51 protein-coding genes (1 of these 51 cut by a window edge) are annotated in these 55,879 nt (G+C 71.9%); 26 read left to right on the plus strand and 25 right to left on the minus strand.

Translation table 11 applies throughout. The annotated features are described in order from the left end of the window. The first annotated feature begins 159 nt into the window (after positions 1 to 159). On the plus strand, positions 160 to 2,196 hold the full coding sequence (locus ACIQPR_RS28570) for an NAD(+) synthase (RefSeq protein ID WP_403653980.1): 2,037 nt from the start codon (positions 160 to 162) through the stop codon (positions 2,194 to 2,196). 315 nt (positions 2,197 to 2,511) lie between these two features. After that, a complete protein-coding gene (locus tag ACIQPR_RS28575; protein WP_403653982.1) occupies positions 2,512 to 2,925 on the plus strand; it encodes a peptidoglycan-binding protein in 414 nt (137 codons plus the stop codon). Between the two features lie 29 nt (positions 2,926 to 2,954). On the opposite strand, the gene ACIQPR_RS28580 is transcribed toward ACIQPR_RS28575, so the two are convergent. The 4 genes from ACIQPR_RS28580 to ACIQPR_RS28595 form a co-directional block, all read right to left on the minus strand. After that, positions 2,955 to 4,169: an MFS transporter gene (locus tag ACIQPR_RS28580; RefSeq protein WP_403653985.1), complete on the minus strand. Its 1,215-nt coding sequence runs from the start codon at positions 4,167 to 4,169 to the stop codon at positions 2,955 to 2,957. 100 nt (positions 4,170 to 4,269) lie between these two features. Then, the gene (locus tag ACIQPR_RS28585; protein ID WP_403653988.1) at positions 4,270 to 5,322 is read right to left on the minus strand and encodes an endonuclease/exonuclease/phosphatase family protein; all 1,053 of its coding nucleotides are present in this window, start codon (positions 5,320 to 5,322) and stop codon (positions 4,270 to 4,272) included. Between the two features lie 196 nt (positions 5,323 to 5,518). Further along, complete coding sequence (locus ACIQPR_RS28590; RefSeq protein WP_403653991.1) at positions 5,519 to 6,211, minus strand: TetR/AcrR family transcriptional regulator; 693 nt, start codon at positions 6,209 to 6,211, stop codon at positions 5,519 to 5,521. 53 nt (positions 6,212 to 6,264) lie between these two features. Next, on the minus strand, positions 6,265 to 7,854 hold the full coding sequence (locus ACIQPR_RS28595; protein ID WP_403653994.1) for an MFS transporter: 1,590 nt from the start codon (positions 7,852 to 7,854) through the stop codon (positions 6,265 to 6,267). Positions 7,855 to 8,044: 190 nt separating this feature from the next. Here ACIQPR_RS28595 and panB point away from each other — a divergent pair, with 190 nt between their 5' ends. From panB to ACIQPR_RS28610, 3 genes are all read left to right on the plus strand, one after another. Beyond that, on the plus strand, positions 8,045 to 8,929 hold the full coding sequence (gene panB / locus ACIQPR_RS28600; protein WP_403653996.1) for a 3-methyl-2-oxobutanoate hydroxymethyltransferase: 885 nt from the start codon (positions 8,045 to 8,047) through the stop codon (positions 8,927 to 8,929). A 179-nt stretch (positions 8,930 to 9,108) separates the two neighbouring features. After that, entirely contained in the window at positions 9,109 to 10,128 is a 1,020-nt protein-coding gene (locus ACIQPR_RS28605) for an ATP-binding cassette domain-containing protein (protein WP_403653999.1), read from the plus strand. Next, positions 10,125 to 10,946 carry an ABC transporter permease gene (locus ACIQPR_RS28610; protein ID WP_403654002.1) on the plus strand — a complete coding sequence of 274 codons (822 nt, stop codon included), beginning with the start codon at positions 10,125 to 10,127 and terminating at the stop codon, positions 10,944 to 10,946. The genes ACIQPR_RS28605 and ACIQPR_RS28610 overlap by 4 nt, the downstream gene beginning before the upstream one ends. 37 nt (positions 10,947 to 10,983) lie before the next feature. Here the strand turns inward: ACIQPR_RS28610 and ACIQPR_RS28615 are convergent, their stop codons facing one another. Continuing rightward, positions 10,984 to 14,289, minus strand: coding sequence for an AfsR/SARP family transcriptional regulator (locus ACIQPR_RS28615; RefSeq protein ID WP_403654005.1), 3,306 nt, complete (start codon positions 14,287 to 14,289; stop codon positions 10,984 to 10,986). Between the two features lie 243 nt (positions 14,290 to 14,532). Between ACIQPR_RS28615 and ACIQPR_RS28620 the strand changes: the two genes are divergently transcribed. Then, positions 14,533 to 15,303, plus strand: a complete 771-nt coding sequence (locus ACIQPR_RS28620) for a site-2 protease family protein (protein ID WP_403654008.1) — start codon at positions 14,533 to 14,535, stop codon at positions 15,301 to 15,303. A gap of 15 nt (positions 15,304 to 15,318) precedes the next feature. On the opposite strand, the gene ACIQPR_RS28625 is transcribed toward ACIQPR_RS28620, so the two are convergent. The 3 genes from ACIQPR_RS28625 to ACIQPR_RS28635 form a co-directional block, all read right to left on the minus strand. Further along, positions 15,319 to 15,483, minus strand: a complete 165-nt coding sequence (locus ACIQPR_RS28625) for a hypothetical protein (RefSeq protein ID WP_403654011.1) — start codon at positions 15,481 to 15,483, stop codon at positions 15,319 to 15,321. A 71-nt stretch (positions 15,484 to 15,554) separates the two neighbouring features. Further along, the gene (gene npdG / locus ACIQPR_RS28630; RefSeq protein ID WP_403654014.1) at positions 15,555 to 16,283 is read right to left on the minus strand and encodes an NADPH-dependent F420 reductase; all 729 of its coding nucleotides are present in this window, start codon (positions 16,281 to 16,283) and stop codon (positions 15,555 to 15,557) included. Positions 16,284 to 16,320: 37 nt separating this feature from the next. Beyond that, on the minus strand, positions 16,321 to 17,403 hold the full coding sequence (locus tag ACIQPR_RS28635; RefSeq protein WP_403654017.1) for an exo-alpha-sialidase: 1,083 nt from the start codon (positions 17,401 to 17,403) through the stop codon (positions 16,321 to 16,323). Positions 17,404 to 17,517: 114 nt separating this feature from the next. Between ACIQPR_RS28635 and ACIQPR_RS28640 the strand changes: the two genes are divergently transcribed. Then, on the plus strand, positions 17,518 to 18,120 hold the full coding sequence (locus ACIQPR_RS28640) for a hypothetical protein (RefSeq protein ID WP_403654020.1): 603 nt from the start codon (positions 17,518 to 17,520) through the stop codon (positions 18,118 to 18,120). A gap of 50 nt (positions 18,121 to 18,170) precedes the next feature. Continuing rightward, positions 18,171 to 19,472, plus strand: a complete 1,302-nt coding sequence (locus ACIQPR_RS28645; RefSeq protein WP_403654022.1) for an MFS transporter — start codon at positions 18,171 to 18,173, stop codon at positions 19,470 to 19,472. Here the strand turns inward: ACIQPR_RS28645 and ACIQPR_RS28650 are convergent, their stop codons facing one another. After that, complete coding sequence (locus ACIQPR_RS28650; protein ID WP_403654026.1) at positions 19,473 to 19,703, minus strand: hypothetical protein; 231 nt, start codon at positions 19,701 to 19,703, stop codon at positions 19,473 to 19,475. A gap of 70 nt (positions 19,704 to 19,773) precedes the next feature. Here ACIQPR_RS28650 and map point away from each other — a divergent pair, with 70 nt between their 5' ends. Together map and ACIQPR_RS28660 are read left to right on the plus strand one after the other, a co-directional pair. After that, positions 19,774 to 20,631, plus strand: coding sequence for a type I methionyl aminopeptidase (gene map / locus ACIQPR_RS28655; protein ID WP_403654028.1), 858 nt, complete (start codon positions 19,774 to 19,776; stop codon positions 20,629 to 20,631). A gap of 113 nt (positions 20,632 to 20,744) precedes the next feature. Beyond that, positions 20,745 to 21,392, plus strand: a complete 648-nt coding sequence (locus tag ACIQPR_RS28660; protein WP_403654031.1) for a heme oxygenase (biliverdin-producing) — start codon at positions 20,745 to 20,747, stop codon at positions 21,390 to 21,392. Positions 21,393 to 21,398: 6 nt separating this feature from the next. On the opposite strand, the gene ACIQPR_RS28665 is transcribed toward ACIQPR_RS28660, so the two are convergent. From ACIQPR_RS28665 to ACIQPR_RS28680, 4 genes are all read right to left on the minus strand, one after another. After that, complete coding sequence (locus ACIQPR_RS28665; RefSeq protein WP_403654034.1) at positions 21,399 to 22,043, minus strand: PhzF family phenazine biosynthesis protein; 645 nt, start codon at positions 22,041 to 22,043, stop codon at positions 21,399 to 21,401. Then, positions 22,036 to 22,971 carry a hypothetical protein gene (locus ACIQPR_RS28670; protein WP_403654037.1) on the minus strand — a complete coding sequence of 312 codons (936 nt, stop codon included), beginning with the start codon at positions 22,969 to 22,971 and terminating at the stop codon, positions 22,036 to 22,038. The genes ACIQPR_RS28665 and ACIQPR_RS28670 overlap by 8 nt, the downstream gene beginning before the upstream one ends. Positions 22,972 to 23,012: 41 nt before the next feature. After that, positions 23,013 to 24,515, minus strand: coding sequence for an HtaA domain-containing protein (locus ACIQPR_RS28675; RefSeq protein ID WP_403654040.1), 1,503 nt, complete (start codon positions 24,513 to 24,515; stop codon positions 23,013 to 23,015). Between the two features lie 61 nt (positions 24,516 to 24,576). Next, entirely contained in the window at positions 24,577 to 26,040 is a 1,464-nt protein-coding gene (locus ACIQPR_RS28680) for an HtaA domain-containing protein (RefSeq protein WP_403654043.1), read from the minus strand. Between the two features lie 121 nt (positions 26,041 to 26,161). Here ACIQPR_RS28680 and ACIQPR_RS28685 point away from each other — a divergent pair, with 121 nt between their 5' ends. From ACIQPR_RS28685 to ACIQPR_RS28715, 7 genes are all read left to right on the plus strand, one after another. Next, positions 26,162 to 27,160 (plus strand): hemin ABC transporter substrate-binding protein, encoded by a 999-nt coding sequence (locus ACIQPR_RS28685; RefSeq protein WP_403654046.1) that lies wholly within the window; start codon positions 26,162 to 26,164, stop codon positions 27,158 to 27,160. Continuing rightward, positions 27,157 to 28,194, plus strand: a complete 1,038-nt coding sequence (locus ACIQPR_RS28690) for a FecCD family ABC transporter permease (RefSeq protein WP_403654049.1) — start codon at positions 27,157 to 27,159, stop codon at positions 28,192 to 28,194. The genes ACIQPR_RS28685 and ACIQPR_RS28690 overlap by 4 nt, the downstream gene beginning before the upstream one ends. Continuing rightward, positions 28,191 to 29,027 carry a heme ABC transporter ATP-binding protein gene (locus tag ACIQPR_RS28695; RefSeq protein ID WP_403654052.1) on the plus strand — a complete coding sequence of 279 codons (837 nt, stop codon included), beginning with the start codon at positions 28,191 to 28,193 and terminating at the stop codon, positions 29,025 to 29,027. The genes ACIQPR_RS28690 and ACIQPR_RS28695 overlap by 4 nt, the downstream gene beginning before the upstream one ends. A gap of 174 nt (positions 29,028 to 29,201) precedes the next feature. Next, positions 29,202 to 30,338 carry an iron uptake system protein EfeO gene (gene efeO / locus ACIQPR_RS28700; RefSeq protein WP_403654055.1) on the plus strand — a complete coding sequence of 379 codons (1,137 nt, stop codon included), beginning with the start codon at positions 29,202 to 29,204 and terminating at the stop codon, positions 30,336 to 30,338. A 7-nt stretch (positions 30,339 to 30,345) separates the two neighbouring features. Continuing rightward, positions 30,346 to 31,617 (plus strand): iron uptake transporter deferrochelatase/peroxidase subunit, encoded by a 1,272-nt coding sequence (efeB, locus tag ACIQPR_RS28705; protein ID WP_403654058.1) that lies wholly within the window; start codon positions 30,346 to 30,348, stop codon positions 31,615 to 31,617. 3 nt (positions 31,618 to 31,620) lie between these two features. Next, positions 31,621 to 32,493, plus strand: a complete 873-nt coding sequence (gene efeU, locus ACIQPR_RS28710) for an iron uptake transporter permease EfeU (protein ID WP_403654061.1) — start codon at positions 31,621 to 31,623, stop codon at positions 32,491 to 32,493. Continuing rightward, positions 32,453 to 33,442 carry a hypothetical protein gene (locus ACIQPR_RS28715; RefSeq protein WP_403654064.1) on the plus strand — a complete coding sequence of 330 codons (990 nt, stop codon included), beginning with the start codon at positions 32,453 to 32,455 and terminating at the stop codon, positions 33,440 to 33,442. Before efeU ends, ACIQPR_RS28715 begins: the two co-directional genes overlap by 41 nt. Positions 33,443 to 33,475: 33 nt before the next feature. Here ACIQPR_RS28715 and ACIQPR_RS28720 read toward each other — a convergent pair whose 3' ends face one another. The 4 genes from ACIQPR_RS28720 to ACIQPR_RS28735 all read right to left on the minus strand — a co-directional run bounded on the left by ACIQPR_RS28720 (position 33,476) and on the right by ACIQPR_RS28735 (position 37,901). Further along, positions 33,476 to 34,213: a bifunctional DNA primase/polymerase gene (locus ACIQPR_RS28720; RefSeq protein WP_403654067.1), complete on the minus strand. Its 738-nt coding sequence runs from the start codon at positions 34,211 to 34,213 to the stop codon at positions 33,476 to 33,478. A 220-nt stretch (positions 34,214 to 34,433) separates the two neighbouring features. Beyond that, positions 34,434 to 35,414, minus strand: coding sequence for a small ribosomal subunit Rsm22 family protein (locus ACIQPR_RS28725; RefSeq protein ID WP_403654070.1), 981 nt, complete (start codon positions 35,412 to 35,414; stop codon positions 34,434 to 34,436). 73 nt (positions 35,415 to 35,487) lie between these two features. Next, positions 35,488 to 36,663: a serine hydrolase domain-containing protein gene (locus tag ACIQPR_RS28730; RefSeq protein ID WP_403654072.1), complete on the minus strand. Its 1,176-nt coding sequence runs from the start codon at positions 36,661 to 36,663 to the stop codon at positions 35,488 to 35,490. Continuing rightward, complete coding sequence (locus ACIQPR_RS28735) at positions 36,615 to 37,901, minus strand: multidrug effflux MFS transporter (RefSeq protein WP_403654075.1); 1,287 nt, start codon at positions 37,899 to 37,901, stop codon at positions 36,615 to 36,617. Before ACIQPR_RS28735 ends, ACIQPR_RS28730 begins: the two co-directional genes overlap by 49 nt. Positions 37,902 to 37,988: 87 nt before the next feature. Here ACIQPR_RS28735 and ACIQPR_RS28740 point away from each other — a divergent pair, with 87 nt between their 5' ends. Next, entirely contained in the window at positions 37,989 to 38,987 is a 999-nt protein-coding gene (locus tag ACIQPR_RS28740; RefSeq protein WP_403654078.1) for a Gfo/Idh/MocA family protein, read from the plus strand. Positions 38,988 to 39,010: 23 nt separating this feature from the next. Beyond that, positions 39,011 to 39,769, plus strand: a complete 759-nt coding sequence (locus tag ACIQPR_RS28745) for an SDR family oxidoreductase (protein WP_403654081.1) — start codon at positions 39,011 to 39,013, stop codon at positions 39,767 to 39,769. Between the two features lie 219 nt (positions 39,770 to 39,988). Here ACIQPR_RS28745 and ACIQPR_RS28750 read toward each other — a convergent pair whose 3' ends face one another. Continuing rightward, the gene (locus tag ACIQPR_RS28750; protein WP_403654084.1) at positions 39,989 to 41,167 is read right to left on the minus strand and encodes a D-alanyl-D-alanine carboxypeptidase family protein; all 1,179 of its coding nucleotides are present in this window, start codon (positions 41,165 to 41,167) and stop codon (positions 39,989 to 39,991) included. Positions 41,168 to 41,442: 275 nt separating this feature from the next. Here ACIQPR_RS28750 and ACIQPR_RS28755 point away from each other — a divergent pair, with 275 nt between their 5' ends. Together ACIQPR_RS28755 and ACIQPR_RS28760 are read left to right on the plus strand one after the other, a co-directional pair. Beyond that, a complete protein-coding gene (locus ACIQPR_RS28755) occupies positions 41,443 to 42,930 on the plus strand; it encodes an ABC transporter permease (protein ID WP_403654087.1) in 1,488 nt (495 codons plus the stop codon). Between the two features lie 101 nt (positions 42,931 to 43,031). After that, positions 43,032 to 43,784 carry an ABC transporter ATP-binding protein gene (locus tag ACIQPR_RS28760; RefSeq protein WP_403654090.1) on the plus strand — a complete coding sequence of 251 codons (753 nt, stop codon included), beginning with the start codon at positions 43,032 to 43,034 and terminating at the stop codon, positions 43,782 to 43,784. 169 nt (positions 43,785 to 43,953) lie between these two features. On the opposite strand, the gene ACIQPR_RS28765 is transcribed toward ACIQPR_RS28760, so the two are convergent. Together ACIQPR_RS28765 and ACIQPR_RS28770 are read right to left on the minus strand one after the other, a co-directional pair. Next, positions 43,954 to 44,943 carry an aldo/keto reductase gene (locus ACIQPR_RS28765; protein WP_403654093.1) on the minus strand — a complete coding sequence of 330 codons (990 nt, stop codon included), beginning with the start codon at positions 44,941 to 44,943 and terminating at the stop codon, positions 43,954 to 43,956. A 97-nt stretch (positions 44,944 to 45,040) separates the two neighbouring features. Then, positions 45,041 to 45,367, minus strand: a complete 327-nt coding sequence (locus ACIQPR_RS28770) for a nuclear transport factor 2 family protein (protein ID WP_403654096.1) — start codon at positions 45,365 to 45,367, stop codon at positions 45,041 to 45,043. A gap of 122 nt (positions 45,368 to 45,489) precedes the next feature. Between ACIQPR_RS28770 and ACIQPR_RS28775 the strand changes: the two genes are divergently transcribed. The 5 genes from ACIQPR_RS28775 to ACIQPR_RS28795 all read left to right on the plus strand — a co-directional run bounded on the left by ACIQPR_RS28775 (position 45,490) and on the right by ACIQPR_RS28795 (position 49,621). Then, positions 45,490 to 46,035 (plus strand): DoxX family protein, encoded by a 546-nt coding sequence (locus ACIQPR_RS28775; protein WP_403654099.1) that lies wholly within the window; start codon positions 45,490 to 45,492, stop codon positions 46,033 to 46,035. A gap of 23 nt (positions 46,036 to 46,058) precedes the next feature. Continuing rightward, on the plus strand, positions 46,059 to 46,451 hold the full coding sequence (locus ACIQPR_RS28780; protein WP_403654102.1) for a MazG-like family protein: 393 nt from the start codon (positions 46,059 to 46,061) through the stop codon (positions 46,449 to 46,451). Positions 46,452 to 46,488: 37 nt separating this feature from the next. Beyond that, positions 46,489 to 47,916, plus strand: a complete 1,428-nt coding sequence (locus ACIQPR_RS28785; protein WP_403654105.1) for a DUF3616 domain-containing protein — start codon at positions 46,489 to 46,491, stop codon at positions 47,914 to 47,916. 72 nt (positions 47,917 to 47,988) lie between these two features. Beyond that, positions 47,989 to 48,894 (plus strand): NAD(P)-dependent oxidoreductase, encoded by a 906-nt coding sequence (locus tag ACIQPR_RS28790; protein WP_403654818.1) that lies wholly within the window; start codon positions 47,989 to 47,991, stop codon positions 48,892 to 48,894. A 109-nt stretch (positions 48,895 to 49,003) separates the two neighbouring features. Further along, entirely contained in the window at positions 49,004 to 49,621 is a 618-nt protein-coding gene (locus tag ACIQPR_RS28795) for a DUF4232 domain-containing protein (protein ID WP_403654108.1), read from the plus strand. An 8-nt stretch (positions 49,622 to 49,629) separates the two neighbouring features. On the opposite strand, the gene ACIQPR_RS28800 is transcribed toward ACIQPR_RS28795, so the two are convergent. The 5 genes from ACIQPR_RS28800 to ACIQPR_RS28820 form a co-directional block, all read right to left on the minus strand. Beyond that, a complete protein-coding gene (locus tag ACIQPR_RS28800) occupies positions 49,630 to 50,247 on the minus strand; it encodes a GTP-binding protein (RefSeq protein WP_403654111.1) in 618 nt (205 codons plus the stop codon). Beyond that, complete coding sequence (locus ACIQPR_RS28805; RefSeq protein ID WP_019067253.1) at positions 50,228 to 50,602, minus strand: DUF742 domain-containing protein; 375 nt, start codon at positions 50,600 to 50,602, stop codon at positions 50,228 to 50,230. Before ACIQPR_RS28805 ends, ACIQPR_RS28800 begins: the two co-directional genes overlap by 20 nt. Beyond that, on the minus strand, positions 50,599 to 51,036 hold the full coding sequence (locus ACIQPR_RS28810; RefSeq protein WP_403654114.1) for a roadblock/LC7 domain-containing protein: 438 nt from the start codon (positions 51,034 to 51,036) through the stop codon (positions 50,599 to 50,601). The genes ACIQPR_RS28805 and ACIQPR_RS28810 overlap by 4 nt, the downstream gene beginning before the upstream one ends. Then, positions 51,033 to 53,807: a nitrate- and nitrite sensing domain-containing protein gene (locus ACIQPR_RS28815; RefSeq protein ID WP_403654117.1), complete on the minus strand. Its 2,775-nt coding sequence runs from the start codon at positions 53,805 to 53,807 to the stop codon at positions 51,033 to 51,035. Before ACIQPR_RS28815 ends, ACIQPR_RS28810 begins: the two co-directional genes overlap by 4 nt. Positions 53,808 to 54,351: 544 nt before the next feature. Beyond that, on the minus strand, positions 54,352 to 55,879 hold the 3' portion of the coding sequence (locus ACIQPR_RS28820) for a helix-turn-helix domain-containing protein (RefSeq protein WP_403654119.1). 236 nt of this gene lie beyond the right edge of the window; 1,528 of the gene's 1,764 nt are visible here — the last part of the coding sequence; the start codon falls outside the window, past its right edge; it ends in the stop codon at positions 54,352 to 54,354.

Here is a 55,879-nt window from a genome sequence, read left to right on the forward strand (position 1 = left end):
GGGGCCCCCCGCCCCTGCGTCGCGGGGGGCGGGCCCCCCCCCCCCCGGCCCCCCCCCCCCGGGGGGGGCCGGGGGGGGGGGGTTTGTTGGGGGGGGGGGGGGGGGGGCCCCCCCCCCCCCGCCACCCCATCGCGTCTCACTGACGATTACAGTGGACCCGTGCCTCCACTGAACTTCTGGTCGATCTATCAGCACGGTTTCGCCCGTGTCGCCGCCTGCACGGGCCACACCGTGATCGCGGACCCGCACGCCAACGCCGAAGCGGTCCTGCGCCACGCCCGCCGCTGCGCCGAGGAGGGCGTCGCCGTCGCCGTCTTCGCGGAGATGGGGCTGTGCGGCTACTCCATCGAGGACCTGCTGCTCCAGGACGTCCTCCTGGACCAGGTCGAGGGGGCGCTCCAGGAGGTGGTCACCGGCTCGGCCGACCTCCTCCCGGTCCTGGTCGTCGGCGCCCCGCTGCGCCACCGCAACCGGATCTACAACTGCGCGGTGCTGGTGCACCGGGGCCGGATCCTGGGGGTCGTACCGAAGTCGTACCCGCCGAACTACCGCGAGTTCTACGAGCGCCGCCAGATCGCCGACGGCGCCGACGAGCGCGGCGGGTCGATCCGGGTCGGCGGGGCGGAAGTCCCGTTCGGCGTCGACCTGTTGTTCGCGGCCCACGACGTCCCCTCCCTCGTCCTGCACGCGGAGATCTGCGAGGACATGTGGGTGCCGGTGCCGCCGAGCGCCGAGGCCGCGCTCGCGGGCGCCACCGTCCTCGTCAACCTCTCCGGCAGCCCCATCACGGTCGGCCGCGCCGAGGACCGCAAGCTGCTGTGCCGCTCGGCGTCCGCGCGCTGCCTCGCCGCGTACGTCTACGCGGCGGCCGGCCTCGGCGAGTCGACGACGGACCTGTCCTGGGACGGGCAGGCGATGGTCTACGAGAACGGCGTGCTGCTCGCGGAGACCGACCGCTTCCCGCTCGGCGACGAGTACGCGGTGGCCGACATCGACCTGGACCTGCTGCGGCAGGAGCGGCAGCGGATGGGCACGTTCGACGACAACCGCCGTACGCACCGGGCCCGGACGGCGGACTTCCGTACGGTCGGCTTCGAACTCGCCCCGCCCTCCGGCGACTTGGGCCTGCGGCGCCGGCTGGAGCGCTTCCCCTTCGTGCCGGCCGACGCTGACCGGCTCGCGCAGGACTGCTACGAGGCGTACAACATCCAGGTCGAGGGCCTTCAGCAGCGGCTCGCGGCGATCGGCGGCCCGAAGGTGGTCATCGGGGTGTCGGGCGGCCTGGACTCGACGCACGCGCTGATCGTCGCCGCGCGGGCCATGGACCGGGCCGGGCGTCCGCGCAGCGACATCCTGGCCTGGACGCTGCCCGGCTTCGCGACCAGCGACCACACCAAGGACAACGCCCACGCGCTGATGCGGGCGATCGGCGTGACGGCGGCCGAGCTGGACATCACGCCGACCGCGCGCCTGATGCTGAGGGAGATGGGCCACCCCTTCGCCTCCGGCGAGCCGGTGTACGACGTCACCTTCGAGAACGTCCAGGCGGGCCTGCGCACGGACTACCTGTTCCGCCTCGCCAACCAGCGTGGCGGCATCGTGCTCGGCACGGGCGACCTCTCGGAACTGGCCCTGGGCTGGTCCACGTACGGCGTCGGCGACCAGATGAGCCACTACAACGTCAACTCCGGCGTCCCGAAGACCCTGATCCAGCACCTGATCCGCTGGGTGGTGAGCAGCGACCAGTTCGACGAGGAGACCGGCAAGATCCTCACCGCGATCCTCGACACGGAGATCAGCCCCGAGCTGGTGCCCGGCGAGGAGATGCAGTCGACGGAGTCGAAGATCGGCCCGTACGCCCTGCACGACTTCACGCTCTTCCACGTCCTGCGCCACGGCTTCCGCCCCTCGAAGATCGCGTTCCTGGCCTGGCACGCGTGGCACGACACGGAGGCGGGCGCCTGGCCGCCCGGCTTCCCGGAGGCGAAGCGGGTGGCGTACGAACTGCCGGAGATCCGGAGCTGGTTGGAGGTGTTCTGCCGACGCTTCTTCGGCTTCGCCCAGTTCAAGCGATCCGCCATGCCGAACGGCCCGAAGGTCTCGGCGGGAGGTTCGCTGTCACCCCGTGGAGACTGGCGAGCACCTTCGGACAGCTCGGCGACGGCTTGGCTGCGGGATCTGGCGCGGTTCGACTAGGGGCGTCCGCGAAGTCCGTCGGCGCGGAGAGCGGGCCTCGCGGCGTCCGGTGCGTGCGCTGGGTCCCCTCCGGCCGAAGGCTGGGGCAGCGCCGCCCGGAAGCCCTCGTACGGGCCGTACTTGGGCTTTCGAGGGTGCGGCGAGCGCGCGTGCCGGGCGTCGTGAGGCAGGCGGGACTGCGCGGACACGGCTCGGGCCGCGCCCGGGGGCCGGGCGGCAGGTTTTGTTCTCGGCTTACCGGTGTGGGGTTGGTTCATGGTGAGGAGGCGGGTGAAGGTGGTCGGCGATGTCCGTCCGCGCTCGGAACGAGGTCCGATGAGCCACACCCGCCTGCTCCGCCGTGCCACGGTGACCCTGACCGCGGTCGTCACCGTGGGGCTCGGTACGACGACGGCCCACGCGGACCCCGGTATCCCGGACATCGGCTACGGGCACGCCAACAACCCCGCGTCGGTCCGCTGTGTGCAGTTCTTCGTGAACAACTACCTCAACCTGCACCTGCTGGTGGACGGCAAGTTCGGCCCGCAGACCGAGTTGGGGGTGAAGAAGCTCCAGAAGTACTCCAACTACCACTGGGCCACCACCCAGTTGGCGGTCGACGGGATCTTCGGCAAGAACACGGGCGAGGTCGTGCTCAAGCACATCAAGCGGTACCCGTCGTCGATCGACTTCCGCAAGGCCAGCCAGTGCGGTCACCGGGTGCCTTCGTACGGCGTCATCCTCAACTGACGCCGTACGCAAGGGGGTTCGTCAGGCGGTCACGGCTGGAGAACGGCCGCCTGGTCGGGGACGTGGGCCGCGACCACGCGTTCGCGGCCGGGTACCGCCCGCCCCCGGTCCACCCTCCACGCCGTACCCGCGACTCCCAGCCCCAGCAGGGCCAGCAGCGCACCGGCCACCGCCGGTGACGTCGCGCCGAAGCCCGCTGCCAGGGCCAGGCCGCCGATCCAGGCGCCGCCCGCGTTGGCCAGGTTGAAGGCCGCCTGGTTCGCGGAGGAGGCGAGCGACGGGCCCGCGGAGGCCTTCTCCATCACCATGAGCTGGAGCGGGGAGCCCGTCACGAAGGCCGCGACGCCCAGCAGGACGACCGCGAGTGCCGCGCTCCACTCCGTGGTCATCAGGAGCGGGAACAGGGCCAGGACCGCGCCCAGGGAGACCAGCCCGCCGAACAGCGTGCCGCGCAGGGAGTGGTCCGCGAGCCGGCCGCCCACCAGGTTGCCGGCCGTGGCGCCGACGCCGAACAGGGCCAGCAGGAGCGTCACGCTGGCGTCGGCGAAGCCCGCCGCGTCGGTGAGCATCGGGGTGATGTAGCTGTAGGCGGCGAACAGCGCGCCGAAGCCGGCCACCGTCGTGCCGAGGGCCAGCCACACCGGGAGGGACTTCAGCGCCGCCAGCTCGCGGCGCAGGCCCACAGCCGGGGCGTGCGCGTGGTCGTGCGGGATCAGCAGGGCCAGCGACGCTATCGCCGCCAGGCCGATCGCGCTCACCGCGAGGAACGTGGCCCGCCAGCCCAGGTGCTGGCCCATGAGCGTGGCGGCGGGCACACCCACGACGTTGGCGACCGTGAGGCCCAGGAACATCAACGAGACGGAACGCGCCTTGCGTTCGGGCGCGACCAGCGTCGTGGCGACCACGGCCCCCACGCCGAAGAAGGCACCGTGCGGCAGGCCGCTCAGGAAGCGGGCGGCCAGCAGGTAGTCGTAGTCCGCGGCGAGGGCCGACAGGGCGTTGCCCGCCACGAACAGGGCCATCAGGCCGATCAGGACCGTACGGCGGGACAGCCGGGCGGTGACCGCCGCGAGCAGCGGGGCGCCGACGACGACCCCCAGCGCGTACGCCGAGACGAGGTGTCCCGCCGTGGGGATGGAGACGTGGAGGTCGTCCGCGACCTCGGGCAGCAGGCCCATGATCACGAATTCGGTGGTGCCGATACCAAAAGCGCCGACGGCCAGAGCGAGCAGGGCCAGGGGCATGGAGGTGCCTGTGCCTTTCGGGGAGAGAGCGGTGTTCCGTACGGGACGAACTTAAGTTCAGTCACGGAACAAAGACTCCCCGACGCTCTATTCCACGAGGTTAAGAGCTCGTGTCGAGGTTCACACGGGCGGCGATCGGGAGATGGTCGCTGCCGGTCCTCGGGAGGGTCCACGACGTGACCGGTTCCACACCCTGGACCATGATCTGGTCGATCCGCGCCATCGGGAACGAGGCCGGCCAGCTGAACCCGAAGCCGTCGCCCGCCGCGCCCTGCGTGGAGCGCATCTGGGAGGTGACGGCGTTCAGCGAGCGGTCGTTCATGGTGCCGTTGAGGTCGCCGAGGAGGATCTTCCGCTTCAGCGGCTCGGCGGCGATGGCCTCACCGAGCGCGTCCGCGCTCTTGTCGCGCTGCCGGGCGGTGAAACCGGCCTCGATCTTCACCCGCACCGAGGGGAGATGAGCGACGTAGACCGCGATCCGGCCCTCGGGGGTGGTGACGGTGGCGCGCATCGCGCGGGTCCAGCCGAGTTTGATGTCGACGGCCTGGACGCCGGTCATCGGGTCCTTGCTCCACAGGCCGACCGTGCCCTCGACCGCGTGGTACTTGTACGTCGACGCGAGCGCCTTCGCGTACGTCGGGACCGCCGAGGCCGTCAGCTCCTCCAGGGCCACCACGTCCGCGCCGGAGGCCGCCACGTCACGGGCCGTACCGGCGGGGTCGGGGTTGTCGGCGTTGACGTTGTGCGTGGCCACCGTGAAATCGCCGCCGGTGCCGGTCTTGTCGGTGAGCAGCAGCCCGCCGAAGAGGTTCAGCCAGACGACCGCCGGGAGCACGACCGCGATCAGCGCGGTCGCCGACTTGCGGACCAGGGCGAGGACGAGCAGCAGCGGGATCGCGATCCCGAACCACGGCAGGAAGGTCTCCGTGAGGCTGCCGAGGTTGCCGATCCGGTTCGGGATGTGCGAGTGCAGCAGCATCACGAGGGCCAGGACGACCGCCAGCGCGGCCAGGATCAGCCCGCGGCGCCAGGTCCTCCCGTCGCCCCGCCAGCCGTCGAACAGTCTGTTCCGCAGGCGCCGAAGTCGGTTTCCGTGCGGCTGGTCCCCCGAGCCGCCGTCGTCCGTCTCCGCCACATACGCCTGCTGTGCCATACCGTCGCCTCACTACCTGCCGTGCACACCATCGTCCCCGCGCCTACGACCCTAGGGGATGATCGGTTCCGATCCGCCGTCCCATGACGGCCGTACTGGCACGAGGACGAACAAGTCACCGCCGAGGGTTCCGAATCCCGGTCCGCGGGCCCCCTTTGTGACGAGACGCGCACATTCGGGCGCGGCCCCGAACGGCCTAGGAAACAGCCGGGGAAGCGGTCGGGGAAGCAGGCGGGCGCAGGGCCGCCAGCAGGGTGTCCACGAGGAGTTCGGACAGTCCCTCGGGGAGGTCGGCGTCGGCGCGCATGACGGTGCGCAGGAGCATCGGGCCGACCAGCATGTCGTTCATCAGGTCGACGTCGAGGTCGGTGCGGAGTTCACCGCTCTCCTGGCCGCGCCGCAGCAGTTCGACCTGTCTGCGGCGGCGGGGCTCAACGACGGTCGTGTGGTACGCGTCCCAGACCTTCGGGGCGCTCTTCATCTGCGCGTACACGTTGTGCAGGAGGGCCGAGGAACGGGTCATCAGGCCGCGCTGGCGCAGCTGTTCCATCATCGCGACGAGGTCGTCGCGCAGGGAGGTGCCGGGCAGTTCGGGGTCGTCGGGCTCGGCCTCGCGGACGACGTCGACGAAGAGTTCCTCCTTGCCCGGCCAGCGGCGGTAGATGGTGGCCTTGCCGACACCGGCGGTGCGGGCGATGCGCTCGATGGAGAGTTCGGCCAGCGGCACGCCGTCCTCCAGGAGCTTCATCACGCCCTCCGTGATGGCACGTTCGACGGCCTCGCTGCGCGGGCGCCCCCTGGTGGGGACACCCGGCTGGGTCCCGCTGTCGGTACCGGTCCCGGTGCCGCTGTCCGTGCCGTGGTCGGTGCCGTGGTCGGCAAGGCTCACTTCACTCCGTCCCATCGCCGTCGCCCCGTTCGCGTCTGTGCCGATTGTCGCGGCTATTCGCCCACTACGGCCAACTCCTGCTCCTCCTTGCCCTCCTGACGGGCCGTCGGCTTCCCGGGCAGGAAGAGGAACGCGACCACCGCGCCGACGACCGCGACGCCCGTGCCGCACAGGGCGGTGACGTGCATGGCGTGCAGGAAGGCGTCGTTGGCCGGGGTGACCAGGGCCCTGCCCTGCGGGCCGAGCTTGGCGGCGACGCCGAGGGTGGCCTCGATGGACTCGCCGGCCGTGTCGCGCAGGGCGGCCGGCACCGAGCCGAGCTTGCCCTCGATGCCGTTGCGGTACGCGGTGGACAGCACCGAGCCGAGCACGGCGATGCCGAGCGCGCCGCCGACCTGGCGGAAGGTGTTGCTCAGCGCGGACGCGGAGCCCGCCTTCTCGCGCGGCAGGGCCTGCATGATGACGACGCTGGTCGGGGTCATCACGTGGGCCATGCCGGTGCCCATGAGGAAGAAGATGACCTCCAGGACCCAGATCGGCGTGTCCGCGTCGAGGGTGGCGAAGGCGGCGAGCATCCCGGCGAGCAGCAGCAGGCCGACACCGGTCGTGATCCTGTTCCCGAAGCGGTCCACGACCAGCCGGGCGCGCGGCGCGAAGATCATCTGCGCGGCGGCCAGCGGCAGCATCAGCAGACCGGTCTGGAGCGGCGAGTAGCCGCGCACGCTCTGGGTGTAGAAGACCGAGAAGAAGGTCACGCCCATCAGCGCGAAGAAGACCAGCGCGATGGCGGCGATGGCGGCCGAGAACACCTTGTTCTTGAAGTACGTGACGTCGATGGACGGGTGGTCGCTGCGCTTCTCGAACCACACGAACCCGGCGAGCACCACGACCCCGGCGATGATCGTCGCCAGCACCTTGGGCGCGGTGAAGTCGGCCAGTTCGCCGCCCTCGATGATGCCGTAGACCAGCAGGACGAGGCCGACGACGGACAGGATCACGCCGACCGGGTCGAGGCGGCCGGGCCGGGGGTCGCGGGAGTCGGGGACCAGCCAGATCATCAGGGCGAGCGCGACGATCACGATCGGCACGTTGATCAGGAAGACCGAGCCCCACCAGAAGTGGTCGAGGAGCACACCGCCGGTGATCGGGCCGATGGCGATGGCGAGGCCGACGCCGCCGGCCCAGATGCCGATGGCCTTGGGCTGCTCGTCGCGCTCGAAGACGTTCATGAGGACGGCGAGGGTGGCGGGCATCACGAAGGCGGCGCCGAGGGCCATCAGGGCCCGGTAGCCGATGAGCTGGCCCGGGGAGCCGGACTCGGCGGCCAGCGCGGAGCCGATGCCGAACACGAGGAGCCCGCCGAGCAGGGTCTTCTTGCGGCCGAGCCGGTCACCGAGGAGGCCCGCGGTGAAGAGCAGGCCGGCGAAGACGAGGGTGTAGGCGTTGATCGCCCACTCCAGCTCGCTCTGTGTCGCGCCCAGGCCGGTGGGGGCCGGGGTGGAGATGGTCTTGATGGCGACGTTGAGGATCGAGTTGTCGAGCACCACGATCAGCAGGCTCAGCATCAGCACGCCGAGGATGGCCCAGCGGCGACGGTGCACCGCTTCGGGTATCCGGGTGGCCGGAACGGGTGGAGTGGTCATGGCTCAAAGCGTAGGGACCGCTCGGCGAATTTCGATACGAGACCGTGCCGTATCGTAAATATTTTACTCAGACCTTACGTCGGTCGACGTGACGGGGGTCCCTCTGGTCCTCAGTGGCACGAGGTGCCACCATGGAGGGGATCCGGGGACACCGTGAGGGTGCTTCGAGATGACTGAAGGAGCCGTTGCCATGACGCAGCTTTCGGCTGCCCAGACCGGCCAGGCCGGGAAGACCAGTTCCTCCGACGGCAGCAAGGCGCTGTACGGAGGCAAGGGCACACGCCGTATCACCGTTCGCGACATCGCTCTCGCCAAGGAACGCGGCGAGAAGTGGCCCATGCTCACCGCCTACGACGCGATGACCGCGTCCGTCTTCGACGAGGCCGGGATCCCGGTCATGCTCGTCGGCGACTCGGCGGGCAACTGCCACCTCGGGTACGAGTCGACCGTACCCGTCACTCTGGACGAGATGACCATGCTGTCCGCCGCGGTCGTACGCGGGACGCGGCGCGCGCTCATCGTCGGCGACCTGCCCTTCGGGTCCTACCAGGAGGGTCCGGTGCAGGCGCTGCGCTCGGCGACCCGGCTGGTGAAGGAGGCCGGGGTCGGGGCGGTGAAGCTGGAGGGCGGCGAGCGCTCGCACGAACAGATCCGGCTCCTCGTCGAGTCCGGAATTCCGGTGATGGCGCACATCGGACTCACCCCGCAGTCCGTGAACGCGATGGGGTACCGCGTGCAGGGCCGCGGCGAGGAGGCCGCCCAGCAGTTGCTGCGGGACGCGAAGTCCGTGCAGGACGCGGGGGCGTTCGCCGTGGTCCTCGAACTGGTGCCGGCGGAGCTGGCCGCCGAGGTGACCCGGGTGCTGCACATCCCCACCGTCGGGATCGGCGCCGGGGCCGAGACCGACGCCCAAGTCCTGGTGTGGACCGACATGTTGGGGCTGACCGGCGGCCGGGTGCCCAAGTTCGTGAAGCAGTACGCCGATCTGCGCGAGGTCATGGGCAACGCGGCGAAGGCGTTCGCGCAGGACGTGGTCGGCGGGACGTTCCCGCTGGAGGAACACTCCGTCCACTGACCCCTTCAGAGCCACTGCGGCACCATGGCAGCCCGCCGAACTTCCCCCGTCGGCGGGCTGCCTCTTTGCCGCCCCCGGCCAGGGCCCGTACACCGGGTGTCGGCCGGCTGTCGGTGGCTGTAGGCGGCTGTCGGTGGGATGTCGGTGTTCTGTCGGCGGGCCCTGGCACTGTCATCGGCATGACGCGAATCGACAACATTCCCAGCGGCACGGCGGTCACCGTGCGGGGGCTGGTCAAGCACTACGGCGAGACCAAGGCGCTGGACGGCGTCGACCTGGACGTCCGGGAGGGCACCGTGATGGGTGTGCTCGGACCGAACGGTGCCGGCAAGACCACCCTCGTACGCATCCTGTCCACGCTGCTCGCTCCGACCTCCGGCGAGGCCACCGTCGCCGGCTACGACGTCCTGCGCCAGCCCCGCCAACTGCGCCGGGTGATAGGCCTCACCGGCCAGTACGCCTCCGTGGACGAGAAGCTCCCCGGCTGGGAGAACCTCTACATGATCGGGCGGCTGCTCGACCTCTCCCGCAAGGACTCCCGGGCCCGCGCCGACGAACTGCTGGAGCGGTTCTCGCTGACGGACGCCGCCAGGCGGCCCGCGAGCACCTACTCCGGCGGGATGCGGCGCCGCCTCGACCTGGCCGCCTCGATGATCGGGCACCCGCAGGTGCTGTTCCTCGACGAGCCGACCACCGGCCTCGACCCGCGCACCCGCATGGAGGTGTGGGACGAGGTGCGGTCCATGGTCGGCGGCGGGGTGACCGTGCTGCTCACCACGCAGTACATGGAGGAGGCCGAGGCGCTCGCCTCCGAGCTGACCGTGGTGGACCACGGCAAGGTCATCGCGAACGGCGGGATCGACGAGCTGAAGGCGAAGGTCGGCGGCCGGGCGCTGCGCATCCGGCCGACCGACCCGCTGCAACTGCGGCCCCTGGCCCACGCGTTGGACGAGCTGGGCATCACCGGACTCGCCACCGTCACGGTCGACGTGGAGAACGGCACGGTCCTGGTGCCGATCCTCAGCGACGAGCAACTGACCGCCGTGGTCGGCGCGGTGAGCGCCCGCGGCCTCACCATCGCCTCCATCACCACCGAACTGCCCAGCCTGGACGAGGTGTTCCTGTCGCTGACCGGTCACCGCGCCAGTGCCCCGCAGGACTCCGTGCCCACCACCGACCGCGAGGAGGTCGCCGTATGAGCGCCGTCGCCGTGAACCCCGGCGCGGTCGCGTCGGACCCCCGTATCCCGCTGCGCAACCATCTGCGCCACACCGGCGCGCTGATCCGCCGCAACCTGCTGTGGATCCGGCAGGACCCGGAGTCGATGTTCGACGCCATCCTGTTCCCGGTCATCTTCACGCTGCTGTTCGTGTACGTCTTCGGCGGCTCGATCGGGCAGTCGCTGGGCGGCGGGCAGGAGGCGTACGTGCAGTACGTCGTGCCCGGTCTGCTCGCCATGATGGGCATGAACATGGCCCAGGGCGTGGGCACCGGCTTCAACACCGACTTCCACACCGGGGTCATGGACCGGTTCCGGTCGCTGCCCATCGGACGCGGCTCGGTGCTGATCGCCAAGATCGTGGTCGAGATCATGCGCATGCTGGTCGCGTGCGCCGTACTGATGGTCGTCGGCGTCCTCGTCGGCTTCCACATCCACCACTGGGTCGGCATGTTCGCCGCGATCGGACTGTCCGCGGTGTTCGGCTCGGCCCTGATGTGGGTGTTCATCACCCTCGGCGTGACCATGAAGAGCGCGCAGTCCGTGCAGGCCATGGGCTTCCTGTTCCTGATGCCGCTCCAGTTCGGCTCGTCGATCTTCGCCCCGACCGGCTCGATGCCGGGCTGGCTGCGGAACTTCACCGACTACAACCCGCTGTCCTCGCTGGCCGACGCGGCCCGCGGGCTGATGGTGGGCGGTCCGGTCGCCCACGGCGTGTGGCTGACGCTGGCCTGGTCGGTGGGGCTCACCGCGGTGATGGCGCCGATCGCGATCCACAAGTTCCGCACCAAGACCTGACCGGGCCGGGCGTCCGGTGCCACCGGTCCGCGTCGGCTCACACCAGGGCGGCGGCCTCCTTCGCGGAGAGGCCGCCGCCTTCGGCGTACCCGGCCGCGCACGTCTCGTAGGCCGCGTCGCCGAGCATGGCGCGCGCGTGCTCCTCGGCCTGGCGGTAGACCTCGCGTTCCATGTAGGTCGGGACGTGTCCGGACGGCAGCAGCGCCCGCGCCGCGACCAGACAGCGCACGCCGTCCCTGGCCCGGCCGCCGCCGTCGAACTCGGTGAGGGCGAGCGCGGCGATCCCCAGGTACAGCGAGGTCATGTGCGGGGCGATGGCCTCGGACAGCGGGTCGCCGGCCCGCTCCAGCGCCTTGCGGATCTTCTCCAGGGACCGGGCGTAGTCCCCGTCGAGCGCCTCCACCCAGGCCTCCGAGCCGAGGATGAACGCGTCGAAGACGATGAAGTGCGCGATGTGGAACTCCTCGCGCAGCAGGCGCAGTTCCTCGCGTGCCTCGACGATCCGGCCGGATGTGGCGAGGCGGCTCGCGAGGAACATCCGGGCGGCGGGCATCGCCTCGCTGCCCACGCCGTGCGGCCGGTCGATGACCTCGCGCAGGATGCGCTCGCCGCGCTCGTACTCCCCGTCCTCGACGAGCACGCTGCCGAGCCGGGCACCGAGTACGGCCGTCTGGCCGTGGGCGCCGAGCCGTTCGGCGTGTTCGATCGCGGCCTGGTAGTCGGCGGCGGCCAGCTGGTACTCGCCGATGCGCTCACGGGCCTCGGCGCGGGCGGAGAGCGCCTCGGCGACGCCCCAGGTGTCGCCGATACGGCGGAAGATCTCCAGCGACTCGTCGGCGTCCCGGGCCGCGTCGCCCGCCCAGTCGGTGCGGTTGGCGAGCATGTTGGCGCGCATCTGGAGGGTGGTGGCGAGCTCCCACTCCATACCGGGGGTGGTCCGGCAGGTGCGGACGTCGGCGTCGAGGATCTCGGGCAGCCGCTCCACGCTGCCGCTGAGCATCACGGCGAAGAACCAGAACATGCCGGGCGTACGGCAGGTCTGCGGCAGCCCCGGTTCGTAGACCTGCGCGATGAGGCGCAGTTTCTCCTTCGCGGCCGGTGCCTCCCAGGCGTCCAACTCGGTGTCCATGCAGGCCAGATGGGCGAGGTGGAGGCCGCGCCGGGCCTCGGCGAGGAGTTCTCCGGTGAGCGGGGGCGGGACGTCGGTGCAGCGCTGCCAGACCGGGGCGGCGCGCCGGACCGGGGCGGCGAAGGGGTCGGGGCCCAGGGCCATGACCTCGACGCACCAGTTGCGGGCCTCGATACGGACGTCGCGCATCTGCCAATACCAGATCAGCGACAGGACCAGGCAGAGGGCCTCCTGCTCGTCGCGCTCGGCGACGGCGTGCCGCAGGGCGGTGCGGAGGTTCTCGTACTCGCGCTCCAGCCGTTCCACGGCGGCGAGTTGGTCGGGGCCGCGCAGCAACGGGTCGGTGGTGCGGGCGAGTTCGCGGTAGTAGGTGAGATGGGCGCGCTCGGCGGCGGGGCGGCGGCCGGACTCGGCGAGCCGTTCGCCCGCGTACTCGGCGACGGTCTCCAGCAGCCGGTAGCGCATCTCGCCCTCGCCCGAAGGGGCCGCCACGACAAGGGACTTGTCGACGAGGGAGCCGAGCGTCTCGAAGGCGACCGGTCCGCACACGGCCTCGGCGGCGGCGAGGTCGCAGCCGCCGGCGAACACGGACAAGGTGCTCAGCACATCCCGTTCTGCCGCGTCCAGCAGGTCCCAGGACCAGTCGACGACGGCGCGCAGGGTCTGCTGGCGGGGCAGCAGCGTACGGCTGCCCGAAGTGAGCAGCCGGAAGCGGTCGTCGAGCCGGTCCGCGATCTGACGCGGCGTCAGCATCCTGAGCCGGGCCGCCGCCAGCTCGATCGCGAGGGGCATGCCGTCGAGCCGCCGGCAGATCTCGGCGCAGGCCTCGATGTCGGCCTCGACCGCGAACCCCGGCCGGGCCGCCGCGCCCCGCTCGGCGAGCAGCCGTAGCGCGACGGGGTCGGGGAGGGGCTCCACCGGGCGCAGCAACTCCCCCGGTACGCCCAGGGGTTCACGGCTGGTGGCGAGCACGGTGAGGTCGGGGCAGCGCTCCAGCAGGGCTTCCACGAGGCGGGCGGCGGCGTCCACGACGTGCTCGCAGTTGTCGAGGACGATCAGCATCCGGCGCCGCCCGCAGTGCTCGGCGAGCCGCTCCACCGGGTCGTCGTGCCGGTCTCCCCCGGCCGCCCGGATCGCCTCGGCACCGGCGCCGTACATCACGGTCTCGCGCGCCCCGAGGGCGGTGAGCACGGCCTCCGGTACGGCCTCGGGATCGTCGACGGGCGCGAGTTCGGCCAGCCACACCCCGTCCCGTGCCGCGTCCCCGGCCCCTTCGGCGGCCTCCTGGGACAGCCGGGTCTTCCCGGCCCCGCCCGGTCCGAGCAGGGTCACCAGCCGGGCGGCGAGGAGATCGGCCCGGATGACGTCGATGTCGGCCTCCCTGCCGACGAAGGAGGTGAGCCGGGCGCGGAGGTTGCCGGGCGGCGGCGCGGAGTCATCGCTCGCGGTGGGCGCCGAAACGGTCCGCGCACCGCGCTCCCCGTCCGCCGACCGCAGCAACTCCCCGTGCAGCGACCGCAGTTCGGGCCCCGGATCGGAGCCGAGCCGGTCCGCGAGGAGTCGTCGTACGACCTCGTAGGCGGCCAGGGCCTCCGCTGTGCGGCCGGAGGCGCGCAGGGCCTGGAGGCGGAGGGACTGGAGGGGTTCGTCGAGGGGGTGGGTGTCGCACAGGGCGGTCAGTTCGGGCAGGGCGGTGTCCGCCTCACCGAGGGCCAGGGCCGCTGTCAGGCGGGCGCGGCGGGCGTCCAGGTGGCGGGTCTCCCAGCGGGCCGCCTCCGCCGTGCGGTCGGGAAGGTCCGCGAGGGCCGGGCCGGTCCACAGGGCCAGCGCGTCGTCCAGGGCCTCGGCCGCCTTGGCCGGGTTGCCGTCGGCCAGCGCCCGCAGGCCCTCGCCGGTCAGCCGCTCGAACCGGTGCAGGTCGATGTCGTCGGCGGCGACGGCCAGCCGGTAGCCGCTCTCCGTGGAACCGACCGCGTCCGCGCCGAGCGCCCGGCGCAACCTGCCCACCAGGGCCTGGAGCGCGCCCGGCGCGTCGGCGGGCGGGTCGCCGGCCCACACCTCGTCCACCAGGAAGCTCGCGGGCACGGCCTTGCCGGGCCGCAGGGCGAGCACGGTGAGCAGGGCGCGCAGCCGCGCCCCGCCGACCGGGACGGGCGTGCCGTCGGGGCGGAGTGCCTGGGTGGTGCCGAGGATGCGATAGCGCACGGGGTCCATTGTCTCCGGTGGCGACGGAAGCGGTCACGGGATTGGGGCGGCGCGGCGGCGGGCACGCCGTACGGGAGCCGCCGCCCTGAGGAAGGGGGCAGGGGGCAGGGGGTTACGGGGGCGCGGATCGCGTGCCAGAGTCCCATGCGCCCACCTTCCCCGGAACCGGTGGCCGCCCGCGAGACGTTTTCCCCTTGTGCCCGGTACCGTCGGGCTTCGCGTTCCACCGACCCCAGCAGGGAGCCCGCCCCCATGACCGCCACCACCACCCGCCCGAGCGACCGGCGGATCAGCCCCGTCTTCGTCGGGATCCTGGCCGTGACGGCGGTGACCGGCTGGGCCACCTGGTCCGGGTTCGCCGAGAAGCCGGGCATCGCCGTGTTCCTGTTCGTGACGGCGGCCTGGATCGTCTCCCTGTGCCTGCACGAGTACGCGCACGCGCGCACCGCGCTGCACAGCGGTGACATCTCGATCGGCGGGAAGGGCTATCTGACGCTGAACCCGCTGAAGTACACGCACGCCCTGCTCAGCATCGTGCTCCCGGTGATCTTCGTCATCATGGGCGGCATCGGGCTGCCGGGCGGCGCGGTCTTCATCGAGCGGGGCCGCATCCACGGCCGCTGGAAGCACAGCCTGATCTCGGCCGCGGGCCCGCTGACGAACGTGCTGTTCGCGGCGGTCTGCACGGCCCCGTTCTGGCTGCACTCCCTCGACGGCGTGCCGGCCGACTTCCAGTACGCGCTGGCCTTCCTGGCGCTGCTCCAGGTGACCGCGGCGATCCTGAACTTCCTGCCGGTGCCCGGACTGGACGGCTACGGCGTGATCGAGCCCTGGCTGTCGAGGGACATCAAGCGGCAGGTGGAGCCGTTCGCGCCGTTCGGCCTGCTGTTCGTGTTCGCGCTGCTGTGGGTGCCGTCGATCAACCGCGAGTTCTTCGACCTGATCGACGCGATCCTGCGGGGGCTGGGCGTGAGCGACTGGGAGACGTCGAACGGCTACAGCCTCTACCAGTTCTGGCGCTAGCGGCAGGACAGGTTCTCAGGCCGCGCGTCCGCGCTTGAAGTAGTACCAGCACATGTTGGACGAGAGGCCGGCCAGCAGGACCCACACGACGCCGATCCAGCTGCCCTCCACGAAGGAGACGACCGCCGCCGCCACGGCGAGCAGGCAGACGACGAGGGCGTAGAGGGCGAGGCGGGGCATGGGATCGGCTCCTGTCGGCGGAACGAGGGGGACGCTGCTGCGGTCGGTCGCCTCCAGTGTCCCCCACCCGCTCAGACGTCGGTGACGCGCAGTCCCGCGTGCGCCTTGTAGCGCCGGTTCACGGAGATCAGGTTCGCGACCAGGGACTCCACCTGGTGCGCGTTGCGCAGCCGACCGGCGAAGACTCCGCGCATGCCGGGGATCCGGCCGGCCAGCGCCTGCACGATCTCGACGTCGGCGCGCTCCTCGCCCAGCACCATCACGTCCGTGTCGATCTCGGCGATCTCGGTGTCCATGAGCAGCACGGCCGAGAGGTGGTGGAAGGCGGCGGCGACCCGGGATTCCGGCAGCAGGGCGGCGGCCTGTTCGGCGGCGCTGCCCTCCTCCGGCTTCAGCGCGTAGGCGCCCTTCTTGTCGAAGCCGAGCGGGTTGACGCAGTCGACGACGAGCTTGCCCGCCAGTTCCTCGCGCAGCGACTCCAGGGTCTTGCCGTGGCCGTCCCAGGGCACGGCGACGATCACGATGTCGCTGCGGCGCGCGGTCTCGGCGTTGTCGGCGCCCTCGACCCCGTGGCCGAGTTCCTCGGCGGCGGCCTGCGCGCGGTCGGCGGCACGGGAGCCGATGATCACCTTCTGGCCGGCCTTGGCGAGCCGGTAGGCGAGGCCCTTGCCCTGCGGCCCGGTCCCGCCGAGCACGCCGACGACCAGCCCGGAGACGTCGGGGAGGTCCCAGGGGTCCTTGGCGGGGGCCTTCGCCGGGGGCGTCGCGGGGCTCTGTGCAGCACTGTCGGTAGAGGTCATGGGCCGACTTTACGTCCGCCCCGGCGCCCGGACCGGCTCAGGTGAGGTCCGTCACGGGCACCCGCCGGAACGTGATCGTCTCGTACGCCCCGAAGTCCCCGGTCTCGTAGAGGAGTCCGAGGGTGTCGTCGTCGACGCGGACGAGGTCGGAGTAGGCGGCGGGCAGGCCGTCGACGGTGAACACCGGGCGCCAGGTGGTGCCGCCGTCGGCCGAGGCGCGCAGGGTCAGCAGGGCGCGGGCGGCCGGGTCGCCGGGGCCGGAGTACAACAGCACGTCGGGGTCGCGGAGTTGGAGGACGCTGGCCTCGCAGACGGGCGCGGCGAGCCCGGCCTGCGGGCGGAACGGCTTGACGAGGGTGCGCCCGCCGTCCGCGGAGTGGGCGTCGGCGCGGTTGCCGGGGGACGGTGAGTCGTTGCGGGTGTTGAAGTAGACGCGCCCGTCCGGGAGTTCGGCGGCGGTGGTCTCGTTGCAGTTGATGTAGCCGTCGGTGTTCTCGTCGACGTAGCCGAGGTACCAGCTCTCGCCGCGGTCGTCGCTGAGCAGGCAGTGGCCGCTGTTGTACTTGGCCTCGTTGCCGACGTCGGTGCCGGTGGGCGGGAGCGTGTGGTTGCCGGGGACGACCACGCGGCCGGTGCTCAGCTGGATCGCGTGCCCGGGGGTGGTGGCGTACCAGCGCCACTCGGGCTTCTTGACCTGCTCGGTGATCTCCTCGGGGGTGGACCAGGTGACGCCGTCGTCGTCGCTGTGGCTGACCCAGACCCGGCGTCCGTCGGCGGCCTTCACCTTGCCGCGCAGGATGGCGTCCTCACTGGCGGAGGCGGCGGAGCGGACGTGGACGAGGAGGACGCGGCCGGTGTCGAGGACGACGGGGGCCGGGTTGCCCGCGAGGTCGGTGCCGTTGTCGGCGGCGACGGTGAGCGGGTCCCAGGTGCGCCCGCCGTCCGTGGAGCGGCGCAGCACGATGTCGATGTGGCCGTAGTCGCTCGCGGAGGCGACCCGGCCCTCGCAGAAGGCGAGGAGGGTGCCGGCGCGGGAGACCACGACGGCCGGGATCCGGTAGCTCGCGTAGCCCCCCTGGCCCGCGGTGAACGGAACGCTGACGTCTGCGGTGTCCGTCATGGACGACTCCTCATGACTCCTGGTGCGGCTGATGAGCCCGCACCATCCCCAAGTCGGGCGAATTCGTGGTGAACTCCACGTCACGAGTGGCCGGTTGCGGCAGGATGCGCGGACATGGACGCCGTACGGGTCGCGCTGCTTCGTGAAGTGCTCGCCGGGACCGAGTGGTTGGGGGCCACCCGGCGGTTCGCCGGGGTGCTGCGCGGTTCCGTGGTGGCGCACGGGGGCGGGCTGCTGCTGGTGGGCACGCCCGCGTACGAGCCGTGGCATCTCGCGGCGCATCTGGTCGACGAGGCCGCCTGGTCGGGCACGCCCGAACTGGCCCCGACTCTCGTCCGGCACGCCGCGCGGCCCGGTGACCCGGCCCATCTGGCCGTCGGGCTCGGCCGGATCGAGGCGGCCCGGCGCGGCGAGACACTGCTCGTGGTGTCGCCGGAGGGGCCGGTCGATCCGCTCCTGGAACGGGTGCACGACGCCCGCCGGGCCGGTGCGACCGTCCTCTCGCTGGGCTCCGGGGACCGCGAACTGGCGTCCCTGGCCCACGAGTCGCTCGCCGTGCCGGAGGGCACGGACCTCGATCTGGACACCGTGCAGCATCTGGTGAGCGCGGCGGCCGGGGAGAACGTGCTGCCCGCGGCGCGGGGGCGGCGGCGGTTGCGGGACCGGCTCTCCCGTCTCACCGACCAGTTGACGGCGCCCCCGCCCGCCCGCTGGTAGCGCGCAAAAGCAGTTGCCCGCGGCGACTCCCCGTCCAACGATGCTCTGTTGTGACCGCCTCCGGCCTGCGCGCCCTCCTCCCCGACCTCGCCCCCTGGCACTCCTCCGTCGACTTCCGCAGGCTCTGGGTCGCGGGGCTGATCTCGAACTTCGGGAGCTTCCTGACCTTCGTGGCGCTCCCGGTGCAGATCAAGGAACTCACCGGCTCCGCCGCGGCGGTGGGCGCGATCGGGGCCGTGGAACTCGTACCGCTGATCGTGTTCGGGCTCTACGGCGGTGCGCTCGCCGACGCGTGGGACAAGCGGAAGCTGATCCTGTGGACCGAGGCCGGGCTCGGTGTGCTGTGCGGGGCGCTGCTGCTGAACTCGCTGCTGCCGGCGCCCGCCGTGTGGCCGCTGTACGTGATCGCGGCGCTGACCTCGGTCCTCGGGTCGGTCCAGCGGCCCGCGCTGGACTCGCTGTGGCCGCGGATCGTGGCGCACGAGCACATGACGGCCGCGTCCGCGCTCAACTCGCTGCGCTGGACGGTCGGCGGGGTCCTCGGTCCGGCGCTGGCGGGCGTGGTGGTGGCGTTCGCGGGCCTGCCCTACGCGTACGCGGCGGACACCCTGACGTTCGTCGTGTCCGTGGTCCTGATCGTCCGGATCGCCGCCTCCCCCGGCGCCCATGAGGCGCGCAAGCCCTCGCTGCGGTCGATCGCGGAGGGCGCGCGGTACGCGTGGAGCCGCAAGGAGCTGCTGGGCACGTACGCGATCGACCTGGCGGCGATGTTCTTCGCGATGCCGCTGGCGGTGCTGCCGTTCCTCGCGGACGAGCTGCACGCCGCGTGGTCGCTCGGTCTGATGTACGCGGCGGTCCCGGCGGGTGCCCTGCTGGTGAGCGTGACCAGCGGCTGGACCTCGCGGGTCCACCGGCACGGGCGGATGGTGGTGCTGGCGGCGGCGCTGTGGGGCGCGGCCGTCGCCGGTGCCGGCGCGGTCGGGAACGTATGGCTGGTGCTGCTGTTCCTGGCGCTCGCCGGCGCCTGCGACATGGTCAGCGGTGTCTTCCGCGCAGCGATGTGGAACCAGACGATCCCGGACGAGCTGCGCGGCCGGCTCGCCGGGATCGAGCTGCTGTCCTACTCGGTGGGCCCGCAGCTGGGGCAGGTCAGGTCCGGTGGCACGGCCGCGCTGGCCGGGGTGCGGACCTCGGTGTGGGCGGGCGGACTGATGTGCGTGGCCGCGGTGGGGGTGCTGGCCGCGGGACTGCCGAAGCTGATGTCGTACGACGCGCGGACGGACGAGCACGCGCTGCGGCTGAAGGAACAGCGGGCCGCGAGTGCCACGGCCACCGCCACCGCCGACGCCTGATCAGTCGTCGTCCGCGGCGCCCTTCGTGGCGTCGTGCCACTTGGGGTCGTTCTCCCACTCCAGGTTGCGCTCGCGGGCCGTCTCCATCGCGTGCTCGGCCTCCGCGCGGGTGGCGTACGGCCCGAACCGGTCCTTGGCGGGGCACTCCGGCCCCTCCTCGACCTTCTTGTGTTCGAGGCAGTAGTACCACTCGCCGGGCTTCCCGGCCGTGCGCTTCTTGAACAGGGCCATCGACGGGCTCCTCTCACCACGACTCACCACGCACCATGTTCCCCCATGAGCGCTGGTTAGACTCGCTGGCATGTCTGGCCAGTCGCTGCTCGTACCAGGGGAGCTCTCTCCCACCCGTTCCGTGCCCGGAAACATCCGTCGCCCCGAGTACGTCGGCAGGCCCGCGCCGACCCCGTACACCGGGCCGGAGGTGCAGACCCCCGAGACGATCGAGGCGATGCGCGTCGCCGGGCGGATCGCCGCGCGGGCGATGGCGGAGGCCGCGAAGATCATCTCGCCCGGGGTGACCACGGACGAGATCGACAAGGTGGCGCACGAGTACATGTGCGACCACGGCGCCTACCCGTCCACGCTCGGCTACCGCGGTTTCCCCAAGTCCCTGTGCACCTCGCTCAACGAGGTGATCTGCCACGGCATCCCGGACTCCACGGTGCTGCGCGACGGCGACATCATCAACCTCGACGTGACGGCGTACATCGGCGGGGTGCACGGCGACAACAACGCGACGTACCTGGTCGGCGACGTCGACGAGGAGAGCCGGCTGCTGGTCGAGCGGACCCGCGAGTCCCTGGACCGGGCGATCAAGGCGGTCCGCCCCGGCCGCCAGATCAACATCATCGGCCGGGTCATCGAGTCGTACGCCAAGCGCTTCGGGTACGGCGTGGTCCGGGACTTCACCGGCCACGGCATCAACTCGTCCTTCCACTCCGGCCTGATCGTCCCGCACTACGACAGCCCGCACGCGACGACGGTGATCCAGCCCGGGATGACGTTCACGATCGAGCCGATGCTGACGCTGGGGACGTACGAGTACGACATGTGGGACGACGGGTGGACGGTCGTCACCAAGGACCGGAAGCGGACGGCGCAGTTCGAGCACACGCTGGTGGTGACGGAGACGGGGGCGGAGATCCTCACGTTGCCGTAACGCCCCAGGACCCGTCCTCCCTGCTGGGGGCGGGTCTCTTCTTGTACGCTTTTACCGACAGGACGTCGGTAAACCTGTTGACTTAGGTAAGGCTTACCTTAGAGGATAGGCGCATGGACTCCTTCTCGACAGTCATCCGCACCGCGTCCCACGAACAGCATGTGGAGGCCGAGACCTCCACCTTCATGAGCGATCTGCTCGGCGGCCGGCTGGGCGTGGACGCGTACGCCCGGTACACCGAGCAACTGTGGTTCGTCTACGAGGCGTTGGAGACCGGTGCCGAGCGACTGGCGGCGGATCCGGTGACCGGACCGTTCATCCGGGCCGAGTTGTTCCGGCTCCCCGCGCTGGAGCGGGACCTTGAGCACCTGCGCGGCGCGGACTGGCGGTCCGGCCTGACCGCGCTGCCCGCGACCGAGGCCTACGCGGACCGGGTACGGGAGTGCGCGGAGTCCTGGCCGGCCGGCTATCTCGCCCACCACTACACGCGCTACCTCGGCGACCTCTCCGGCGGCCAGATCATCCGCGACAAGGCGGAACGGACCTGGGGCTTCGCACGACGCGGCGACGGCGTCCGCTTCTACGTCTTCGACGAGATCGGCAACCCGGCGGCCTTCAAGCGGAGTTACCGCGAACTGCTGGACGGAGTCCCGCTCGACGACCTGGAGAAGCAGCGGGTGGTGACGGAGTGCAAGCGGGCGTTCGCGCTGAACACCGGGGTGTTCGGGGCGTTGGGGGAGGAGTTTCCGTTGAGCGCGTGAGGCGGGCTAGCGCTCCAGGAACACCCGCCCCCCGACCTCCACCCAGCCCCCCGGCTGCGGTGCCGTGAGTATCTGAGAACCCGCGCCCTGTGTGATGTTGAGGGCGCGGCCCAGTCGGTCGGTCAAGAGCATCGCCGCCGCGCCCGTCGCCTCGTCCTCGGGGATGCCGTCGTCGCGGCCGGGGAAGGCTCGGGCGCGGACGCGGCCCGCCGCCTCGTCCTCCCAGGCCCAGGCGTAGATCCACTCGCCGGGGGGCGGGACGGGCAGGGCGTCCACCTCCGCGGCCGAGCCGTACTGTCGCAGTGTCCGCGGCGGGGCCCACTCCGGGAGGGCCTCGATCCAGCTGAACTCGCCGTCCAGGCGGGCACCGACTATCCCCGCGGGAGTGACCAGTTCGGGTATGTCCAGCAGCCAGGCCGAGCCGACGCAGGGGTGGCCCGCGAAGGGCAGGCGCGTGGTCGGGGTGTAGATGTCGATGACTCCGCGCTCGGGGTCGTCGACGAACACCGTCTCGCTGAAGCCGAGTTTCCCGGCGAAGAGCTGTCGCTCGCCCGGGTCCGGCATGACGGAACCCTCGCGGACGACGCCCAGTTCGTTGCCGTATCCGCCGCTGGGGCCGCAGAAGACACGCAGTACGTCGTAGTCAGTCACGGGGGCATTCAAACATCGCGCGGGCGGCGAGGTCATCCCAGGCCGGGGCTCCGCCGGGGAGGGGCCAGGTGGGGGTGGGGGCGCCGTCGTAGGGCAGTGTCGACAGTGTGTCCGCGTATGCCCGTTCCAGGGCGGCCCGTCTGCGGTCGGTCTCGGTCTCGGCCTCGGTCTGTGTGTCGGTGGCGGTGTCGGTGCCAGTGCCGGTGTCGGCGCGGTCCCTCGTCAGGTGTTCCATGCGGTGCTCGTGGGCCTCGGTCACCTCGTCCGCGGTCCGTCGCCAGGTCTCGTCGTCCGGTACGCGGCGCAGCACCAGGCACGGTGGGGTCCGCCCCTCCGCGAGTGCCGCCACGGCCCGGTCGTGGCCGTCGAGGATCACCCAGCCGTCGAGCGGTGTGACCCGCCACAGGAGAACGGGGGCGAGCGTGTCCTCGCGGGCGGGTCCGCGGTAGGCCTTCACCCGTGGCGCGTCGGTCGCGGAGAGCGGGCGCAGCGGTACGACGCCCTCCCAGCCGCCCGCGCACCAGTCGAGACGGCAGGCGGGCCACTCGCGCATGAAGTCGCCCCACCACACGTACGCCGGGAAGTCGTGCCACTCGCGGAGGTTCCAGCGGGCGTCGTGCAGCGGGCCCTCCCCTGCCTCTTCCAGCCAACGCGCGTACTGGTGAACCCAGTTGCCGGGGTTCCTCATCAGCTCCCAGCGGATCCGGGGAAGGGGTGAGCGGAAGCCGTCGAGCCTGTGCACGAAGAGGCTCTCGCGCGCGCAGCCGCCCTGTTCCTCCCGGCCGAGCAGCAGGGGGCGGCCCCCTTGGCGGAGCAGCAACCGGCCGCCGGCCGCCGTCTCGAAGCGCAACGGAGGCGGGCCATGACGGTCCCGTACCTGGAGTACGAGACCGCCCGGCCCGAGCAGTTCTCTGCGCGCCCTCTTCATGAGGAGCAGTCTGGGGGACCCTGGTCGCCTCGGGAACCGGATTAGGCCTCCGTGCGCCGCCTGCGCATCGCCAGCACCACACCCGCGCCCGCCGCCACCGTCACCGCGGCTGCCGCGCCCAGTGCCGTCGCCGGTACCTCGGAACCCGTCGAGGCGAGGGAACCGGTCGCGCCGCCCGTCGTGGAACCGGTGACGCCGCCCGAAGTCGAGCCCGTCGTACCGGAGTTGTCGGAGCTGTCGGAGGACGTGTCGGTGCCCGTGCCGCCCGACGACGAGTCGTCCGAGGGGAGGGTGGCGTCGTCCGTCAGGGCCACCGACAGGTCGAGCGGGTCGAGGGCCGCGCCGGTCTGGTAGAAGCCGCCGAAGGCCTTCGCGCCGGCGGCGGTCAGGGTGGTGGTGACGTCGTCGAGGGTGATGACGTCGTCCTTCGCGGTGAGGTCGGCCGAGTCGGCCTTCAGGTCGGCCAGGACCACGTCCTCGGACTTCTCCCCCAGGCTCGTCACGTCCGCCGTGAGCTTGCCGGAGCCGCCGTCGAGGGTCGCCTTGAGGTCGGTGAGGGTGAGGTCGAGGCCGTAAGTGCCGTTGTCCTCATGGCCCTTGAAGTTCACCGCGCCCTCGAAGGCGGCGGAGAGGGTGTCGGCGTCGGTGTCGTAGCTGCCGGTCGCGCCGGTGAAGGTGAAGACGCCGTTGCCGGTGGCCTGCGAGGCGCCGTCCGAGGTGGTGATCCTGCCGTTCGCGACGCTGCCCACGACGTAGGAGCGGAAGGACTCCTTCACGCCCCAGGTGAGGGTGCCGTCCGCGATCTCGCCCTCGGTGGCAGCCGGTTCGGTCGCCGTGTCCGAGGGGCTCGCGCTCGCGGAGGTCGTGGCCGAGGCCGTGGTGCTCGGGGTCGCGCTCGGCGTGGCCGACTGCGTGGGGGTGGCGGACGGGGTCGTCGACTCCGTGGGCGAGGCGCTCGGCGTCGGGGACGTCGTCGACGCGGGCTTGACCGCCGACAGCGGGTCGCCGGCCGCGTTCGCGTATGTGTCGCTGCCGAGGAAGGTGCCCGCGGCGGCGGTCAGCGTGGTGGCCAGGTTCGTCAGGTCCGAGCTGGTCGGCGCGGCGACGGTGGCGAGCGTCACGTCCTGCTGCTTGGTGCCGCCGTCCGCGACGAGGTCGGCGGTGAGGGTGCCCGCGGCACTGTCGTACTGGAAGTCGGACATCTCCCGCACGAAGCCGTGCAGCGTCGACTTGGCGGTGATCGTGCCCTTGAAGGTGAGGTGCAGCGCGTGGCTGGTGGTGTCGTACGTGCCCGTGCCGGCGGTGAAGGTGAACGCGCCGTTGTTCGCGGCCTGCGAGGCGCCGTCGGTGACGGTGAAGGAACCCTGCGCGTAGGTGCTCACATACGTGCGGTACGACTGCTTGATGCCCCAGGTCAACTCGTAGCCGCTGAGCGGGACTTCGGCCGCCGACGCGGTGGTCGTGGCGAGCGCGGTGGCGCCGAGCGCGGCGGCGGTCGCGACGGCCGCGGCGAGAGCGAGGGGGGTGCGAGGTCTGGCGGGCATGGCCGTGGTTCTCCTTGAGGTGAGTGGATGGTCCGCCGACCGGCGGACCCGGGTGAGGGGGTTACTCCGCCTCCGGCGACGCGCTGTCGGTCGCCGGGCGGGTGCGGCGCCTGCGGACGAGGACGAGCGCGGAGAGCGCGGCCACCAGCAGCAGCGCGCCGGCCGCGAGGCCGATCGGCAGGGCGGCCGAACCGCCCTTGTCGGCGGCGGAGTTGTCGGCGACCGGTTCGGCGGAGACCGAGGGCCGGGCCGACTGCTCCTCCGGGGTCGTGCTCGCCGTGGGCGTGCTGCCCAGATCGGGCAGGGCGGGCAGTTTCGCGTCGTCGGTGAGGGCGACGGCCAGGGACACCGGGTCCATGGCGGTGCCCGCCTGGTACATCCCGCCGAAGGCCTTGGCGCCCTGTGCGGTGAGTTTCGCGGGGGCCTCGGTGAGCTTCGCGAGGCCCTTGACCGCCTTGAGGCCGCCGGCGGTGAAGGTGACCAGCGGGACCTTCTCGCCGGTGAGGTCGGCGCCGGTGACGTCGGCGTAGAGGGTGCCCTTGCCGTCCCGTACGGTCGTCCGGACCCCACTGAGCCTCAGGTCGAGGCCCTGCGCTCCGGTGAAGCGGACCGCGCCCTTGAACGACGCCGTCAACTCCCCGTTCCTGTACGTCCCTTCACCGCTCGGGAAGCGGAAGAGCGCGCCGCCGTCCTGCGCTCCGGCCGAGAGCGTCCACCTGCCCTTGGCGATGTCCCCGGTGACGTACTCCCGGAAGGTGCGGCGCACCCCCCAGTCGACGGCGCCGTCCGTGATCGCGCCGGTCGAAGTCTCCTTCTTCGCGGTGGACTTGGTCGGTGCCGGGGTGGGTGTGGATTTCTTGGTCGCCGCCTTCACGTCGGCCGAGAGGCTCACGGGGTCGAGGGCCGTGCCGGCCGTGTAGTAGCCGGCGAAGGACCTGGCGCCCTGTGAAGTGAGCGTGGCGGGAAGGTTGTTGAGGACGACGGCGGTGCCGCCGCCCTTCATGTCGATGCCGCCGAGGGAGAGGTTGGCGAAGGGGACCTGGGAGGAGGTGGTGACCGTCCCCGTGCCCTTCGCCTTGCTGGTGACGTCCAGGTAGAGGGTGCCCGCCGAGCCCGAGATACGGACCGTGGGGCGGCTCAGGGTGAGGTCCAGCTCGTAGCCGCCGTCGCTCTTCTTGTGGCCGACGAAGTGCACCCCGCCCGCGAAGGACGAGCGGAACGTGCCGGTCGAGCCGTCGTAGGAACCCGTCGCCGAGGGGAAGCGGAACTGGCTGCTGCCCACGGTCGCCGCGCCGCCCGTGAGGGAGTAACTCCCGTTCGCGATGGGCCCGGTGACATAGCTCTGGAACGAGGACTTGATGCCCCAGTCGAGCCGGCCGCCCTGCACGGTACGGCTCTCGGCGTGTGCGAGGCCCGCCGGGAGGAGGGCGCCGAGGACAGCCGCGAGCAACACGGTGACCGTGAGCCGGCTGGAGCGCCCCGGAGGCGAACCAGGAATAAGCACGGCTTTCGAGCGCGCGAGCATGGGTGGGTCCTCCGGTGACGACAGCCGGTAGCGAACAAAGGTAAGGCTAACCTAAGCTTTCTTCACCAGAAACGACAGAGCCCGCGAGAGACCTAGAGAGACGGACGGGACCGTGCCACGCTTGCGCACACGACTGGCGGGAGCACTGTTGACCGTGCTCGCGCTCACGCTCACCGGATGCGGGGGCACCGGCACCACCGCGACCACGGCGTCCGCGAAGACCGGCGCCACGGCGGCGAATCGGGTGGAGCCGCTGACCGACACCCCCGAGCCCCGACTCCCGGTCACCGTGACCTCCGCCGACGGAAGGAAGGTCACCGTCGACCGGGCGCGGCGCGTCGTGCCGCTCTCCGGCAGCCTCAGCGAGATCGTGTTCACGCTCGGGCTCGGCGACCGGGTGGTGGCCCGGGACATCACCGCCACCTTCCAACAGGCCGCGAAACTCCCGCTGGTGACCCGCAACCACGACGTCTCCGCCGAGAGCGTGCTCTCCCTCAAGCCCGATCTCGTGCTCGCCGAGAAGACCACCGGGCCGTCCGAGGCGATGGGCCAGATCCGCGCGGCCGGCGTTCCCGTCCTGGTCGTCGATCCCGCGCAGGGACTCGCGGACGTCGGCCCGCGCATCCGGGCGGTGGCCGACGCGCTCGGGGTGCCGGCCGCCGGTGCCGAGCTGACCAAGCGTTCGCAGGACCGGATCGCCGCCGTGCGCAAGGCGATTCCGGCGCACAAGGACAGGCCGCGGGTCGCGTTCCTCTATCTGCGCGGGTCCGCGTCCGTGTATCTGATCGGCGGCAAGGGCTCGGGGGCGACCTCGCTCCTGGAGGCGGCCGGGGCGGTCGACGCGGGCGCGGAATCGGGGCTGGAGAAGGACTTCACGGCGATCACCACCGAGGCGCTGGCGAAGGCCGCGCCGGACGCGATTCTCGTCATGACCAAGGGACTTGAGTCGGTCGGCGGCATCGACGGACTGGTGAAGATCCCCGGGGTCGCGCAGACCCCGGCCGGGATGGACCGGCGGGTGGTGTCGGTCGAGGACGGGGTGCTGCTCAACTACGGGCCGCGCACCGACCAGGTGCTCCGGTCGATCGTGGCGCAGTTGTACGGGGACGGCACCGCGTGAGACGCCGACACGGCAACGCCTGGCTGCTCACCGCCGGGCTGGTCCTGGCCCTGCTCGTGCTCGTGCCGGTGGCCGCGGGGCTGGGCGCGTACCCCATCCCGGTCGGTGACGTCCTCTCCTCCGTACAGCACCGGCTGGGGCTCGGCGGGGACGCGTTGCAGCGGGTGCCGGAGTCGGTGCTGTGGAACGTGCGCTTCCCCCGGATCGTGCTGGCGCTGCTCGTCGGGGCCTCGCTGGGCTGCGCGGGGGCGTTGATGCAGGGCGTGTTCGGGAATCCGCTCGCCGAGCCGGGCGTCATCGGGGTGTCCTCGGGGGCGGCGGTGGGCGCGGTCGCGGTGATCGCGCTCGGGCTGGACTTCCTCGGCACGTGGACGGTGTCGGCGGTGGCGTTCGTGACGGGGCTGGCGACGGTCCTGCTCGTCTACGCGATGTCGCGCTCGGGCGGCCGTACGGAGGTCGTGACGCTGATCCTCACCGGGATCGCGCTGAACGCGTTCGCGGGGGCGCTGATCGGGCTGTTCCTGTTCTTCGCGGACACGGCCGCGGTCAACCAGATCACGTTCTGGCAGCTCGGCTCGCTCTCCCAGGCGACCTGGCCGAAGGTGCTCGCGGTGCTGCCGTGCGCGGCGGTCGGACTGACCCTGGCGCCGCTGTACGCCGGCCGGCTGGATCTGCTGGCCCTGGGTGAACGCCCCGCGCGCCACCTGGGAGTTGACGTGGAACGGCTGCGGGTCGTCCTGGTCCTGGTCATCGCGCTGCTCACGGCGGCGGCGGTCAGTGTGTCCGGGATCATCAGCTTCGTGGGCCTGGTCGTGCCGCATCTGCTGCGGATGGCGGTGGGGCCGGGACACCGCTTCCTGATCCCGGCGAGCGCGCTGCTGGGGGCACTGGTGCTGCTGGCGGCGGATCTGACGGCCCGCACGGTCGCGGCTCCGGCGGAGCTGCCGCTCGGTGTGCTGACGGCGCTGCTCGGCAGTCCGTTCTTCTTCTGGCTGCTGCGCAGGACGCGGCGCAGGCAAGGGGGTTGGGCATGAGGCAGGTCCGATCGATACGGCTCCTGCGCGGTCGTCCCGCGCCGCCCTCCCCCGCCGTACCGGGTGACGTCCTCGCCGAGGCCGAGGACCTGCGCGTCCGGCTCGGGTCGCGCGAGGTCCTCCACGGGGTGTCCGTGCCCGTCCGGGCCGGTGAGGTGCTCGCCCTGGTGGGGCCCAACGGGGCGGGGAAATCGACCCTGTTGGGCGCACTGGCCGCCGATCTTCCGCCTGTCGCGGGGGTCGTGCGCATCCACGGACGGCCCGCGACGGACTGGTCCGCTCCCGAACTCGCCCTGCGGCGCGCGGTGTTGCCCCAATCGGCCACGCTCTCCTTCCCGTTCACGGTCGAGGAGGTGGTCCGGATGGGACGGGCGCCGCACGCGACCGGCCCGGCCGAGGACGATCTCGCCGTGGCGGAGGCCATGGCCGCTGCGGAGGTGACGGACTTCGCGCCGCGGCCGTTCTCGGCGCTCAGCGGCGGCGAGCGGGCCCGGGTCGCGCTCGCGCGGGTGCTGGCGCAGCGGGCGCCGCTGGTGCTGCTGGACGAACCGACGGCCGCGCTCGACCTCCGGCACCAGGAACTGGTGCTGCGGCTGTGCCGGGAGAGGGCGCGCGCGGGGGACGCGGTGGTCGTGGTGCTGCACGACCTCGCGCTGGCCGCCGCCTACGCGCACCGGGTCGCGATCCTGCGCGCCGGCCGTGTCGCGGCGGACGGTCCGCCGGGGGTGGTTTTCACCGAGGAGCTGCTGAGCGACGTCTACGAGCAGGCGGTCGAGGTGTTCCCGCATCCGCGCACGGGGGCGGCCGTCGTGGCCCCAAGACGCCCGTCTTGACCACTCCTTGACCTCCCCTTGGCATTCGTTTTTCGCCGTCGAGATCAAGCCGTGCCTGTGATTTATCTGTGGCCAGTGAATACCACCCCGGGCGGGTATGACTGAGGTAAGCCTCAGGTAAGTTAGGGCAGCCTCACCACACCACCTCGCCAGACCCTCCCGCTTGGAGCCCGCATGCGTGCCGTCCGACTTCCCGTCGTCACCGCTGTCGCCGCCGCGACCGCACTGACCGCCGTCACGGCGTGCACCGCGAAGAGCGACGCCAAGGACGGCGACGCGATCCAGGTGACCGCGGCCGACTCCAAGTGCACGACCTCCACCAAGTCGGTCCCGGCCGGGCAGGTCACGCTGAAGATAGCCAACACCGGCTCCAAGGCCACCGAGGTCGAGATCCTCTTCCCGGACGACCGGATCGTCACCGAGAAGGAGAACATCGGGCCGGGCACCAAGTACACGCTCACCGCCGAGGTGAAGGCGGGCTCGTACGAGATCGCCTGCCGGCCCGGGATGAAGGGGCACGGTGTACGGCAGAAGCTGACCGTCACCGGGGGCAGCGTCGCCAAGCGCGACCCGAAGCTGGACGCGGCCGTCGCCGCCTACCGCGAGTACGCGCAGAACGAGGCCGACGCGACGATCCCCAAGGTGGAGACCTTCGTCGACGCGATCAAGGCGGGCGACCTCACCGCCGCCAAGAACGCCTATGCCCCCTCCCGCGTCGGCTGGGAGACCACCGAGCCGATCGCCGAGTCGTTCGGGGACATCGACCCCAAGACCGACACCCGCGTCAACGACCTGGAGAAGGGCCAGAAGTGGACCGGCTGGCACGCCCTGGAGAAGGCCCTGTGGGTGGACAAGAAGATCGGCACCGAGCAGAAGGCCCTCGCCGATGAGCTGCTCACCGATCTGAAGGACTGGCAGAAGCGGGTCGGCAAGGCGGAGATCACCCCGACCTCGATGGCCAACGGCGCCAAGGAACTCCTCGACGAGGTCGCCACCGGCAAGGTCACCGGCGAGGAGGACCGCTACTCGCACACCGACCTGAGCGACTTCAAGGCCAACGTCGACGGCGCCGAGAAGGCGTACGAGCTGCTGAAGCCGGTCGCCCAGAAGAACGACGCGGCGCTGACCACCGAGCTGGACAAGCAGTTCGCCGCGATCGACACGCTGCTCGACAAGTACCGCTCCACGTCGACCTCGGACGGCTTCGTGTCGTACGACAAGGTCACCAAGGACCAGCGCAAGGAGCTGTCGGACGCGGTCAACGCGCTCGCGGAGCCGCTGTCGAAGCTCGCCGCCGCCGTCGTGAAGTAGGCCTGAGATGACCGAAGTCCAGGAAAGCGGTGCGCCCTCCCGCCGTTCGCTGATCGGCTGGGGCGGTGCCGGGCTCGCGCTCGGCGCCGTCGCGGCCGGTGGCGCGGTGGCGATGAGCCGGGTCGGCGAGGACGTCGACCCGGCCGGTGCCGATACCGGAGCCGCGGTCGCCTTCCACGGCGCCCACCAGGCGGGCATCGCCACGCCCGTGCAGGACCGGCTGCACTTCGCCGCGTTCGACGTGAAGACCGAGGACCGCGCCGAGTTCGTCGGGATGCTGAAGGACTGGACGGCCGCGGCCCGCCGGATGACCGGCGGACACGCGGTCGGTGACGGGGCCTACGGCGGGCTCGCCGAGGCGCCGCCGGACGACACCGGAGAGGCGCTGGGGCTGAAACCCTCGCGGCTGACCCTCACCATCGGCTTCGGGCCGTCCTTCTTCGAGAAGTTCGGGCTCAAGGACGCCCGCCCCGAGGCCCTGGTCGACCTGCCGCAGTTCCCCGGCGACAACTTCGACAAGTCCCGTACCGGCGGGGACCTTTGTGTGCAGGCGTGCGCCGACGACCCGCAGGTCGCCGTGCACGCGATCCGCAACCTGGCCCGGATCGGCTTCGGCAAGGTCGCCATCCGCTGGTCCCAACTCGGCTTCGGGAAGACCTCGTCGACCACCCCGGGGGCTCAGACCCCGCGCAACCTCATGGGGTTCAAGGACGGCACCCGCAACATCGCGGGCACCGAGACCGACCGGCTGAAGAAGTTCGTGTGGGTCGGCGAGGCGGACGCCGGCGAGAACTCGGCCTGGATGACCGGGGGTTCGTATCTCGTCGCCCGGCGCATCCGGATGAACATCGAGACCTGGGACCGGACCTCGCTCCAGGAGCAGGAGGACGTCTTCGGCCGCGACAAGGGCGAGGGCGCGCCGGTCGGCAAGGCCAAGGAGCACGACGCGCCGTTCCTGAAGGCGATGAAGCCCGACGCGCACGTCCGGCTCGCGCACCCCGACTCCAACGGCGGGGTCACCATCCTGCGCCGGGGCTACTCCTTCACCGACGGCACCGACGGCCTCGGCCGGCTCGACGCGGGCCTGTTCTTCCTGGCCTACCAGCGCGACGTGCGCAAGGGATTCATCCCGCTGCAACGCAGGCTGTCGGCGACCGACGCGCTCAACGAGTACATCCAGCACGTGGGTTCGGCGGTCTTCGCCGTCCCGCCGGGCGTCCGCGACAAGGACGACTGGTGGGGCAGCACGCTGTTCCCGCAGGACGCGAAGGGGTCGTAGACCGTGTTCTCCAACTATCTGATCGGTCTGCGCGAGGGCCTGGAGGCCAGCCTCGTCGTCTGCATCCTGATCGCCTATCTGGTCAAGACCGGGCGGCGGGACGCGCTGAAGCCGATCTGGATCGGCATCAGTGTCGCCGTCCTCATCGCGATGGGCTTCGGCTGCGCGCTCGAATTCGGCTCCCAGGAGCTGACGTTCGAGGCGCAGGAGGCGCTCGGCGGTTCGCTGTCGATCCTCGCGGTCGGGCTGGTGACGTGGATGGTGTTCTGGATGCGGCGCACCGCCCGGCACCTCCGGTCCGAACTGCACGGCAAGCTGGACGCGGCCCTCGCGATAGGCACCGGCGCGCTGGTGGCCACCGCGTTCCTCGCCGTCGGCCGCGAGGGGCTGGAGACCGCGCTGTTCGTGTGGGCCTCGGTGCACGCGGCCAGCGACGGCACCCCGCGCCCGCTGGTCGGCGTGGGACTCGGCCTGGCCACCGCCGTGTTCCTGGGCTGGCTGTTCTACCGGGGCGCCCTGAAGATCAACCTCGCGAAGTTCTTCACCTGGACCGGCGCGATGCTCGTCGTGGTCGCGGCGGGCGTGCTGGCCTACGGCTTCCACGACCTCCAGGAGGCCGACTGGATCCCGGGGCTGACGAATCTGGCCTTCGACATCAGCGGCACGATCCCGCCGGACAGCTGGTACGGCACCCTCCTCAAGGGCGTCTTCAACTTCCAGCCGGACCCGACCGTCCTCCAGATCACGGTGTGGCTGCTGTACCTGGTCCCCACGCTCACCCTGTTCTTCGCCCCGGTAGGGTTCGCCTCCGGGAAGGGGAAGGTGAAGACACCTGATGAGCAGGGATCGCAGCCCTCGAAGGCTCCGCAGGCTTGACCGACGCGTACTGACGGCGGCCTTGATGACCGCTTTGTCGCTGACGGCCAGTGGCTGCGTGGTGGTCCACGGGGAACGCGAGGTCCTCCCGGCCACCACGCGCGCCGAGGCCGCCACGGCGCTCCAGCAGTTCACGACCGCGTACAACGCGGCGGACAAGGCCTACGACAGTTCCCTGGACGCCGCCCATGTCACCGGCGCGCTCGGTGACATCGACGCGGCCCGGCTGAAGGCGGGGCACACCAACTCGCCCTCGGGGAACGCGAATTACTCCCCGCTGGAGCTGACGGACGCGAAGTTCACCATCCCGAAGAAGGCCGGCTGGCCGCGCTGGTTCCTGGCCGACGCCGCCGGCAACAAGGGCGGCAGCTCCCGCTGGCTGCTGGTGTTCACCCGGAACGACCTCTCCGAGCCGTGGCAGGTGGCGTATCTGACGCTGCTCGCGCCCAGTGCCGTACCGAAGTTCAAGACCGACAAGGACGGCTGGGCCGAGGCCGTGCCCGCCGACTCGGCCGAACTCGCGGTCGCGCCCGGGGACTTGAGCAAGCGCTACGCGTCGTATCTGAAGAGCGGCGGGACGGACTTCGCGGACGGTCCGCACACCAGCGCGTGGCGCGCGGACCGCGAGAAGGCCACCAAGCCCGGGCTGGCCGTCCAGTTCCTCGACGAACCGCTGACCGCCGGCGACTACGCCCCGGTGGCGCTGCGCACGGCGGACGGCGGGGCGCTGGTGTTCTACACCACGCGCTACTTCCAGAAGGAGACCGCGGCGGCGGGCACCTCGGTGCCGACCCAGAACAAGAACGTGCAGGCGCTGACGACGGGTTCCGCGCAGCAGTCCCTCACCCTCCAACTCATGTCCAACCAGGTGGCGTTGGACCCCGAGCGGGGCGGCAAGGTGTCGGTGCTGGGCCGGATCGAGGGGCTGACCTCCGCACAGGGCGGCTGACGGCGGATCAGGTCAGGAACAGCGCCTGACCGGTCAACGGCCCAGCGGCCAGGCCGCGTTCGCGTGGTCGGGTTCCTGGCCGGCGTGGCGGGCGCAGGCGTCGGTGAGGGTTTCGAGGAGGGTCAGCGGGTCGGGCAGGGGATGTTCGGGGCCGCGTACCCAGTGCACGGACTGGTTGTCGCCGGGCAGTCGGGCCGGCGGGACCAGGACGTAGGAGCCTCGGCAGTGCCAGCGCAGTCCCGGGTGTTCGTCCATCGTCTCGGGGTGGCAGTCCAGTTCGCAGGGCCACCACTCGTCCTCGTCCTCGGGGGTGCCGCGGGTGAGGGTGAAGAAGAGCAGCCGTCCGTCGTCGCTCGCGGCGACCGGGCCGACCTCGACACCGGCGGCGAGCAGCCGCTCCAGCGCCTCGCGGCCCACCTCCAGGGGGACGTCCAGGACGTCGTTGACCATGCCGGTCGCGGTGATGAAGTTGGCCTGCGGCTGGTGGCGGGCCCAGCGCTCGATCTGCGCGCGGTCGGTCGTGGACTGCGTCTGCCAGGCGAACGACACCGGGTGCCGGGCCGGTGTGGGACAGCCCACCCGGTCGCACGAACAGCGATAGCCCGGGGCGGGGTGCGCGGCGGGCGCGAGCGGCAGTCCCGCTGCGGCGGCGGCGAGCAGCAGCGCCTCGCGTCCCCCGCCGTCGGCGGCCTCCTCCTGCGGGCGGCGTCCGCGCAGCCACGAGGAGAGTCTGCCCTGCCGACCGGTCCGGCCACCGAACGTCGCGCTCATCTATCTCCTCGCCTCGCTGTTGTCGCCCTGTTGTTCTTGTCCTGTTGTTGTACGGAGAACCTCCCCCATCGTCGCACCATCCTGCGCCCGGGGAGGCGGTACCCCACATGCGGGGCAGGTGGGACGAGACACACCGAGCCCCGGATCACCGCCTATCACACGCTTTGCCAGGATTTACGTCCTTCGGGTCTACGTCATCGCGCGCTGCGGCACTACAGCCCTAGGACGGCCAGGGGTCGCCCCAGTCGGCGTTCCGGGCCGCCTTGTACAGGTCGCCGTGGCGTTTGGTGACCGTCGTCCGGCCCAGCCGCTCGTCGTCCCCGCAGAGGTCGAGCAGCACCTGGCCCTTGCGGATCTGCGGGCGCCGTACGATCCGGGCGGGGGCGGGTTCGACGGGCAGGCGGGTGGCGGCCACGTAGCTGAACTTCTCGTCCTCGTAGGGCAGGGAGCCGCCCTTGACCTGGCGGTGCAGGGAGGAGCGGCTGACCCGGGCCGAGAAGTGGCACCAGTCCTCGCCGGGGACGATCGGGCAGGCGGCGGAGTGCGGGCAGGGGGCGGCGATCCGGAATCCGGCGCCGATCAGCCGGTCGCGGGCCTCGACGACCCGGGCGTAGCCGTCGGGGGTGCCGGCCTCGACGATCACCACGGACCGCGCGGCCGACGCGGCGGCGTCGACGAGGGCGGCGCGGTCGGCGACGGTGAGTTCGTTGAGGACGTAGGAGACGGTGACGAGGTCGGTGGCGTCGAGGGCGAGCGCCGGGCCGATCCGGGCGCGCCGCCAACTGGCCCCGCCCAGCGCGGGGTTGGCGGCGGCGAGCTCCTTGCCGAGGGCGAGCGCGGGTTCGGCCCAGTCGAGCACGGTCACCGGGCGGTCGCCGGGCCAGGTGGCGGTGACCGCCCAGGTCGCGGCGCCGGTGCCGCCGCCGACGTCGGTGTGACCCTGGGGAGCCCAGTCGGGTACGGCGTCGGCGAACGCGTCCAGCGCGGAGCGTACGGCTTCGAAGGTGGCCGGCATCCGGTAGGCGGCGTAGGCGACGACGTCCGCGCGGTCCCTGAGGATCGGGGCGTCGGTCGGGGTGGCCCCGCGGTAGGTGCCGATCAGGCGCTCCACTGCGCCGGCGGCCTGCCGGGGCGGAAGCCCGCCGAGCAGTGCGGCGAGAGCGGTACGGAGGGTTTCGGCCGGGGCCACGGGGTCGTTCACCCGCCGCATTCTAAGTGGCCCCCAGGGACGCAGGCCCACCCACCACCCGCCTCGGGTGTCGAGAAGGCTCGCGTCAAAAGCCCCGTACCGCGCGCGCCATCCGCGTCCCCGCCGCCGCCCTCGGCCCGCTGTCCGGGCCCCTCCTGCGCGGGTGCACGGTGTTGGCCAGGAGCACCAGGAAGGTGTCCGTCGCCGGATCGAGTACCAGTGACGTCCCGGTGAACCCCGTGTGGCCCGCCGCGCCCCGGCCCGCCAGCTCCCCCATGAACCAGGCCTGGTCGACGGCGAAGCCGAGCCCGGGTGGGGTCAGGAGCAGTTCGACGAAGTCGGCGCCCAGGATGCGGGCCGGGCCGTAGGAGCCCCCGGCGAGGAGGGTACGGCAGAAGACCGCCAGGTCGTGGCCGGTGGAGAAGAGGCCCGCGTGGCCCGCCACGCCGCCCAGGGCCCAGGCGTTCTCGTCGTGGACCACGCCCCGCAGCATGCCCCGGTCCGTCTTGGCCCAGGGGCGGCGCTGGTCCTCGGTGGCCGCCGCGCCGGGGCACGGGCCGAAGTCGGTGGAGGTCATGCCCAGGGGGCGGGTGATGCCGTCGTGGACCAGGGCGTCGAGGGTGCGTCCGGCGACGCGTTCCAGGACGAACTGGAGCAGGAGGAGGTTCAGGTCCGAGTAGAGATACGTGCCGGGCTCCCCCACCGGCGCCTCCGCCCGCAGCATCGCCAGGCGTTCCGTGTCGTCCGCGCAGTCGTACAGCGGGAGTTCGGGGCGCAGGCCCGAGGTGTGGGTGAGGAGCTGGCGGACGGTGATGTCGTGCCGGGCGGCGGCGCGGAAGTCGGGCAGGTAGGCGCCGACGCGGGCGTCGATGCCCAGGGTGCCCCGTTCGATCTGCTGCATGGCGGCGACGGACGTGAAGAGCTTGGTGAGGGACGCGAGGTCGAACGGGGTGTCGACCGTCATCGGCACGCGGGAGGACGGCGGCAGTTCCACCCCCGCGTCCGTCCCGGGGTCGTAGGCCGCGTACCGCACGGCCCAGCCCGCCGCCTCCTGTACGGCGATCACCGGGCCGCGGCCGGCGACCACGACGGTGCCCGCCGCCCAGGGGCGGTCGCCGGTGGTGAGGGCGTGGACCTCCCGGACGAGGTGGCGGAGTTCCCCGGGGTCGAGGCCCGCCCGTTCCGGTGTGTCGCTGCGCAGTCTCGGGGCGCTCAGCTGCCCACTCCCTCCGCGGTCGTACGGGCGTTCCAGGGACGGCACATTCCCACGAAGGTGGCCGTCGCCACTAGTGCGGCCACCAGTTGGACGACGGCCATGGGGACGGCGGTGTGCTCGCCCGCGATGCCGACGAGGGGGGAGGCGACGGCGCCGATGAGGAAGGAGGAGGTGCCGAGCAGCGCGGAGGCGGAGCCGGCGGAGTGCTTGGTGCGCAGCAGGGCGAGGGTCTGGGCGTTGGGGAGGGTCACGCCCATCGCCGACATGAGGACGAAGAGGGCGGTGGCCACCGGGGCCAGGCCCACCGCTCCGAAGGCGCCCGTCGCCATCAGCAGCAGCGCCGTCGCGGCCAGCACCACCACCGCCAGGCCGGCGCCCAGCACCTTGTCCATGGAGACCCGGCCGACCAGCAGTTTGCCGTTGATCTGGCCGACCGCGACCAGGCCGACCGAGTTGACGCCGAAGAGCAGGCTGAAGGTCTGCGGGGAGGCGCCGTAGATCTCCTGGACGACGAAGGGGGACGCGGAGATGTAGGCGAACAGGGAGGCGAAGGCGAAGCCGCCGGTGAGCAGGTATCCGGTGAAGGGGAGGTCGGTGAGGAGGTGGCGCATGGAGCGCAGGGCCTCGCGGGTGCCGCCGACGTGGCGGTCGGCGGGGGCGAGGGTCTCGGGGAGGCGGGTCCAGACGAGGACCGCGAGGGCCGCGCCGACGAAGGTCAGCAGCACGAACACGCCCCGCCAGTCCGTGACCCGCAGGATCTGGCCGCCGACGAGCGGGGCGACGACCGGGGCGACCCCGGAGACCAGCATGAGGGTGGAGAAGAAACGGGCCATGGCGACGCCGTCGTAGAGGTCGCGGACGACGGCCCGGGCGATCACTATGCCGGCCGCGCCCGCGAGGCCCTGGAGGAGGCGGAAGGCGACCAGGAGCTCCACGTCGGGTGCGAACGCGCACAGGGCGGTGGCGACGACGTAGATGACGAGGCCGGTCAGGAGCGGGCGCCTGCGGCCCCACCGGTCGCTCATCGGGCCGACGATCAGCTGCCCCAGCGCCATGCCGGCCAGGCACGCGGTGAGGGTGAGCTGGACGGTCGCGGCGGGCGCGTGCAGGGAGCGGGTGACCTCCGGGAGGGCGGGGAGGTACATGTCCATCGACAGCGGCGGGGTCGCGGTGAGGCCGCCGAGGACGAGCACGACGAGGAGGCCGGTGCGGCGGGTCGCGCGCGGCGGCGACGGTACGACGGACTGCGGCGCGGCCGGTGCCTGCGCCTCCTGCTCGGGCATGTGCCCCTCCCTCCCTGACCGGTCCGCCACCTATGCTCTCAGCTCGTACAGGGTGCCGAGGTACAGGTGAGCGAGGGTGGGACCACGATGACGGAAGAGAACGTGCGCTGGGGAATCCTGGCGACCGGCGGGATCGCCGCCGCGTTCACGGCGGCGCTGGTGGATCTGCCCGACGCCGAGGTGGTCGCGGTGGCCTCGCGGACGGAGGAGTCGGCGAAGGCGTTCGCGGACCGGTTCGGGATCGGGCGGGCCTACGGCGACTGGGCCGCGCTGGCGGCGGACGGGGACATCGATGTCGTCTACGTCGCCACCCCGCACTCGGCGCACCGCGCGGCGGCCGGTCTCTGTCTGGAGGCCGGGCGCAATGTGCTGGTCGAGAAGGCCTTCACCCTCAACTCCCGTGAGGCCACTGAGCTGGTGGACCTGGCGGCGGCGCGCGGCGGCTTCCTGATGGAGGCCATGTGGATGTACTGCAATCCGCTGATCCGGCGCCTGAAGGCGCTCGTGGACGACGGCGCGATCGGTGAAGTGCGCACCGTCCAGGCCGACTTCGGGCTCGCGGGGCCCTTCCCGCCCGCGCACCGGCTGCGGGACCCGGCGCAGGGCGGGGGCGCGCTGCTGGACCTCGGGGTGTACCCGGTGTCGTTCGCGCATCTGCTGCTCGGCGAGCCCGCCGGCATCGAGGCGTCGGCGGTGCTCTCCCCCGAGGGCGCCGACCTCCAGACGGCGGCCCTGTTCTCCTGGGACAGCGGCGCGCTGGCGGCGCTGCACTGCTCGATCGTCGGCGGTACGGGGACGTCGGCGTCGGTGACGGGCGCGCTGGGCCGGATCGACATCCCGGACGGGTTCTTCCACCCGGAGCGGTTCGTGCTGCACCGGGACGGCCGCGACCCCGAGGAGTTCGTCCTCGGCCCGGCGGACGGTCCGCGCAACACGCTGCGGCACGAGGCGGCCGAGGTGATGCGGGCGCTGCGGGCGGGTGAGACCGAGTCGCCGCTGGTGCCCTTGGCGGGCACCCTCGCGGTGATGCGGACGCTGGACGCGGTGCGGGAGCGGATCGGGGTGCGCTACCCGCAGGAGGGCTGACCCGTCCTCGTAGGCTGCGGTCCATGAACGCTGAGCATGCGAGGACAGCCGTGGTGACCGGCGCGGGCTCCGGGATCGGCCGCGCGGTCGCCGTGGAACTGCTGCGCGCGGGCTGGTCGGTGGCGCTGGCCGGCCGTCGCGCCGGGACACTGGAGGAGACGGCCGCGCTGGTGCCCGACGGCGCCTCGCTCGTCGTGGCGACGGACGTGGCCCGGCCCGACGAGGTGACCGCGCTGTTCGCGGCGACCGTGGGGCGCTTCGGGCGGGTGGACCTGCTGTTCAACAACGCGGGGACGTTCGGGCCGGGCGGGGTGCCGGTGGAGGAGCTGCCGTACGACGCGTGGCGGCATGTGGTGGACACCAACCTCAACGGGGCGTTCCTGTGCGCGCAGGCGGCGTTCCGGCGGATGAAGGAGCAGGCGCCGCAGGGCGGGCGGATCATCAACAACGGGTCGGTCTCGGCGCACGCGCCCCGGCCGCACTCGGTGGCCTACACGGCGACCAAGCACGCGCTCACGGGTCTGACGAAGTCGCTGTCGCTGGACGGGCGGCCGTACTCGATCGCGGTCGGGCAGATCGACATCGGGAACGCGGCGACGGACATGACGCGGCGGATGGAGACCGGGGCGTTGCAGGCCAACGGGGTGGTAGCCCCGGAACCGGTGATGGATGTCGCGGATGTGGCGCGCACGGTGCGGCACATGGCGGAGCTGCCGTTGGCGGCGAATGTGCAGTTCGCGACGGTGTTGGCGACGGCGATGCCGTATGTGGGCCGCGGTTGAGGCAAGTTGCACAAACGGAATTTGTCCGTCCGCACCATTGCGTCCGGTTACTGACTTATGCTCAACTCTTCTCCACCAAAGCTTCACAGTTGGAGTACCGAGCTTCCGCAGGCCAAACCGAGGGGGGAGGCGACAGTCGTTCCACTGCCCGGGTGGGGGTGGACCTCGCGAGGGACCGCGAGGTTTCGCACCGGGCGGTGGAACGGCTGTCGCACCATGTCAACTCCCCTCCTCCTCCCGGGACTTCGCCGCCGCCACGGCCGCCCGCCGGCGACGCAGCGCGAACGCGCCGCCCGCGAGCAGGACCACCGTCCCGGCCGCGCCCTCCAGCAGCCGCCACGGCGAGGTGCCGTCCGCCGCCGCGGCCGACGCTCCCGTGGCCCCCGCGGCGCCCTTGGCGCTCTTCCCCGACGCGCTCGGGCTCGCGCTCGCCCCGCCCTCGCTCAGCGGCTCGACCAGCCTGCCCACCGCACGGGCCGAACTCCCTTTGCCGAAGCCCCAGTCGAGCAGCGCCTCGGTCTCCTTGTAGACCTCGTTGCCGCCGTTGGCCGGGTGCATCACGGTGACCAGCAGGGTGCGGCCGTCGCGGGTCGCGGCGCCGGTGAAGGTGTTCCCGGCGTGGCTGGTGTAGCCGTTCTTGACGCCGATCATGCCCTCGTACGGGCGCAGCCCGTAGGCGCCGGTGAGCAGGCGGTCGGTGTTCTGGATCTGGAAGGTCTTCTTGCCGCCGGCCGGGAAGTCCGCGGTCCTGGTGGAGCAGTAGGAGCCGAAGTCGTCGTCGTGCAGACCGTGCCGGGCGAAGAGAGTGAGGTCGTACGCCGACGAGACCTGCCCCGGGTGGTCGAAGCCGTCCGGGCTCACCACATGGGTGTCCAGGGCCTGGAGGTCCCGCGCCTTGGCCTGCATCTCGGCGACCGTCCTGGCGATCCCGCCGTTCATGTGGGACAGCACATGCACGGCGTCGTTGCCGGAGCGGAGGAAGACGCCCTGCCACAACTGGTGCACCGTGTAGGTGATTCCGGGCTTGACGCCGACCAGGCTGGAGCCGGAGGGGACGTCGGCGAGGTCGGCGTCGGTGACCCGGTAGGTGCGGGTCCGCTCGAACTTCCCCAGCACGGTGTCGGCGAAGAGCATCTTCAGCGTGGACGCGGGCGCGAGCCGCTGGTGCGCCCGGTACGAGGCGAGCACCTCACCGGTCTCGTGGTCGGCGACCAGCCAGGCACGGGCGGTGAGCTTCTTGGGCAGACCGGTGGCACCGCTCAGCTGGATCCCGTCCCGGGCCAGACGTTCACCGCCTATCACTGTCGCCGCGGAGGCTGGAGTGGCCGCTGCCACGGGAAGGGCGGCGGCGGACAGACCGAGAGCGGCACGCCGCGTGAGCCGAGAGGAATCGCGCATTCGGGGACCGTACAAAATCAGGGCCGGGCAGCGCACGGCGGGGGTGGCGAAAAGACGTCGGCGCGACGGCCCCACACCCCCAGCCAACAGGCCATTGAACTGCGGTTTCCTGGCAGGACGCCGTCCGCAGCTTAGGAATGAGCTGTCTGACACAATTCTGATTTCGGGCGTCTTTTTCTCAGCCCAGACACATCCTTTACTCAGGTCGACTCAAAGGTTCCTCCATAGCTTGTGGCCGCGCCCACAGCGGGCGCCAAGAACCTTTGGGGAATGGGATGTTTGGCATCTATCTCAAGCGCGAGCTGAGCCGGCGCAAGAAGGCGGCCCTGGTCATCGCGATGGGTCTGGCGCTCGGTATCGCGCTGGTCATCACCGTCAACTCGGTGTCGGCCGGCATGAATCAGGCTCAGGACAAGGTCCTCAAGTCGCTGTACGGTCTCGGCACCGACATGACCGTCACCAAGGCGCAGTCGGCCCCCAAGGCCGGCAGCTCGCAGGGTCCCAGCTTCAAGTTCGGCGCCACCTCCTCCTCCAGCAGCTCGCAGAGCTCGGACCGGGTGAACACGCAGGGCGGTCAGGCCCTGGCGTCCTCCCTGGTCACCAAGGTCGGCGCGCAGAAGGGCGTGTCCGCCGCGGTCGGCGCGCTCACCCTGAACGTCACCAAGGTCGACGGGTCCTTCACCCAGGGCAAGGCGAAGTCCTCCACCACCTCCGGCAGTTCCGGTTCCTCGCAGCAGGGCGGCCCCGGCAGCGGCTCGGGCGGCGGCACCAGCACCGGCCAGCCGCAGGTCCAGGGCGGCGGCGCCAACTTCAACGTGAACTCGTACTCGGTCGCCGGCATCGACGTCACGAACCAGACGCTCGGCCCGCTGTCCACGTCGAAGATCACCACCGGCAAGACCTTCACGACTACGCAGACCAACGCGAAGGTCGCCGTCGTCAGCAAGTCGTACGCCAAGTCGAAGAAGTACAAGGTCGGTTCGACCTTCAAGATCTCCGGCACCAAGTTCACCGTCATCGGCATCGCCACGCCCAACAGCAGCGAGTCCACGATCGACGTGTACCTGCCGCTGAAGCAGGCGCAGACGCTGGGCGACTCCAAGAACAAGGTCACCACGATCTACGTCAAGGCGACCGACTCCAAGCAGATCGCGACCGTCAAGTCGACGATCCAGAAGAACATCTCGGGTACGACGGTCACCACCTCCGCCGACCTCGCGTCCACCGTCTCCGGCTCGCTGTCCACCGCCTCCAACCTGGCGACCAGCGTCGGCAAGTGGCTGTCCATCGCGGTGCTGATCGCCGCGTTCCTGGTGGCCGCGCTGCTCACCTCCTCCGCGGTGTCCCGCCGGGTGCGTGAGTTCGGCACCCTGAAGGCGCTCGGCTGGCCGAGCCGCAAGGTCACCCGGCAGGTCGTCGGCGAGTCCATGGTCAACGGCCTGATCGGCGGCGGTCTCGGTATCGCGCTGGGCCTCGCGGCGGCCTACACGGTCACCGCGATCAGCCCCAAGCTGACCGCGCAGCTCGGCAGCACCTCCGGCGGCGGTGGCGGCATGGGCGGCGGCCCCGGCGGCGGCCAGGGCGGCCCCGGCCAGCAGGCCACCTCCAACACCCTGGAGATCGCCCTCAACGCCCCGGTCTCGCTGACCACGATCGCCCTCGCGGTGGGCCTCGCGGTCACCGGCGGGCTGATCGCCGGCGCGATGGGCGGCTGGCGCGCCTCCCGGATGCGCCCGGCGGACGCCCTGCGCAGCGTGTCGTAGGCCCCCGGCCGCGACCCCTGATCCGGGGCGCCGCCTCCACTCCCCCCGGGAGGCGGCGCCCCAACTCCCTTCTTCTTCACGGACGTATCGACGGAGATCCCATGTACAAGCTCACCGGCGTCACCAAGCGCTACACGCGGGGCAAGGAGACGGTCGAGGCGCTGCGCGGCGTCGACCTGACCATCGAGGACGGCGACCAGCTCGTCATCCAGGGCCCGACCGGCGGCGGCAAGTCGACGCTGCTCCAGATGATCGGCGGCCTGGACCGCCCCACCGAGGGCAGTGTCGAGCTGGACGACGTCAACCTCGCCACCATCAGCGAGGCCAAGCTGACCCGGCTGCGGGCCGAGAAGATCGGCATCATCTTCCAGTCCTTCAACCTCATCCCGACGCTCACCGCGCAGGAGAACGTCGAGACGGCCCTGGTCCCGCTCGGCGTCAAGCCCGCCGAGCGCCGCGAGCGGGCGGCGGACGCGCTCACCTCGGTCGGCCTCGGCGACCGCCTCCGGCACGCCCCCTCCGAGCTCTCCGGCGGCCAGCAGCAGCGTGTGGCCATCGCCCGCGCGCTGGTCAAGAAGCCGAAGGTGCTGCTCGCCGACGAGCCCACCGGCAACCTCGACGAGGGCACCCGCGACGACATCATGGGCCTGCTGGAAGGCCTATGGCACGAGTACGGGCTGACCTTCGTCATGGTCACCCACGACTCGTCGATCGCCCGCCGCGCCCCGCGCCTGGCCACCATCAAGGCCGGCCAGATCACACTGACCGAACAGGGCCGGGGCAACGGCCTGCTGGCCCCCCAGCAGACCGACGCGGGCCAGCAGTACGCGCAGTACGGCAACCAGGGCTACTGACCCGCCCGCCACCCCCGTCAGGGCCGTTCACCTCCGAGCACCCGGTCGCCCCCGACCAACTGCCCACAGGTGAACGGCCCTTCGACGATCAACCCGGGATTCTCCTAGGGCCGGGGCCGGGGCCCGAGGCCGGCCGTCCGGCGGTGAGCCGCCCTTCCGTGAGGGCCGTTCACCGCCCCAGCACCCGGTCCACCTCGACCAACTGCCCTGCGGTGAGCGGTCCCTTGGTGATCGCGCCCGCGTTCTGTTCGGCCTGCTCCACGGAGCGGAAGCCCGGGATCGGGACGGCGCGCGGGCTGCGTGCCCACAGCCAGGCGAGGGCGCCCTGTGCGGACGTGCGGCCCTCGGAGGTGAGGATCTCGCGCAGCGCGTCCACCCGGGCGACCCAGTCCCCGTCGGCCCCGGCGCCCTGCTTGAAGCCCTGCATCCAGGCGGGCGGGGTGTTGCGGATGTCCCCGGCCTCCAAGGCGCGTCCGGCGGCCTGCTTGCCGGTGAGCAGGCCCATGGCCAGCGGGCTGCGGTTGACGCTCGCGAGCCCCGCCTCCTCGCACAGGGCGAACATCTCGGGCGCGTCCTGGAACACGTTCGCCGCGTGCTGTACGGCCGCGCAGTGCTCCCCCTCGGCGAACACGGCGGCGCGCGCCGGGTCGTCGGTGCTCCAGGCGTAGGCCCGGATCAGCCCCTCGCGCACGAACTCCTCGCACTGGTCGCGCAGTTCGGCGGCGCGCCCCAAGTCGGCGTCGGAGAGGTGGAGTTGGTAGAGGTCGATGTGGTCGGTGCCGAGGCGCTCCAGCGAGGCGGTGAGCGCGCGGCGGGCGTACTCCGGCGAGTCGTCGCGGCCGGTGAGGGTGCGGGTCTCCTCGTCGAAGACGTTGCCCCACTTGGTGGCGAGGACCACGTCGTCCCGGCGCCTGCCGAGCGCCCGGCCGAGGACACGCTCGCTGTGCCCGGCGCCGTAGGTGTCGGCGGTGTCGAAGAAGGTGATGCCGAGGTCGAGGGCGCGCCGGACCGCCCGTACGGACTCCTCGTCGTCGACCTTGCCCCAGCCCAGCGGCTGTCCGCTCGTGTCCTGCCACTCCCCGCCGATGGCCCAGCAGCCGAAGCCGAGAGCGCTCACGTCGATGCCACCGCGTCCCAGGGTCCTGATGTTCGTCTCCATGCCTGCGGACCCTAGGAGGTGGAGTGCACACCAGGGCAAGGGTTTTCACACCGCGACGACGCCTTTCGCGATCGGTGCGGAGTCCTTACGGCGGCGGTCACGCCTGCCCGGTCTCGAAGCGGGCGATCCGGCCGTCCGCGCCGACCGTGAAGCGCCACGCGGTGCGCATCTCGCCCCAGGTGTCGTTGGCGTAGTTCGCGACGAGGGCACGGCCGCCGTCCGACTCGCGTTCGACCTCCAGGTGGCCGTGGGAGGAGAAGATCTCCCGGTCGATCCAGTCGGTGAGGTCGCGTTCGGAACCGTCGTCCGACATCGTCGCGTCCGGCGCGAGCAGCGCCAGGAAGGCATCGCGGTCATGGGCGTTGACGGCGCCGACGAAGGCCCGGACGGCCGGATCGCTGAGTTTGGCCGGTTGAATCGTCATGCCGGCCAGACTCACACCGTTCGCCGGGGCCCGCCACCCGAACGGCCGCGCCCGCCCGTCCCCCGGGCAGCGGGGATGCGACGGTGGAGGAACCGTCCACGCCCTTTGTCCAGGGAGTCACCATGACCTGTTACGACCGGCAGGATCTGGGCCTGCTGCTGCTCCGGCTGGGGACCGGCGGTGTGCTGGCCGCGCACGGCTCGCAGAAGCTGTTCGGCTGGTTCGGCGGGGGCGGGATCGAGGGCACGGGCGCGGCCATGGAGGCGATGGGCTACTCCCCCGGCAGGTGGAGCGCCACGACGGCCGGTCTCGCGGAGGCGGGCGGCGGCGCGCTGCTCGCGGTGGGCCTCGCCACCCCGGCGGCGGGCGCGGCGGCGGCCGGTGCGATGGCGGGCGCCGCCGCGGTGAGCGCGCCCAACGGCTTCTTCGCGACGGCCGGCGGCTACGAGTACGCGGTCTCCCTCGCGCTGACCGCGACGGGCCTCGCGATCACCGGTCCGGGCCGCCTCTCCCTGGACCACGCGCTCGGCCACGCGGTGAACCGGGGCTGGATGGTCCCGGTGGCGCTCGCGGTGACCGGGGCGGCGACGGCCGTGGTGGTCGGCCTGCGCAACCGGCGGGTCCGGGAGGCGGCGGGGTTCGGGCAGGAGACGCTGTTCGACGCGTAGGGCTCTGATGGCAGGCTGGACCCATGAGTGATCGGACGAACCCGCCGGCCGACCTGTGGGCCGGCATCGACAGCCTCTGGAACTGGGTGGACGCGACCCAGCCGCTCGACGGCCGCGAGAGCCTGCTGCTGCGCATGCTGAAACTGTCCGAGGAGGTCGGCGAGGTCTCCGAGGCGGTGATCGGGGTGACCGGCCAGAACCCGCGCAAGGGCGTCACCCACACCTGGGACGACGTACAGGCCGAACTGTGCGACGTGGTGATCACCGCACTGGTGGCGCTGCGCACCCTGACCCCCGACACACAGGAGGTCTTCAGCAGCCACCTGGCGAGGGTCATGGAACGCTCCCTCGGCCCGTCCGCCGTTGTTCACCCCGAGGACCTGCCCGCGCCGCGCGGAGTTGGTGACATCCGCTGAGCCTTCTCGTCGACACCGAGCCGACGAAGGGGTCCCCGTGCAGGACTACGTTCTCTCCAGCGGAACTTCCGACGGAGTTTTCTCCGACGGTCGCAGGACGGTCGCCGCGGCGGGCGCCTGCCTGGCCCTCGCCGCTCTCGGCCTGGGCTTCAACACCCAGGCGCACGCGGCGAGTTACGGCACACCGACGATCTCCCTCTCGGCCGCCTACCTGTCGGGCGCGGTGGGCGCGACCGGTGACCCCACGGTCCAGGTGACGGTCGCTCAGAGCGGCGCGGACGCGAGCGCGTTGACGGTCGCGACGAGCAAGAGCAGCAAGGCGTCCGTGGCGCCGACGAGCGCGGTGACCGTCACCGGCACCGGCACGACCCGCCGACTCGCCGTCACGGCAGCCGCGCAGGGCTACACCGACCTGACGGTCAAGGTCACGGGCCTCGGCGGCAAGACGGCGACGAAGACCCTGCACTACGCGGCCTCCGCGGCGGTCCAACAGCCCGCCGACACGCGCTACTTCACCGGCTCAAGCGACGCCTCCGCCGCCGTCGACGTGGGCGGCGGCTATGTCGTCGTAGCGGATGACGAGTCCAACGTCCTTCGCCTGTACGACCGTTCGATGTCCGGTGCGCCGGTGAAGACCTGGGACTTCAGCGACGACATCGACGTCTCCAAGGAGATCGACATCGAGGGCGCGGCCCGGGTCGGCGACACGATCTACTGGACCGGTTCGCTCGGCAACAACAAGGACGGCGAGTACAAGGCGGCCCGCAACACGGTCTTCACCACCAAGGTGACCGGCAGCGGCGCGAACACGACGCTCTCCTACGGCGGTTCGTACGGCAAGCTGCGCGACAACCTGGTGGCCTGGGACAAGGCGAACGGCAACCGGTACGGCTTCGCGGCGGGCACGGCGGACGGTCAAGTGCCCAAGGAGATCAACGGGTTCAATGTGGAGGGGCTGGAGTTCGCGCCCGGTTCGACGACCACGGCCTACCTCGGTTTCCGTGCCCCGCTGGCCCCGGCGGTGGCGGGCGGCAAGGCGCTGCTGGTGCCCGTCACCAACATCGACAAGGTGGTCGCGAACGGCACCGCCGCCACCTTCGGCACGCCGATCGAGCTGGACCTCGGCGGCCTCTCGGTGCGCGACATCCGCAAGAACGCGGCGAACCAGTATCTGATCGTGGCCGGTTCCTGGGCCGCCGACGACAACTCCGACCCGTACGCCCTCTACTCCTGGACCGGCGTCGCGGCCGACCAGCCGGTCAAGCTGCGGGACCTGCCGACCACGGACCCGGGCGCCTGGGAGGCGGTCGTCGACGTACCGGACCTGACCGTGGCGGGCGCCCGCGCCCAGCTGATCACCGACGACGGCTCGGCCGACCTGTACGGCGACGGCACCGAGGCGAAGGACCTCACCCACCCGGAGTGGCAGAAGTCCCGCGCGACCTGGTTCACGGTCACCGGCTGACCGGGGCGGGACGCGCGCCCCGCCGGGAGGCCGGGCGCGCGTCCCCCTGGCACCCTGGTCCTCGACAACGACATCGAGGACGAAAGCCGAGTCATGACCACCGAGAAGCTCACCGTAGGCGTCCTGGGCACCGGCATCATGGGCGCCGCGATGGCCCGCAACCTCGCCCGCGCCGGACACACCGTCCACGCCTGGAACCGCACCCGCGCCAAGGCCGAACCGCTGTCCGCCGACGGCGCGCGCGTCACCGACACCGTCGCGGAGGCCGTGCGCGGCGCGGACGTGATCCTCACCATGCTCTACGACGGCGACACCGTCCTGGACGTGATGCGCGAGGCCGCGCCGGTCCTGCGCCCCGGCGCCGCCTGGATCCAGTCGACGACGTCGGGCCTCGAATCGGTCGGCGAACTGGCCGCGTTCGCCGACCGCCACGAACTCGTCTTCTACGACGCCCCCGTGCTCGGCACCCGCCAGCCCGCCGAGGCCGGTCAGCTGACCGTCCTGGCCGCCGGCCCGGAATCCGGCCGCGCGACGGTGACCCCGGTGTTCGACGCGGTCGGCGCCCGCACGCTGTGGGTCGGTGAGAGCGGCGCGGCGGCGACCGCGACCCGGCTGAAGCTGGTCGCCAACAGCTGGGTCCTCGCGGCGACCAACGCGGCGGGCGAGGCCCTGGCCCTCTCCAAGGCGCTGGACGTGGACCCGCAGAGCTTCCTCGACCTCATCGCCGGCGGCCCGCTCGACATGGGCTATCTGCACGCCAAGTCGGCCGCGATCCTCGACGGCCGGCTGAGCCCGGCGAGTTTCGCGGTCACGACGGCGGAGAAGGACGCCCGACTGATCGTCCAGGCCGGCGCGGCCAACGGCGTCCGGCTGGACGTGGCGGCGGCGGGCGCGGAGCGCTTCGCGCGCGCGGCGGCGCAAGGCCACGGCGACGAGGACATGGCGGCGGCCTACTTCGCGAGCTTCGACCCGTCGTAACCACTTCGTCACAGCCCGTACGCGGGCGAAACCCCGGGCGCCGCGGACCTGTCTCTCTCCGCGAGCACCGGTGAGAGCCGGTCCGTACGCGGCGAGTTCGGGGGACGTCATGCAGAAGAGCAGCATCCGCAGGGGCGCGACGGCGCTGGTCGCGTTGTCGGCGGCGCTGGTGGTGACGGGGTGCCGGCCGGGCGACGCGGAGACCGGGGCGGACGTGTCGTCGTCCACGGCGGCGCCGACCGCGCCCGTGCGCACTCCGCCCGCCAGCACTCCGGCCGCCACCACGACCGGGTGCACGGCGGACTCCCTTGAGGCGAGCGCCGCCCAGGCCGCCGACCGGCCGCAGGGCACCGGCACCGGGGCGGCGGTCGTGCGGTTCACCAACACCGGGGCGAAGGCGTGCGTCCTGCGGGGACATCCCACCGTCGCCGGTGCGGCGAACGGCTCCCCGGAGCTCAACGTGCCGCTCCAGGTCACCCCCACCGGCACCGCCTCGCCCGTGACACTGGCCCCCGGCGGCCGGGCCTGGGTCAAGCTGACCTTCGTACAGGTGCAGGGCGAGGGGGACGGGTACTGCGCGTCCGGTTCGGCGCCGGTCGTCTATCCGACGATGGTGATCGGACTGCCCGGCGCCGGGAAGCACCAAGTCGCGCTGGACGACGGGCAGTTCGCGGAGTGCGACGGTACGGTGACCGCGACCGCCGTTTCGGCGGCGCGGCCCTCCTGACCGTAGGACTACACCCGCTGCCTGTCCCCCGACGCCTCCACCGCCAGCCCTCGCATGACGTGTTCGAGGAGGGCGAGCAGGACCGACTTGACCGACTCCCGGTCGCGGGCGTCGCACAGGACGAGCGGGATGTCGGGGGCGAGGTCGAGGGCGGTGCGGATCTCCTCGGGGTCCTCCTCGCAGACGCCGTTGAAGCAGTTGACGCCCACGGCGAAGGGGATGCCGCGGTGCTCGAAGAAGTCGACGGACGGGAAGCAGCTCTCCAGCCGCCGGGTGTCGGCGAGGACGACCGCGCCGAGCGCGCCCCGGGACAGGTCGTCCCACATGAACCAGAACCGGTCCTGTCCCGGGGCGCCGAAGAGATAGACCACGAGGGCCGAACTCAGCGTGATCCGGCCGAAGTCCATGGCGACCGTGGTCGTGGTCTTCTGCTCCACCCCGGCGAGGTTGTCGATGCCGACGCTGGCCTCGGTGATGAGTTCCTCGGTGCGCAGCGGAGTGGTCTCGCTGATCGCGCCGACGAGGGTGGTCTTGCCGACGCCGAAGCCGCCCGCGACGAGGATCTTGGCCGTGGCGGCGTTGGGCGCGACGCGGGTGGCGCGGCGGTCAGATTCTGCGAATGCCATCGATCACTGCCTGGAGGAAACGGGCGTCGGGGGTACCGGCCGCGGCGGGCGGGGAGACGGAGACGAGTTCGTTGTCCAGCAGGTCATCGAGCAACACCCTTATGACCGCGACGGGTTGGTCGAGCAGGGCGGCGACCTCCACCAGCGCGGTGGGGGTGCGGCAGAGCGCGAGCAGCCGGTTCTGTTCGGGCTGGAGGCGCTGGTCGCGGGTAGGCGGCCGGACGGTGCTGATCAGGGTGATCAGCTCGATGCCGGAGTGCGCGGTCGGGGTCCGGCCGCCGGTCACGGTGTACGGACGGACGAGCAGCGCGGGGTCTTCGTCCTCCCAGGGATCTTCCTCCGACCAATGTCTCATTCATGCTCACCCGCGAAGGGCACACCGCTGTACTCGGGGAACCGGGGGGCCGCGCTGAGGAACTGGCCCACCTGCCGCACCACCATGGTCATTTCGTAGCCGACGTTGCCGACGTCCACCTCGGAGGTGGCGAGTACGGCGAGCCGGGCGCCGCCGCCCGCGGTGGTGACGAAGAGGAACAGGTCGTCCATCTCGATGACGGTCTGCTGCACCCGGCCGCCGCCGAAGTGACGGCTGGTGCCGAGCGCGAGCGAGTGAACTCCCGAGGAAATGGCCGCCAGTTGCTCGGCGTCGTCCTGCGCGAGCCGCTCGGAGGAACCGACGAGGAGTCCGTCCTCCGACAGGACGATCGCGTGCAGGGTCTCGGGAATCCGCTCGATCAGGTTGTCCAGCAGCCAGGCCAGTCCGCCGTGCGTGGTGTTGGGCGCAGTCATGGGTTGTTCCTTGTCGGACGGGGACGGGTGGGCAGCTGATGCCGCTCGGACGGGGTGGTCGGCCGGGTGGCCGGCGGGAACTGGTCCTGCGGGGCGGGCGGCCGGCCGGGCGCGGGGAGGTCCCCGCGCGCCGGCGAGGGCCAGGCGGGCATGGGCACGTCCTGCTGGGCGCGGGCCCGGCGGGTGCCGTCCCGGAGCGCGGCGAGCATGGACCGCGCCTGCTCCGGCCGCCGCTCCGCCTCCCGCCCCGGACCGTGCTCACCGTCGGGTTCCACCACCCGGTCCCGCAACTGCGGCGCGAGATTGGCCTGCCGCACCCGGCGCGGCAACCGCCCGGAACCACCACCCCCGCCCCGGACACCGGCCCCCGGCGGACCACCGGCACGGGAACCGAGGGCCCGCATCTCCCCGATACGGGAACGCGTGGACGACGGGTCCACCGGCCGGGAACCGGCCGAGGACTGGTCACCCGCGTGGGAAACGACGGACTGCGGGTCGCCGCCAGCCGGAGAACCGGCGGACCGCGGGTCACCCGCGCCGAAACCAGCGCTGAAACCGTCACTGAAACCAGCGGACGACATGTCACCCGCCCGGGAACCGGCCGAGGACAGGTCACCGGCCCGGGAACCGCCGGACGGCGGGTCGGCCTCACGCGGGGCGGCGGGCGGGCCGGTGCGGGTGCGCATCGGCATGCCGCCGGTCGTCACTCCGGTGCGGGGCGGGCCGCCGACCGGGCCGGTGGGCCGGCCCGGGAGCGGGTCGGCGGGGGAACCGGCCACCGACGCCAGGTGGCGTTCCGCGCGGGCGTCCAGCGGGGACGGGACGCCGTCCGCGACCGGCTCGGTGAGTGCCTGCGGCAGGACGACGACGGCGAGCGATCCGCCGTAGGACGAGGCCTGGAGGCTGGCGGTGATGCCGTGGCGCTGGGCGAGGTGGCCGACCGTGAAGAGGCCGAGGCGCGGGTCCTCGCCCAGGGTGGTGAAGCTGAAGTCCTTGGGGTGGTGCAGGAGTTCGTTCGCCGCCGCGTACTCGTCGACGGTGAGGCCGAGCCCGCGGTCCTCCACCTCCACGGCGTATCCCTGTGCCACCGGCAGTGCCCGGACGCGTACTTCGGTGTGCGGCGGGGAGAACGTCACGCCGTTCTCGATGAGTTCGGCCATGAGGTGGATCGTGTCGCCGACCGCCGGGCCCAACACCGCGACGGAGGGCAGGGGTTCGACCACGACCCGGGTGTAGCCCTCGATCTCGGAGACCGCGCTGCGCAGCAGGTCCGCGAGCGGCACCGCCTGCTTCCAGCGGCGCCTGGGGGCCGCGCCGGACAGCACGGTCAGGCTCTCCGCGTTGCGCCGCATCCGGGTGGCGAGGTGGTCCACGCGGTAGAGGTCAGCGAGGAGTTGGGGATCCTGCTCCTTGCGTTCCATGGAGTCGATGACCGTGAGCTGACGGTGCACCAGGAGCTGGATGCGGCGGGACATGTTGTGGAAGACGAGGCGCGCGCCCTCGCGCAGCGAGGCCTGTTCGAGGGCGACGCTCACCGCGGTCCGCTGGGCGCTGTTGAAGGCCTCCGCGACCTTGCCCAACTCGTCGGTGCCGTAGTCGAGTTCGGGGAGGTCGTCGAGTTCGGCGCGTTTGCCCTGGGTGCGCAGCCGGGTGATCAGTTCGGGCAGCCGTTCCTCGGCCAGTTCGAGGGTCTCGGCGCGCAGGCCGGACATCCGGCCGAGGAGGGAACGGGTGATGCGCCAGGACAGCAGGGCGACGGCGAGTACGGCGACCAGGGCGAGGGCGCTGCCGAGCATCGCCTTCATGAGCACCTGGTGGGTCCGGTCCTGGGAGTCGGAGGTGACCTTGTTCAGGAACTGGCCCTCGACGGCCTGCACTCCGCCGGTGACCCGCGCCGGGGCCGCCGCGCGGGCGGTGGTGGTGCGCGGTACCGCGATCGTGCCGTCGTGCCCGGCGGGGGCCGCCGCGACGGTCGCCTCGAAGGCCGCCATGGCGTCCTGGTCCCGGCCGCTCATGACCTTGTCCAGCGCCGCGCCCATCCCGGTGGGCAGGTAGGGCTCGACCTCGTTGGTCAGCACGGAGGCCCGGACGGCCTGGGCCGCGGCCAGCGAGGACCGCTCCTGGACGCTCAGCTTCCCGGAGGCGGCGACCCCGCCGAGGATCGCCTCCTCCTGCGAGAGGGCCTCGGTGCCGCGCAGGAACGCGAGGGCGTGTCCGGCGTCGGCGGCGGTGGCCGCGTCGCCGCTGTCGGTGCTGAGCATCCCGAAGAGGTTCAGCACCGAGGACACGGCGTCGGAGTAGGCGGCGTAGGCCTGTTGCCGGGTGCTCTTCCCGCCGTCGACGGCGGTCCGCTCGGTGTTCAGCGCGCTGAGCCGCTTGCGTACGGTGCCCAACTGGGCCTGGTACTGCGCCGATCCGACCCCCGCGGAGGCGGAGTCCGCCTTGCGGAATCCGGCGAGCACGGCGTCGGTACGGCGGCGCTGCGCCTCCAGCGCGGTACTGCTGCCGTGCGCGGCCAACAGGCCGACCGTCAGCTGGCGTTCCTTCTGGAACTCGCCGATCGCGGGCACCAGGGCGTAGGTGGTCTTGGCCGCCTGCCCGACGTTGTTGGCGTTGTGCCACTGGTCGAACAGCGCGAAGGAGCCACTGAGCCAGAGCAGGACCATCGCCGTCCCCGGCACCACGGCGAGCGTGATGAGGGAGGCGCGGATACTGCGCCCGCGGCCGGTACCGGGTCCGGTCTGGGTGGACGTACCCCGGTGTCTGCTCACTTCACCCACCGGTGTCCGAAGGCGCGACGATGGAGGCGGGCTGCGGTGAGGAACTGCGACACCGGTGATTTCCTTTCCGGGGTGGCGCGTGACGCTTCAGAACTCGCGGGCATACGTCGACACGCCTGCACAGACTGGGGAGTTGGCGGCGTAGCACGGCAGGTACGCCAAAGACGGGCTGCGGTTTCCCGACGGGCGCCCGAGCCCCCCGCGCAGTTGGTGAGTTATGAAACCGAGCCATCCGATCGGGGTCAAGGGACCCCACAAACACTCCAGGCGCAGCCGTTTAGGGCGTTCAGTACACTATGCGCGTAGACAATCCGGCGGCTCCCGCTCCCGACCGGCCGCCCACGAAGACGTTTTGGCTGACTACCCACGGTGAGGTGCGGGGCAGAGGGTCGTTCGGGCGGCGCCGAGGACGCGACGGAGGCGGCTCGGCAGGGCACTCAGGACCGACGCCAATGTGACCTACTTCACAGCATGAACACGGTCCACACACACCAAAGCCACCGACTTCCGGGGCGGTCGAGCGGGCGCCGCGCGCTCAGCCCCGCCCCGGCTCTTCCAGCAGCGTCAGGGTCTGCGCCCCCAGCGACGTCATGCCGTACGCCTCCGCGCCGCGTGCCGCCTCGCGCAGCAGCCGGACCGCCTGCGGCTCGCTGCCCGGACCGCCCTTGCGGCGCGTCGCGCGGGCCTGGGCCAGCCGGAGCCGGGCGAGTTCGGGCTGCGAGGAGCGGGCCGGGACGGCCGCCTGCCGGAAGTGGTCGAGGGCGGCCCCCGGCTCCCCCGCCGCCAGCGCCAGCAGTCCGCGGGCCCGCGCGGTCGGGCCGACGAGGACGGTGGGCCAGCCGCCCAGGGCGATCTGCGTGCCGTCGTGCGGCGCCAGCCGGGCCCGCAGCGCGGGCACCGTCTGCGCCAACTCGGCCCCGAATCCGCCTTCGAGGTCCAGCGCCGCGCCGACCTCCGCCAGCAGGACCAGCGCGGGAACCGCCCAGCCCGAGGGCGGGAACCGGTCGACGTCGGCCACACAGCCGAGGAACAGGTCGGCGCCTTCCGCGTGCTGCCCGGTCTCGCACAGGGCGAGGGCGAGTCCGGCCCGCCAGACGGGGAAATACGCGTGGCGCTCGACGTCGCCGGCCAGGTCGGAGGTGAACAGCTCGGCCAGCCGGCCCTGTTGGCGCAGCAGCCAGTAGGCCTGCCCGAGACGGGTCTGCGTCAGGTTGTCCGCCGGTACGGCGTAGTCGGCGCGGAGGAGTTCGATGAACTTCAGGGACTCCACGAAGATCCACTCGGCCGCCGCGGCGAACCGGCCGTGCCACAGGTCGAGCAGGGCGTCGAGGGTGTGCCGCTGCCAGAGGGAGAGCGCGCTCTGGGTGTCGGCGGCGTGCTTGCGGTACTGGTTGGCGGTGGCCAGGGCGCTGAAGACACGGCCGTTGCGCAACTGGTCGACGGCGACGGCCATGAGCGCCTCACCCCGGAAGTACGCCGAGTCCTGCCGGGCCGCGGCCTCGCGCAGCCGCTCGGAGAGGTCCAGCGACTCGGGCGCGCTCATGAAGTCGTAGCGTGCCCAACGGCATTCGGTGAGGACCTCGCAGCGCACCTCGTCGTCGCCGTCCTCGGGTAATCGGCGCAGGGTGTCCTCGGCGAGCCGGGCGCCCTCGGCGGGACCGGCGAGCCCCGTCGCGGTGTCCTGGCTGACCGCCAGGGACATCTTCTTCGCCAGATGGGCTTCGAGCCGCAGCCGCAGCCCCGCGGCCTCGGGGCCGCCGTCGCCCTCCAGCGCGGCCAGGCACCCCTTGATCGACTGGAGCAGCTCCTGGTCGACCTGCCCGGGGTCGGACCACCGGCGCGCCAGCCTGATCACGGCCTCGGCCTGCGCCCGCGGGTCCCCGGCGGCGGCGCGATAGGCGGCCGTGTAGTGCCGTTCGGCCTCCCGCATCTCACCGGCGGCATGGCTGAGATCACCGCGCCGCAACAGCCGCAGGAACTCGGCCCGTTCCTGTACCGCCCCCGAACGCCCGTCCCTTCCGGGCGACTTGACCAGCCGAACCGCCGACTCCCCCCGCACGGCC

Source organism: Streptomyces sp. NPDC091280, assembly GCF_044768565.1.
Classification (GTDB): domain Bacteria; phylum Actinomycetota; class Actinomycetes; order Streptomycetales; family Streptomycetaceae; genus Streptomyces.

Coding starts and splice junctions, on each gene's coding strand:
- ACIQPR_RS28575 (WP_403653982.1), top strand. CDS start 2,512: ATGAGCCACACCCGCCTGCTCCGCCGTGCCACGGTGACCCTGACCGCG.
- ACIQPR_RS28580 (WP_403653985.1), bottom strand. CDS start 4,169: ATGCCCCTGGCCCTGCTCGCTCTGGCCGTCGGCGCTTTTGGTATCGGC.
- ACIQPR_RS28585 (WP_403653988.1), bottom strand. CDS start 5,322: ATGGCACAGCAGGCGTATGTGGCGGAGACGGACGACGGCGGCTCGGGG.
- ACIQPR_RS28595 (WP_403653994.1), bottom strand. CDS start 7,854: ATGACCACTCCACCCGTTCCGGCCACCCGGATACCCGAAGCGGTGCAC.
- panB (WP_403653996.1), top strand. CDS start 8,045: ATGACGCAGCTTTCGGCTGCCCAGACCGGCCAGGCCGGGAAGACCAGT.
- ACIQPR_RS28605 (WP_403653999.1), top strand. CDS start 9,109: ATGACGCGAATCGACAACATTCCCAGCGGCACGGCGGTCACCGTGCGG.
- ACIQPR_RS28610 (WP_403654002.1), top strand. CDS start 10,125: ATGAGCGCCGTCGCCGTGAACCCCGGCGCGGTCGCGTCGGACCCCCGT.
- ACIQPR_RS28615 (WP_403654005.1), bottom strand. CDS start 14,289: ATGGACCCCGTGCGCTATCGCATCCTCGGCACCACCCAGGCACTCCGC.
- ACIQPR_RS28620 (WP_403654008.1), top strand. CDS start 14,533: ATGACCGCCACCACCACCCGCCCGAGCGACCGGCGGATCAGCCCCGTC.
- ACIQPR_RS28625 (WP_403654011.1), bottom strand. CDS start 15,483: ATGCCCCGCCTCGCCCTCTACGCCCTCGTCGTCTGCCTGCTCGCCGTG.
- npdG (WP_403654014.1), bottom strand. CDS start 16,283: ATGACCTCTACCGACAGTGCTGCACAGAGCCCCGCGACGCCCCCGGCG.
- ACIQPR_RS28635 (WP_403654017.1), bottom strand. CDS start 17,403: ATGACGGACACCGCAGACGTCAGCGTTCCGTTCACCGCGGGCCAGGGG.
- ACIQPR_RS28640 (WP_403654020.1), top strand. CDS start 17,518: ATGGACGCCGTACGGGTCGCGCTGCTTCGTGAAGTGCTCGCCGGGACC.
- ACIQPR_RS28650 (WP_403654026.1), bottom strand. CDS start 19,703: ATGGCCCTGTTCAAGAAGCGCACGGCCGGGAAGCCCGGCGAGTGGTAC.
- map (WP_403654028.1), top strand. CDS start 19,774: ATGTCTGGCCAGTCGCTGCTCGTACCAGGGGAGCTCTCTCCCACCCGT.
- ACIQPR_RS28660 (WP_403654031.1), top strand. CDS start 20,745: ATGGACTCCTTCTCGACAGTCATCCGCACCGCGTCCCACGAACAGCAT.
- ACIQPR_RS28670 (WP_403654037.1), bottom strand. CDS start 22,971: ATGAAGAGGGCGCGCAGAGAACTGCTCGGGCCGGGCGGTCTCGTACTC.
- ACIQPR_RS28675 (WP_403654040.1), bottom strand. CDS start 24,515: ATGCCCGCCAGACCTCGCACCCCCCTCGCTCTCGCCGCGGCCGTCGCG.
- ACIQPR_RS28680 (WP_403654043.1), bottom strand. CDS start 26,040: ATGCTCGCGCGCTCGAAAGCCGTGCTTATTCCTGGTTCGCCTCCGGGG.
- ACIQPR_RS28695 (WP_403654052.1), top strand. CDS start 28,191: ATGAGGCAGGTCCGATCGATACGGCTCCTGCGCGGTCGTCCCGCGCCG.
- efeO (WP_403654055.1), top strand. CDS start 29,202: ATGCGTGCCGTCCGACTTCCCGTCGTCACCGCTGTCGCCGCCGCGACC.
- efeB (WP_403654058.1), top strand. CDS start 30,346: ATGACCGAAGTCCAGGAAAGCGGTGCGCCCTCCCGCCGTTCGCTGATC.
- ACIQPR_RS28715 (WP_403654064.1), top strand. CDS start 32,453: ATGAGCAGGGATCGCAGCCCTCGAAGGCTCCGCAGGCTTGACCGACGC.
- ACIQPR_RS28720 (WP_403654067.1), bottom strand. CDS start 34,213: ATGAGCGCGACGTTCGGTGGCCGGACCGGTCGGCAGGGCAGACTCTCC.
- ACIQPR_RS28735 (WP_403654075.1), bottom strand. CDS start 37,901: ATGCCCGAGCAGGAGGCGCAGGCACCGGCCGCGCCGCAGTCCGTCGTA.
- ACIQPR_RS28740 (WP_403654078.1), top strand. CDS start 37,989: ATGACGGAAGAGAACGTGCGCTGGGGAATCCTGGCGACCGGCGGGATC.
- ACIQPR_RS28745 (WP_403654081.1), top strand. CDS start 39,011: ATGAACGCTGAGCATGCGAGGACAGCCGTGGTGACCGGCGCGGGCTCC.
- ACIQPR_RS28750 (WP_403654084.1), bottom strand. CDS start 41,167: ATGCGCGATTCCTCTCGGCTCACGCGGCGTGCCGCTCTCGGTCTGTCC.
- ACIQPR_RS28755 (WP_403654087.1), top strand. CDS start 41,443: ATGTTTGGCATCTATCTCAAGCGCGAGCTGAGCCGGCGCAAGAAGGCG.
- ACIQPR_RS28760 (WP_403654090.1), top strand. CDS start 43,032: ATGTACAAGCTCACCGGCGTCACCAAGCGCTACACGCGGGGCAAGGAG.
- ACIQPR_RS28765 (WP_403654093.1), bottom strand. CDS start 44,943: ATGGAGACGAACATCAGGACCCTGGGACGCGGTGGCATCGACGTGAGC.
- ACIQPR_RS28770 (WP_403654096.1), bottom strand. CDS start 45,367: ATGACGATTCAACCGGCCAAACTCAGCGATCCGGCCGTCCGGGCCTTC.
- ACIQPR_RS28775 (WP_403654099.1), top strand. CDS start 45,490: ATGACCTGTTACGACCGGCAGGATCTGGGCCTGCTGCTGCTCCGGCTG.
- ACIQPR_RS28780 (WP_403654102.1), top strand. CDS start 46,059: ATGAGTGATCGGACGAACCCGCCGGCCGACCTGTGGGCCGGCATCGAC.
- ACIQPR_RS28795 (WP_403654108.1), top strand. CDS start 49,004: ATGCAGAAGAGCAGCATCCGCAGGGGCGCGACGGCGCTGGTCGCGTTG.
- ACIQPR_RS28800 (WP_403654111.1), bottom strand. CDS start 50,247: ATGGCATTCGCAGAATCTGACCGCCGCGCCACCCGCGTCGCGCCCAAC.
- ACIQPR_RS28805 (WP_019067253.1), bottom strand. CDS start 50,602: ATGAGACATTGGTCGGAGGAAGATCCCTGGGAGGACGAAGACCCCGCG.
- ACIQPR_RS28810 (WP_403654114.1), bottom strand. CDS start 51,036: ATGACTGCGCCCAACACCACGCACGGCGGACTGGCCTGGCTGCTGGAC.